Genomic DNA, 53,226 nt, shown 5'->3' with positions numbered 1-53,226 from the left:
GGCTTATCCTAAAACGTTTGCCAGGACCCATACATCCGGCAGACAGCAGCTAAAAGGTTCAGCAAACCTAACTTTCGTATCCAGTTTTCAGGGCGCAAATTAGTTGTTGAGCGTTGCCTAGAGCAACGGATACAGCTTCATTGCGAAGACATTTGGCGATGTCATTACCTGATCTTGCATGCGTCCCCGAACGCTGCAAGCGACAATTATTCGGGGGACAAGCGTGGCGGTGTAGCTCAGCTGGCTAGAGCGTACGGTTCATACCCGTGAGGTCGGGGGTTCGATCCCCTTCGCCGCTACCATTACCTTTCTTTATCACAACATTCGGAGGCTTAGCTCAGCTGGGAGAGCATCTGCCTTACAAGCAGAGGGTCGGCGGTTCGATCCCGTCAGCCTCCACCATTATTTAATTATTCGGTTTTTGACCGGATCCACTTGGAGCTGTGGTGTAGTGGCCCAACATGCCTGCCTGTCACGCAGGAGACCGCGGGTTCGAATCCCGTCAGCTCCGCCATTTTCTTTAAAGTAAGGCTCGGTAGCTCAGTCGGTAGAGCAGAGGACTGAAAATCCTCGTGTCGGCGGTTCGATTCCGTCCCGAGCCACCACTTTATTTTTCGTAACAACGAAAAATAGGTAATAGTATGGAGGATTAGTGAAGTGGCTAAACACGGCAGACTGTAAATCTGCTCTCTCTGAGTTCGGTGGTTCGAATCCATCATCCTCCACCAGTTTTTTTAAGCATCATGAGTCATTAGCTCAGTTGGTAGAGCACCTGACTTTTAATCAGGGTGTCGTAGGTTCGAATCCTACATGACTCACCATTTTCCCTACAAAAACATCGTAACCGAAGATCCCAGGATCTTCGGTTTTTTGATTTTATTATTTTAAAAAGGCAATCGTTATTTGCTGCGAAGAGAAAGCTCTTGAACCAGTTCATTTACGGTTTCCGATAGCCGCAGGGTTAACTCTTCATTTAATTCAAACACGGGAGCTTCATTAGGCTCCTGCGTACGATTAATTTGCGAGTCAACAGCGTAAACGCCGCTAACATAAAGTTTTGCGCCCATTGAAGCGAGTACGGGCTTAAGCGAATAGTCGATGGAGAGAAGATGGGCAATAGTACCTCCGATGAACAGAGGAGCAATAATTTTTCCATCAAGGCCCTTTTGCGGCAGTAGATCCAGGAATGTTTTCAGAACGCCTGTGAAGGATGCTTTATAAACGGGGCTAGCAATAATGACGGCATCAGCATTTTCTACTAATTTATTCGCCTCTATAATAGCAGGGCTGCCAAAACGAGCATGAATGAGATCTTCGGCCGGTAAAGAAACGACCGTAATTAGATCGACCGAAAGGTTTTTCTCCGTTAATTGCTGCTCTACGTACTGCGTGATCCCGTTCAAGCGTGATGAAGCATTCGGACTACCGGAAATAATAACGATATTCGCCATATGTATGTACACTCCTCTTTTATACTCATAATGTGCAGATCAATATTTAATTAATCCGATGAGTTAACTTTGAATAAATCGTACCACGAGTTGGCCTTTTTGGTCAAACAAGTATGATTTGTTTCTTGTATTTTATCGATATAAGGGAACAATGTATACATACAGAAATAAATTAGAAGAGAAAAAGGGGTATTGCAATGGTATTTGGACTTGCGGCATTAATTAGTTTTGCGATAGTATTTGCAAGCGTACCACCGCTTCGGATGCTTGCACTGCGCTTAGGCTTTGTTGACCGTCCGAATCAAAGGAAGATACATAATAAGCCGATACCTCTGATGGGAGGAGCGGCTATTTTTGTTGGCTGCGTTATCGCGATGTTTATTTTTATAGGCTTTACACCGCTTACTTGGACCATTGTTACGGGAGGTACACTGCTCGTTCTCGTCGGACTTCTGGATGATGGCGCTAAGGCTAAGGGAAGGGATTTTCCGGTATGGCCGCGCGTTATTCTTTATATGGGCGCCGCTTCAATTCCCACATTATTTCATATTAGAATAGCAGGAATCGCGAATCCTTTTACGGATCTTTTTATTTCTTTCCCCGATTGGTTCTCATGGCTTACAACGATGCTATGGGTTTTCGGATTGATCAATATGATTAATTTTATAGATGGAGTTGATGGGCTTGCCTCAGGCGTCTGCACGTTATCAGCGCTCACGCTGTTAATCGTGGCGCTCATAAAAGGGCAGCCAAGCACGGCTATTCTCGCAGTCATTGTAGCAGGCACGTGCTTTGGATTTTTAGTGCATAATTTTTATCCGGCGCGAATTTTTATGGGTGATGCCGGAGCCACCTTTCTTGGTTATACGCTTGCGGTTATTGCAGTTGACGGAACGTTTAAGAGAGCAACGTTCATTACGCTGCTTGTACCGTTATTAGCGCTTGGATTGCCTATTTTCGACACGGCATACGTTATGCTGCGCAGACTTATTAGCGGTAAGGGTCTGCACCATGCAGACAAGCTTCACACGCATCATATTTTGATGAAATGGGGTTTGAGTCAGGTTCAGACTGTATCGTTTCTTTATTTGATTGCTGCGCTTTTCGCGCTGCTGTCGATCATTCTTTTACTGGCTATAGGCTGAATTAGGTTAACGCTTGTGGTACAATGACGAAAAAAGGCATAATTCTACAAATAAGTAGGAATAAGCTTTTTACTCATTAATCCGCTAACGCTTGTGGAGATTGGAGAAAGAGAAATGAGCACGACAGACTGGTTGAAGCCTCTGCAGCACATTTTGAACTGTCCGGTACATGCTGTTTCAAAATCGATAGCGGAGTGGAGCGATTTAGTAAGTAATGCTGCTGCGGTGCGGCAAGGCGATCATAATTTATCTTCTCCTATAGAAGGTGAGCGCATCGAAAAAGACGGGAGAACGTGGATCGTCATCGCTTCTACTGAATATGCAGTAGATCTATTAGAAATCGAGAGTTCTTCCTTGCAGACAACCGAAAAAGAGCTGATTAGCTGGACATTACAGCTTAATTGCGGCACTTTAGCGGAGAAAAAGAGAGCGGCACTCACAGAAACGGAAAAGAATGCGCTTAAGCTGGGCGATTGGATTCAGAAGCAGCTGGAGTCTGATGAGCCTGCCTATTCTTTACCGGATCATTTAACAGTTGGCAGCCGTTTATTTAACGAAATGATTCCATTCTTACTCGTGACCGAGCAAACAGGTACCAAGCAAGCAACGTATACGGAGCTAGAGAAGCTGCTGCGTTCATTTATGTCCGATGATGTATTGCTCATTCCGCTCAAGAGTCAGGAATGGCTCATTTGGGGGTCTGTATCGTTACTAAAGGATGAGGATTCGGATGCATTTGACGAGCAGGAGGAAGAAACGCTGGAGGATAGCTTAGCGTCGATTGGGCTCGGATTGCACGAGATGCTTGCCAGTGAATGGATCGGCGAATGTCATCTGGCTGTCGCACATCCAACATCACCGGCGAAGGGAATGGTCGAGACGACTATTCTGCTGCGGGAAACGATTAATCTCGGACGGAAATTTCATGTCGGAACGAGTATTCATTTGCCGTGGATGCTTCAGCTGGAACGTTTATTAAACTCGATTCCTGAAGTTCAGCGCTCCAAATACTTGGAACAGTCGCTAAAAAGAGCCGATTTATTTGTCGAATCAGAAATGTTGAGCACTTTAGACACTTTTTTTACGCTCGATTGCAATGTTAGCGAGACGGCAAAGAAATTATACATTCATCGTAATACGCTTTTATACCGTTTAGACAAGCTTAAACAGGAGACGGGGCTTGATGTTCGACAGTTTCGAGATGCTGTTTTAGTCAAAATTATATTGCTATTGTATAAAGTTACGAAAAGAAATTAGTTTTTTTGTAAAGTATGTGCATAGTCACATTCTCCCCTGTGGGATAAGATATAGGCATATCGAAATTTCTTTCTAGGGGGAAAATTATCATGGCAGGCGTACGTTTAGAAGGCATTTACAAAAAATATCCGGGTACTGACAAAGCATCGGTTACTGACGTTAACTTAGATATTAAAGACAAAGAGTTTCTCGTATTGGTCGGACCATCTGGTTGCGGTAAATCGACAACTCTTCGTATGATTGCAGGCCTTGAAGAAATTTCGGAAGGCAAACTGTTCATCGGCGACCGCCTTGTGAACGACGTTGCTCCTAAAGACCGCGACATCGCGATGGTATTCCAATCCTACGCGTTGTACCCGCACATGAACGTTTACCAAAACATGGCTTTCGGCCTTAAACTTCGCAAATTCAAAAAAGCAGATATCGACAAACGTGTACGTGAAGCTGCTAAAATTCTTGATATCGAGCACTTGCTTGACCGTAAACCAAAAGCACTTTCCGGTGGTCAACGTCAACGTGTCGCTCTAGGACGCGCAATCGTTCGTGAGCCGCAAGTATTCTTGATGGATGAGCCGCTTTCCAACTTGGACGCGAAACTTCGTGGACAAATGCGCGCTGAAATCAGCAAGCTTACAAAACGTCTTGAAACTACTACTATTTATGTAACGCATGACCAAATCGAAGCTATGACAATGGGTGACCGTATCGTTGTTATGAAAGACGGTTTCATTCAACAAACGGCTTCTCCTGAAGAGCTTTACAACCACCCTGTTAACATCTTCGTAGCTGGCTTTATCGGCGCTCCATCGATGAACTTCATCAGCGGTTCGCTTACAGAGCAAGGCGGCGCGCTTCGCTTCAAAGCAAGCGGTGTTGACGTAGTCGTTCCTGAAGGCAAAGCAGCAGCTCTTCGCTCGAAAGGCTACATTGGCAAAGAAGTGATTCTAGGCATTCGTCCAGAAGATCTTCACGAAGAGCCAGTATTCTTGGAAGCATCCCCGCAAACAATCGTGAACGCGAATGTTGAGGTTGCTGAGAACCTAGGCCACGAGATGTACCTGTACCTGAACGGTATCGGCACTGACACAGTTATCGCTCGTGTTGACGGCCGCTCCGGCGTTCGTGACGGCGTATCGGTTAAGCTTGCTCTTGATATGAACAAAGTACACTTGTTCGACAAAGCGACTGAACTTAACATTTTTGAAAATTAATAAATTGTTTGGAAGAGGAACGGTCGGATTATCCGATCGTTCTTTTTTTGCGTTTAACGACAACCGTTTGTACGCCTCGGTTGTTTAATTGAAAAAGCGTACTGATTAAATGAATGCAAGGCGCCGGGCGGCGGAGAAACGTTGCTTTCGGCGCCTTTTTCCTTTACGATGAAGACATTGGAAATAAACATTCATTTTTACACACACAAGCAGTTGTCATATGAGGAGGCCCTACGATGCCGAAAAAAGTGAAAGTATCTGAACTCGTCAAACAATTTCAGCTCGAAATTATTGCTGGTGAGGACGGAATGAAGCGTGCCATTACGGTAGATGATTTGTATCGCCCAGGTCTGGAGATGGCCGGTTATTTTCATTATCATCCGAGCGAGCGGGTACAGCTGCTCGGCCGGACGGAAATATCGTTTCTAAATATGCTGGATGGCGAGGAACGGATGGACCGCATGGTTCGCCTATGCAACGATGATACGCCTTGCATTATTTTGACTAGAGGGCTGGAAGCGCCTCAGGAGCTTATTGATCAATCAAACGAGCATCAAATACCTCTGCTGCGAAGCCATGTGGCAACGACCATCCTATCGAGCAGAATTACCGACTTCCTGGAGAGAAAGCTGGCTCCAACCGCAACGATTCATGGTGTCCTCGTTGACGTATACGGTGTCGGCATGCTCATTACCGGGGGGAGCGGCATTGGTAAGAGTGAGACGGCGCTGGAGCTTGTCAAGCGCGGGCATCGGCTTGTTGCCGATGATGCGGTTGAAATTATGCAAACCTCGGATGCACAGCTGCATGGCAGCGCACCTGAGCTTATTCGTCACCTGCTCGAAATTAGGGGTCTGGGGATCATTAATGTCATGACATTGTTCGGAGCGGGGGCAGTGCGCACCCAGAAGCGTATCGGCCTTGTTATTAAGCTGGAAAATTGGCAGCAGGACAAGCAGTATGACCGCCTTGGGCTGGATGAGGAAACAACGCGCATTATCGATACGGACATTCCGCTCGTAACGGTGCCTGTACGTCCGGGCCGTAACTTGGCAGTCATTATTGAGGTGGCTGCGATGAATTTCCGTTTGAAACGGATGGGCTATAATGCGGCGCTGCAATTTACGAACAAGCTGACGGAGACGATTGCCGAAGATATGGATGAATACGATTGAGTCTAAAGGGGATATAAAATAATGAAGACATTGATATTAAATCCAATTGCCTTCACGTTAGGTCCGATTGAAGTGCATTGGTACGGCATTATTTTGGGAACGGCGGCGTTAGTCGGGCTGCTGCTCGTTGTGCAGGAAGGGAAGCGGTTCGGCATTAAGCCGGATTTCTTTATGGACTTACTGCTGCTGGGCGTTCCTTCCGCCATTATTGGAGCGCGAATTTATTATGTGGCGTTCAGATGGGAAGATTACAAAGGAAACTTTGTTGATGTGTTCAAAATATGGAACGGCGGCATCGCGATTTATGGCGCAATAATCGGGGCTTTCATTTGCGGATTTTTCTATTTCCGCTACAAGGGCTATAACTTCTGGCGTTTAGTGGATATTTGTGTGCCTGGTCTGCTTGCGGGCCAGATGATCGGCCGTTGGGGCAATTTCATGAACCAAGAGGCTTACGGCGGGGAAGTAAGCGAGTCCTTCCTGCGCAATACGCTTCATTTGCCGTCTTTTATCGTGGATCAAATGCTTGTAGAGGGTGTATATCGCCATCCGGCATTTTTGTATGAATCGGTATGGAGTCTGATCGGTATCTGCTTATTGTTCGTACTGCGCCGCCAACGATTTTTACGTGCGGGCGAACTGATGGCCAGCTACTTTATCTGGTATTCGATCGGCCGCTTCTTTATTGAAGCGCTTCGTACAGACAGTCTAGCCTTTATTGGGCCGTCTTGGCTGGCATCATTCATTAACGGTCTATGGACGCCGATGGAAGTCTTATTCAAACCAGGCTATTTGGATCCCGCTTACGGAAACATAAGAATTTCGCAAGTATTGGCCCTGCTTCTCATCATCGGAGCTATCGCGCTTATTATCGTGCGCCGCAAGACAGGTCTGGCATCGGCGTATTATCATGATCCGATTGTAACAAGCAAGCCGGAGAGAAATGTAGGGACTGATGGAGCAACAGTAAAATTGGAGGATGCTTCTTCTATTAAAGAAGATGAAGCCGGCAAACAAAAAGAGTAATGTAAGGAGAGATTAACGATGACGGGCAAAATCAAAACGATGCTGTTCGATCTTGACGGCACGATTATCGACACCAATGAGCTTATCATTCGCTCGTTCATAGAAGCTTTGCAGGGCGTAGCGCCGGAGGGCTTCGGAAGAGAGCATATCATCCCAAGCATGGGACAGCCTCTGACGGATCAATTGAAATTATTTTCGGGCTTGGAAGACGTTACGCAACTTGTAGCGGCGTATCGAGAAGTGAACTTGCGATTGCATGATGAATATGTCAAAGCGTTTGATTACGTAAATGAAGTCATCGAGAAACTGCATGGACAAGGCATTCAAATTGGAGTCGTCACGACAAAAATGCGACTGACAACGGAACGCGGCTTAAAATACACGGGCCTTTATGACTACATAGATGCTATCGTTACGATTGATGACGTTGTCAATCCTAAGCCGCATGCGGAGCCGGTAAGCAAAGCGATCGGGCTGCTCGAAGCCGATCCGTCTTCAACGATCATGGTTGGCGACAGCATAGTCGATATCGAATCCGCGATTGCGGCGGGTACGATCGCGGTTGGCGTCGCTTGGTCGCTGAAGGGCGAGCAGATTCTAAAGGAAGCGGGAGCTCACCATGTCATTAACGACATGCGCGATCTATATGCATTTGTAGGATTGGAGCGGGAGACGCTTGCGTAAAGTTGAACGATATCCGGTGGAAGGACCAAACGCGTTGTGGCAGGTATATTCGACGGTAAGCCGAGTCAAATCGGTCCGTAATTTTATTTTTATCCAGCTCGCGCGTTATTGTCCGGTCCTTCCGCTCAAAAATTGGATTTACCGCCGCTTGCTCGGCATGAAGGTCGGAGAGCATACCGCTTTTGCGCTAATGGTCATGGTCGATGTCTTCTTCCCCGAACGCATTACGGTCGGAAATAATACGATTATCGGATATAATACAACGATTCTGACCCATGAATATTTGATCAAGGAGTACCGGCTGGGCGAAGTCATAATTGGCTCCCATGTCATGATTGGCGCGAATACGACGATATTGCCGGGTGTTACGATTGGCGATCATGCGGTAGTAGCCGCAGGCTCTGTTATCCATAAGGATGTGCCGGCTTTTGCATTCGTAGGCGGCAATCCTATGCGGGAGATTAAGCGGAGCGAGCCGGTTAAACCAAGCTTGCCCGATGAGAGCGTGCGGAACATTTTAAACGAATAGAATAAGCTGCAAAAAGCTTCGTCCAGACGATTCGTTTCGTATCGGGACGGGGCTTTCTTTTTGGGCTGAAAGGATGGCTTTTTGCTTGACGGGGAGAAGCTATTCATGCTAAGATTACGACTAAACTCTTTAATTTGTTAGCATGGTAACATGGTAGTACTTTAAACCACTAAAGTAAGTGAAGGTGATCATACATGTCTAAACCAAAAGTATTCGAGAAGCCGATAGGCGTTAAAGATTATTTACCGGGCGCGGTTGCGAAGCTGCGTCATATTGAGCGTCAGGTGCTAGCCTGTATGCAAGGCTGGGGCTATGAGCAAATTATAACTCCAACGATGGAATACTACGATACAGTGGGCGTTGCCAGCTCTACGTCGGACCAGAAGCTGTTCAAGCTGCTCAACAACCGCGGTACGACGCTGGTGCTGCGCTCCGACATGACCGCGCCAATCGCCCGCGTTGTTTCATCGCTATTGAAGCAAGCGGATTTCCCGCAGCGCTTGTCCTACCACTCCAATGTGTTCCGCGCTATTGAGGAAGAGGCTGGCCGCGAGGCGGAGTTTTTCCAAACGGGCGTGGAGCTTGTCGGCGACTCATCGGCGGAAGCGGATGCGGAGGTCGTCGCGCTTGCGATAGCATCGCTGAAGGCGGCAGGCGTTGAACGTTTCAAAATAGCGATCGGACATGTCGGGTTCCTTAACGGCTTAATGGAAGAAGCATTGCCGGGCCGTACGGAAGCTCAGGAGCAGCTTAAGAGCTGCTTGCTTGGCCGTGATTTTGTAGGCTACCGCCAGCAGCTGCGCGAGCTTTCCATCGATGAATCGGTGCAGCGCGAGCTTGAAGGGATTTTGCGCTTGCGCGGCGGCCAGGAAATTTGCGATCAAGCGCTTCAGCTAAGCGTGGATGATCACGCACGGGCATCGATCCGGCATTTATGCGAAATTTGGGATGTGCTGAAGGCGTATGGCGTATGCGAGCATGTGCTCATCGATCTGACGATGATCGGGGATTTCTCCTATTACACAGGCATGACATTCGAAGGCTACGCAGCTGATTTAGGGTTCCCAGTTGTAAGCGGCGGACGCTATGACAATCTGCTGGCACAGTTCGGCAGACCGGCGCCTGCAACGGGCTTTGCGTTGAAAACGACACGCATCCTTGAGCTGCTTGGCGATAACGATGAGAATGAAATGGAGCGTACGCTGGTCATCTATGACACGGCTGGACGGGGTGAAGCGCTGATAAAAGCGCAGGAGCTGCGTGCGCAAGGCATTAGCGTTGTAACGGAGCGTTCAGACGAGAAGTCCGGTGCGCTGGATGAAGTGATGACATCGAAAGAGCAGTGCTCTTTTACACATAAAGGCGTGACTTATACGAATTTGCTGTCGTTTAACGGAAATGGAATGAAAGGAGGAAGCGGCATATGAGCGGAGAGACAAGGGATATTTTGAAAGTGGCGATGCCGAAGGGCCGCATTTATAAGGTGGCATCGAAGCTGTTTCGCGAAGCGGGGCTACCGATTCCAAGCGATTTTGATGATACGCGCAAGCTGATCATCGAGCTGCCTGAGGCGGGCATGGAGTTCATCATGGCGAAGCCGGTCGATGTTCCGACTTATGTGGAATACGGCGTAGCCGATATCGGCATCGTCGGCAAAGACGTGCTGATGGAGGAAAACAAGGACGTTTACGAGCTTCTCGATCTAGGTATTGCCAAATGCCGCATGTCGGTCATTGGCATGCCCGACTGGAAGCCGACAATTAATCCGCGTGTTGCGACCAAATACCCGAACGTGGCTTCAGCGTATTTCCGCGAGCTTGGGCAGCAGGTTGAGGTGATTAAGCTGAACGGATCGATCGAGCTTGCGCCGATGATCGGTTTAGCGGACCGTATCGTCGATATGGTGGAAACGGGCCAAACGCTGCGCGAGAACGGATTGGTGGAGATGGAATCGATCTTCGGCATTACGAGCCGCTTAATTGCGAATCGGGTTAGCTACCGGATGAAAAATGACGTGATTCAGAGCCTATGCGATCGGCTGCAAGAGGCGCTGGCTGTACGGGTGTAAAATTATAGATATCCTAGCAAGTGGAAGGAGTGGGCAATATGCGCATCATGCGAGCGGAGCAGTTTGGTTTGAAGCGCGAGGTGGAGTATGGCACACCGGAGCAAAATGAAACGGCCCTGCGGATCGTTGCAGACGTGAAGGCCGAGGGGGACGCGGCGCTGCTTAGGTATACGGAGCAGCATGACCGCGTTAAGCTGGATGCGGCGTCGCTGCGCGTGACACAGGAGGAAATTGAGGCGGCGTATGATCTTATCGACGCCGATTTTCTCACGGCCATTCGCGAGGCGGCCGTGAATGTCCGCTTATTCCACGAGAAGCAAATGCGGACCTCGTGGATGGATCTGCAGCAGGACGGCACGCTGCTCGGGCAAATTATGCGGCCGCTGAAGCGGGTCGGCGTATACGTGCCCGGAGGCAAGGCGGCTTATCCGTCGTCCGTGCTGATGAATGTAATTCCGGCACAGGTAGCCGGCGTGCCGGAGATCGTGATGGTGACGCCGCCTGCAACCGGCGGCAAAGCGGGCATCGACCCGTATATACTCGTTGCCGCCGCAGAAGCGGGCGTCAAGGAGATGTACCGGGTCGGCGGCGCTCAAGCCATTGCCGCGCTTGCGTACGGCACGGCCAGCATTGCTCCGGTCGATAAAATTTGCGGACCGGGCAACATTTACGTGGCGCTGGCTAAGCGCGCCGTATTCGGTGCCGTCGATATCGACAGCATCGCCGGGCCAAGCGAAATCGTCGTGCTTGCTGACGATTCTGCCGATCCCGCTTATGTAGCCGCGGATCTGCTGTCGCAGGCAGAGCACGATGAGATGTCATCGGCGATTCTCATTACGCCGTCGCAGCAGCTTGCGGAAGCGGTCGCTGCGGAGGTCGAGCGTCAGCTTTCCACGCTGCCGCGCCAAGAAATTGCCCGCAGCTCCATCGACAGCTACGGCGCTGTTCTGCTCGTTGATTCACTTGAAGCGGGTATCGACGTTATCAATCAGCTGGCGCCTGAGCACCTTGAGGTGCTGACGGTCGATCCGATGCGTCTGCTCGGTTACATTCAGAATGCCGGCGCAATTTTCCTCGGGCCATACAGCTCGGAGCCGGTGGGGGACTATTTTGCAGGTCCGAATCACATCATCCCGACAAATGGGACAGCTCGCTTCTCATCGCCGGTGAACGTCGACGATTTCTTGAAGAAATCGAGCCTAATCTACTACAGCAAAGAAGCGCTGCTTGCGAACGGCGACAAAATCATGACGCTGGCGCGCCATGAAGGACTTGAAGGACATGCTCGCGCGATCGAGATTCGCCTTGAGAAGGAACGCGGGTAACACGGTCGCAGCGCAATGAACAATGCAGCTTGGCATGCCTTTATGGTATTGAATTAGCAATAAGGGACATTTTGTCCTTTATTTGAGTCATATGGCAAATGAACGTCAATATAACGGTAAAAAGGGGCGCTATGCTCCGGTTAATGGGCTGCTAGGAACAAGCTATACCTAAATAAGGCCATGAACGGCCGTTATTTCAATAACTGTAACCACTAATCAACGTATAGAGCCCCTTTTTACCGCTAACTAATGAATCAGCTGAGGAAACAACAATAGAAGCCATTAATAAATTGTAGGAAGAGGGAATGGAAATGTCGGAAAATCGGGTACGCGAAGCATCGGTAGAACGTAAAACCAACGAGACGGATATTAAGCTTAAATTTGCAGTAGATGGAACAGGCGAGACGAAGATTGATACGGATGTGCCTTTCCTTAACCATATGCTTGATTTGTTTACGAAGCATGGCCAATTCAATCTGGAGGTAGAAGCGCGCGGCGATATCGATATCGATGACCACCATACAGTGGAGGACATCGGAATTTGCATCGGTCAGACGCTTCGCGAGTCACTCGGCGACAAACGCGGCATCAAGCGTTACGCCAGCGTATTCGTCCCTATGGACGAGGCGCTTGCACAGGTTATTATCGACGTCAGCAACCGTCCGCACTTTGAATACCGCGCAGAATATCCGTCGGCTCAGGTAGGCAGCTTCTCAACGGAGCTTGTTCATGAGTTTCTGTGGAAGCTGGCGCTTGAATCGCGCATTACGCTGCATGTAATCGTACACTACGGCATAAATACGCATCACATGATTGAAGCGGTGTTTAAGGCGCTCGGACGTGCGCTGGATGAAGCAACAAGCATTGATCCCCGCGTGCAAGGAGTGCCTTCGACGAAGGGAGTGCTGTAGCATGATCGCGATTATTGATTACGGCATGGGCAATTTGCACAGCGTAAGCAAAGCGGTCGAGCGTCTTGGCTACGAAGCGGTTATTACGGCCGACCCGCAAACGATCGCGGGAGCAGACGGAGCCATCCTTCCGGGCGTTGGCGCTTTTGGGGATGCGATGCAAAACCTGCGCGAAACGAAGCTGGACGAGGTGGCAAAAGCATATGCGGCCTCCGGCAAGCCGATGCTCGGTATATGCCTTGGCATGCAGCTGCTCTTCAGCCAAAGCGAGGAATATGGCACGAATGAGGGATTAAATCTGCTGCCGGGCAAGGTCGTTCGATTTGCCGGCGATTATAAAATCCCGCATATGGGCTGGAACAAGCTGTCGTTTCTGCAGGAGCAGTCGCCGCTGTTTAACGGTTTGACGGAGGGGCATGTCTATTTCGTGCATTCATTCCATGCGAAGCCGGAGCTGGCCTCCGACCTTTTGGCAACGACGGACTATTACCAGCAAGTAACGGCGATTGTCGGCCGCGGCAATGTGTACGGTATGCAGTTCCACCCGGAGAAGAGCGGTGAGCTCGGCATGCAGCTGCTCGGCAATTTCCTTGCGCTGACAAGCAGCGAACGCTCTTAGTTTTTAAAGTAATATCGAGCATTACCGAGTAACATCGGATATATAGATTAAGCTCGGCTAAACGGGCATAAAGGAGAGGGCAACATGCTGGCGAAACGTATCATTCCGTGTCTCGACGTGAAAGATGGCCGCGTTGTGAAAGGCGTTAACTTCGTGAACCTGCGGGATGCGGGCGATCCAGTCGAGCTGGCGGCCACCTATGACCAGGAGGGCGCTGATGAGCTTGTATTTTTGGATATATCGGCTTCCGTCGAAGGACGCGTCACGATGATAGAGGTCGTCAAGCGGACGGCAGGAGAAATTACGATTCCGTTTACGGTAGGCGGCGGAATTTCCCATGTTGACGACATGAAGCGGCTGCTCCGCGCAGGCGCGGACAAAATCGGCATTAACACGGCGGCTGTTTTAAACCCGGCGCTCGTGCAGGAGGGCTCACGCAAGTTCGGCTCGCAGTGCATCGTGGTGGCGATTGACGCCAAGTTCAATGCCGAGTGGGGCGAGTGGGAGGTTTACACGCACGGCGGACGCAAGACAACCGGCATTAAGGCGCTGGAATGGGCGCGCAAAGCGGAGCGTCTTGGCGCAGGCGAAATTTTGCTGACGAGTATGGATGCGGACGGCACCAAGGACGGCTTTGACATTAAGCTCACGCAGGCGGTATCGGACTCACTGGGCATTCCGGTTATCGCGTCAGGCGGAGCGGGAAGAATTGAGCACTTTAACGATGTATTCCAGCAGGCTCATGCGGATGCGGCGCTGGCGGCTACGATTTTTCACTATAAAGAAATGACGATCCGCGAAGTGAAGGACGACTTGCGGTTGAAGGGAGTAGAGGTACGATGACGGAATTGAGCCAGAGCGAGCTTACCTTAAAAATGAAATGGGATGACGCTGGGCTAGTACCAGCCATCGTGCAGGATGCGCAGAGCAAAGAAGTGTTGATGATGGCTTACATGAGCAAAGAGTCGCTTCAGCTTTCCGTGGAATCCGGCGTTACCTGGTTTTGGAGCCGTTCGCGGAATGAGCTTTGGAACAAAGGGGCAACAAGCGGCCATACGCAGCGCATCGTCTCGATGGCTTATGACTGCGACGGCGACACGCTGCTCGTTAAGGTAGAGCAAAAGGGGCCGGCTTGCCACACAGGACGTTACAGCTGTTTCTTTAATCCGGTTGAGATGAACGGAAATACAGCCGCATCCTCAGAAGCCGCGGCGGCTTCTGCAGACCGGTTCGCTGCGCTTGGGCAGCTGGAGAGCATTATCGCCGAGCGTTATGCAGAGCGCCCGGAGGGCTCTTATACATCCTACTTGTTCGATAAAGGCGTAGATAAAATTTTGAAAAAGGTTGGCGAGGAAGCGTCCGAGGTCATCATAGCTTCGAAAAATCAAGATAACGACGAGCTTCGCAGCGAAGTCGGCGATCTTATTTTTCATCTGATGGTATTGCTCCGCGAGCGCGGGCTGCCTCTGGATGATGTAATCAGTGAAATCAACAGCCGTCACGGCAAACCAACCACGAACAAAATGAGATAATGGAAGCTTGTTTATAAATTTCCTTAGAAAGGCCGGTATGCACATGTTTATCGATTACCATACCCACCATGCCCGCTGCGGTCATGCCGTCGGCGAACTAGAGGAATATGTACGGAAGGGAATTGAGATAGGACTCGTGCAGCTCGGCCTCTCCGACCATATGCCGCTGCTCCATGTTGATCCGGCCGCTTATTATCCGGAAATGGCGATGCCGATGGATGAGCTTCCGCGTTATGTGGAGGAATGCCTTGAGCTTAAGCAGAAGTATAAAGGGCAAATCGACATCCGCGTCGGACTTGAAGGCGATTATATCGAAGGCTGCGAGGAGCAGATCGCAGCGATCGTGAATGCTTATCCTTGGGATTACGTTATCGGCTCCGTACATTTTCTCGGCGAATGGGACATTACGGATTTCCGGCAAACGGGGGGCTGGGACGGCCGCGACCGCATGGCTGTATATGAGCAATACTATGATGCGATCGGCAAAGCGGCTGCAACCGGTTTCTATGATTATATCGGGCATATTGACGTGATCAAGCGTTTCGGCTTCCAGCCGGAGGGCGATGTTACGCATTTGGAAAATGCTGCGCTGGATGCGGTTAAGCGGCACGGGCTTGCAATCGAGCTTAATGCATCCGGACTCCGCACGCCTGCCGCAGAGATGTTCCCGAGCCGCAGAATGCTGGCATATGCGCGGCAATTAGGTATTCCGCTGACGGTGGGATCGGATGCTCATCAGCCCGAAAGGCTGGGCCAATATTTGGATCAAGCGTACGCATTGTTGAAAGATGTCGGATATTCGCAGCTGGCGACATTTAATTGTCGAAAATTAGTGATGATTGATTTTTGAAATATGGTAAAATCCATGTATAATATAGATGATCAGATAAGCCTTGTCGAATGATCTGGCAAGGACGACTACAAGTTCCGTAAAATTAATTGGTTTTAACGCTCAGGAGGGTATCATGTTAAGCGACAAGGTGCGTATTTTTTCGGGTTCGTCTAATCCGGTATTGGCTCAGAAAATTAGTGCAGAGCTTGGTCTGACGCTAGGCGAGATCAAGATGTCCCGTTTCAAAAGCGGTGAGATTTACGTGCATTACGAGGAAACGATTCGGAATTGCGATGTCTTCCTCGTGCAATCATTCTCGCATCCGATCAACGAGCATTTTGTCGAATTGCTTGTCATGATTGATGCAGCGAAGCGTGCTTCCGCAAGAACGGTCAACATCATTATGCCGTATTACGGTTATGCGCGTCAGGAGCGTAAAGCAGCACCAAGGGAGCCAATTTCAGCGAAAATGCTGGCGGATGTGCTCACTACAGTTGGAGCGAACCGCGTAATCACTATCGACCTGCATGCTCCAGCCATTCAAGGCTTTTTCAACATTCCGGTCGATCATATGACTGCGCTTGATTTGATCAGCGATTATTTGAAGTCCAAAAACATCAAGAACCCGGTTGTCGTATCGCCGGATGCAGGCCGCGCTTCTACTGCAGAGAAGCTGGCGAACTACTTGGATACATCATTTGCGATCATGATCAAGAAACGCCCTGCGCACAATGAATCGGTTATCACACACGTAATCGGTGATGTCGAAGGCCAGACTCCGATTATCATCGAGGATCTGATCGACACGGGATCTACGATTATCAACGTTGTGGAAAGCTTGAAGGAGCGCGGCGCTGAAGATGTTTACGTATGCGCTACGCACCCGTTATTCTCCGGCTCGGCCATTGAGCGTTTAGATCATCCAAATATTAAAGAAGTTATCGTTACGGACTCCATCAAGTTGCCGGAATCGACGCCGGAACGCTTCAAAGTGCTCTCGGTTGCGCCGCTGCTTGCGGAAGCTACCCGCATTATTTTGGAAGGCGGATCCATCAGCACCTTGTTCAAAAGCAGTGGCGTATAAGCGTCTGAACGATGCTTAACATGCGAATTGAATAGTATTGCCGCGGGAAATCGCGGGCGGTGTATTTGCCGTCCGCGATTTTGCCACATATTCTTTCGTGTTCTGATGGGTAGGGCTATGGTATAATCGTAGAAAATCGGAAGTAACGGGAGGTGCCTTGCCAGTGAAAGGGAAGAAACGTGTTGCCGTAGATCAACAGACGAAAGTCATACCGATTCAATGGGACGCCACGTTTTTTTTCGAACGTGCGGTTCGGTCGCTTGATCGATTCCATTATGACAAGGCACTTAAATATTTTCGTCGCGCCGTAGAATACGAGCCGGACAATCCGGTAAACCATTGCAATATGGCCGGCATTCTTTCTGAATTGGGGAACTATGAGGAATCGAACCGGATCTTAGGCTGGATTGTGGATGAGATCGATCCGACGATGACGGAATGCCATTTCTATATGGCGAACAATTTTGCCAATATGGAGCAGTACGAAGCGGCCGAGAGCTCGCTGATCCGATATTTGGAAGAGGATTCGGAAGGGCAGTTTCTCGACGAAGCGGAAGATATGATGGATTTGCTGCATTTTGAGCTGGAGCGCCCTACGCGTCTGACGAACATTAAATCGCGTGAAGGCATGGTCGAGCATGACTTGGCCCGGACGCTTCTTGAGGAAGGCAAATTCACCGAGGCCGTGCGCATATTGGAAAAAATCATCGAGGGCCAACCGGATTTTCTGGCTGCGCGCAACAATTTGGCGTTAGCTTATTATTATATGGGCATGTTCGATAAGGCGATGGATACCATTCAAGAGGTGCTCGAGATCGAATCCGGCAATTTGCATGCGCTTTGCAATCTTGCCATTTTCTACCAGCATAAGAATGACGAACAAAGCTTGAAGCCGCTCGTTGAACTGCTTACGAAGACGGCACCGTTCCATCAGGAGCATGTGTTTAAACTGGCAACTACAATGGGCATCTTAGGAGAGCATGGAGCTGCTTATAAACACTTTATTAGGCTGCTTAAGGACTCTGAGCTGCATCAGGATCCTAGTCTGTATCATTATGCGGCTGTCGCTGCATGCAATATCGGGCGTTTTCAGGAAGCTGAGCGGCTGTGGAAGCAGACGATTAAGCTTGATCCGACATCGGGGATTCCCCATTATTATATGGAACAGCTTGAGCTCGTCCGTAGCGGGCAGCAGACGGGATCTATAAGCTACCACTACCATTTGCCGTTTGAGGAGCAGTTTAAGCTATGGGAGAAGTCTTCGGACGGCATTCCCGATCATCTCAAGCGCGATCCGCTTGTGCGGTCGTCGTTTTTCTGGGCTCTGCGCCATGGCGACCAGCATACGAAGCTGCAGGTCATTCAAGCGCTCGGCATGATTGCCGACAGTGAAGTGAAGGATGTGCTGCAGACTTTCCTGCTGGAACAGGACGAGGATGATTACTTAAAGCGCATAGCCATCTTCGTATTGCGAACGATGGGCGTTCAAGAGTCTTTACGTGTCGTGCTGGAAGGGAAAGAAACGGTGATCGAACCGAATCGAGTACCCTCGAGACTGCCAGTGTGGGAAGATAAATGGCAGGCTGTTGTTGAAATGGCGCTGAGCCGCATGAGCAAGCAATACGATTTGGTTCAGCAGCATGATTTGATGACCTTATGGGTAGAGTTTTTGTCGCGGGTGTACCCGGACGTTCCGAAGCTGACAAAGCCGGAGGGCTGGGCAGCCGCGTTAGAATATTTGACAGCTAAGATGCATCGGCGGGCGATTTCGTATCATGAGGTATCGATACGTTACGGCACATCGATCGCTACCGTAAGCAAGAACGTCAAGTTAATTGACGAGGTATGCGGCATTAAAGAAAAGATGAGATCGATAAGCTCCGTCTTCACTACACAGGAATTGCAGGATGAATAAACTTTTACGAGGTGAATGTGATGTACAAATCCATTATTATCGGTACCGGCCCGGCAGGGCTTACAGCGGCTATCTATTTGGCCCGCGCCAACATGAACCCGCTCATTATTGAAGGTCCTGAACCGGGTGGACAGCTCACGACAACGACAGAGGTTGAGAACTTTCCCGGTTTTCCGGAAGGCATCATGGGCCCTGAGCTCATGGAAAATATGCGTAAACAAGCGGAGCGCTTCGGCGCTAAGTTTATCACCGGTTGGGTGAATAGCGTGGATATGTCAGAGCGTCCGTTTAAGCTTCAAGTGGAAGGTCACGGAGAGCTGGTAGGAGAGAGCATTATTATCTCTACCGGAGCTTCGGCTAAATACCTCGGCATTCCAGGGGAGAAAGAAAATGTTGGACGCGGCGTAAGCACATGCGCAACTTGCGACGGTTTCTTCTTCCGGGGCAAGAAAATCATCGTAGTAGGCGGCGGCGACTCCGCGATGGAAGAAGCCGGATTCCTGACGCGTTTTGCAACGAACGTTGAGCTCGTTAACCGCCGTGACGAGCTTCGTGCTTCAAAAATTATGCAGGACCGCGCTCGCGAGAATGAGAAAATTAGCTGGAGCCTGAACCGCACTCCGGTTGAGGTCGTTGCAAGCGGAATGGGCGTTACCGGACTTAAGGTTCGCGACAACGCAACGGGCGAAGAGAATGTCATTGCAACAGACGGTATCTTCATAGCGATCGGCCATACGCCGAACACGAAATTTCTTGCGGGTCAAATCGATACTGACGAACATGGTTACATTCAAGTGAAACCGGGCACCTCCGAAACGAATGTACCGGGCGTATTCGCATGCGGCGATGTTCAAGACAGCAAATACCGTCAAGCGATTACAGCAGCAGGCAGCGGTTGTATGGCTGCACTGGATTGCGAAAGATTTTTAGAAGGCGCCGTTACACATGATTGGAGCAAATCGGTTTAATCATAGTGAGCAGCAGCATAAGATACAGAAGGGGGGGCTATACCTGCAGAGCGATATGCTTGACGGTATAGCCTTTTCATTAGCCGTAGCGCTCGATTTCCCTGTATTCCGCTATCTTGACCGGAGGATGAAGGTCGCTTATAGTGTTACAGAGAAGATTAACATATTGATGAGGTGGACTAGTGATGTCTGAAAAGATTTACGTTGGGGTCGATGTCGGCGGTACTGCTATTAAGGTAGGCATTTGTAATACGGATGGACAATTGCTCCAAACGTATGAAGGGCCGACTGAGGCGAGCAAAGGAACGGACACTATCCTTCAAAATATTGCGAAATATGCACAGCAAATCGTAGTTGAATCGGACTATGATTGGGAGCAGGTTGACGGGGTAGGCGTTGGTATTGCCGGATTCCTGGACATTCCGAACGGCATTGTGAAATTTGCGCCAAACCTGAAAATTGAAAATGTCAATTTGAAGGGTTATTTGGAGCAGGAGCTTAACAAGACGGTTAAGGTCAATAATGATGCGAATGTTGCCGCACTAGGTGAAGCTTGGGGCGGAGCGGGTAGAGGCATCGCGCACTGCGTATGCTACACGCTCGGAACAGGCGTAGGCGGCGGCATTATTATAGATGGTAAAATCGTTGAAGGTTACATGGGAATGGCGGGCGAGCTGGGCCATATGGCAATCGTGCCTGATCTTGAAGCTATTGGGTGCGGATGCGGTAAGATGGGCTGCTTGGAAACGGTATCTTCGGCAACGGGCATTATCCGTATGGCGAAAGACGCTGTGGAGCGCGGCGATCGTACGTCGCTCTCGCAGGTAGAAAATATTATGGCAAAGGACGTTCTTGATGCTGCGAAAGCGGGAGATGAAGTAGCAACCCGCATCGTCAATCGCGCTGCTTATTATTTGGGTAAATCGCTGGCGATGATCGCGATCGTGTTGAATCCGCAATATTTCATTATTGGCGGCGGCGTGTCGAAAGCGGGAGATTTCCTATTCGACCAAATTCGTGAAGTATTCGAGAAGTATACTCAGGATCAAGCGAAAGAAAATGTGAAAATCGTTGCAGCAACGCTCGGCAACAACGCTGGCGTGGTAGGCGCGGCTGGTCTTATTCTAAGAGGGTAGTCTGTTAGGTTAATCCTTACGAAGTGACTTTGCATCCGCAAAGTCTAAGCGTATCCTTACGAAGTGACTTTGCATCCGCAAAGTCTTTAGGAGGTTTATTCATGGAAAAGGCAGCAACAGTAGCGAAGCTTGTCATTATAACCGGGATGTCTGGCGCGGGCAAGACCATTGCTGTCCAAAGCCTGGAGGATCTCGGTTTCTTCTGCGTAGATAATTTGCCACCCGTTCTTATCCCTAAATTTGCGGAGCTGATTGAGCAGTCGAACGGTAAAATCGGAAATGTGGCGCTCGTTATCGATTTGCGCGGGCGTGAATTTTTTACGGCGCTGTCCGAATCGTTAGCTTACATCAAAGAGCATTACACGATCAGCTGCGAAATATTGTTTTTGGATGCAACCGACTCTGTGCTTGTTCAGCGCTATAAGGAAAGCCGCCGCCGTCACCCGTTGGCGCCGGAGGGAATGCCGCTTGAGGGCATTCGTAATGAGCGTCGTCTGCTTGAGGATTTAAAGGGCTGGGCATCACAGGTCATTGATACGAGCATTTTGAAGCCGGCTCATTTGAAGGAACGTATTATTACACACTTCACGAATTTGGAACAGAACAGCCTGTCGATAAACGTAACCTCCTTCGGCTTTAAATACGGCATTCCGATTGATGCCGACCTTATCTATGACGTTCGCTTTCTGCCTAATCCGCATTATGTTGAGCATTTACGCCCGAATACCGGTCAAAACCCGGATGTATTCGATTACGTAATGAAATGGCCTGAAACACAGCAGTTTTTAACGAAGCTGCTAGACATGCTGCAATTCCTTATTCCGCTCTACCGCAAGGAAGGAAAAAGCCAGGTGGTTATCGGTATTGGCTGTACCGGAGGAAAGCATCGTTCCGTTGCGATTTCTGAATATTTGGGACGCATGCTCGGCAGCAGTGATACGGAACGAGTGCGTGTCAGCCATCGCGATGCCGAACGTGACAAGCATTGACGGGGTGAGAGAATGCAGAATAGACACAAGATAATGAGACGCCCGAAGATCGTCGTCATTGGCGGCGGTACAGGTCTCTCCGTCATGCTTCGAGGGCTTAAGGAGAAGCCGCTTGATATTACGGCTATCGTTACGGTAGCCGATGATGGCGGCAGCTCGGGTATTTTACGCAACGAGCTTCAGATTCCTCCGCCCGGCGATATTCGCAACGTGCTTATGGCTTTAGCCGATGCAGAGCCATTGCTAACCGAGGTGCTTCAGTACCGTTTCAAATCAGTTCCGGGACTTGCAGGGCATAGTCTTGGTAACCTTATGCTCGCGGCGATGACCGATATATCCGGCGACTTTGTCACCGGCATTCGCGAGCTAAGCCGCGTTCTCGCCGTTCGGGGGCGGGTGCTTCCGGCAGCGGGCCGGGCGATTGTGCTTAAAGCGGAAATGACCGACGGATCGATTGTCACCGGAGAATCAATGATCCCAAAGGCGGGCAAGGTAATTAAGCGGGTGTTTTTGGAGCCGATCGATGTGGAGCCGCTTCAGGAGGCTGTTGAAGCGATTGAGCAGGCAGACGCCATTTTAATCGGACCTGGCAGCTTATATACAAGTATTATTCCGAATCTATTAGTTCCGAAGCTTGCGAATGCGATCGTGGATTCGAAAGCGGTAAAGCTGTTTGTATGTAATGTTATGACGCAGCCAGGAGAGACTGATAATTATTCGGTAGGCGATCATTTGGACGCGATTCATGCTCATATCGGCCATCATTTATTTGACTACGTGATTGTGAATGATGGCGAGATTCCGCCGCAAATCGAAAGCAAATACGCAGAGATGGGCGCGAAAGCGGTTCATTTGGATTTGGATGCGGTGACCCAAAAGGGTTATGAGGTCATTGCGGACCGGCTTGTTTTATTCCGTACTTTTTTGCGGCATGATGCCGAACGTTTAAGCCATCATATATATAAATTAGTTGAGAATTGGATGTTACGAAAGAGGTGATACATCATGTCATTTGCGGCGCATACGAAGAAGGAGCTAACATTAATTGAAGCGGACGGCTGTTGTGAGAGAGCGGAGCTATCCGCGCTCATACGGATGAATGGTTCAGTTAGCGTATCCAGCCGCAAAGTCGTTTTGGACATCTCAACGGAAAATGCAGCGATTGCCAGAAGAATTTATTCCCTGCTCAAAAAGTATTTTGAGGTGCACGTTGAGCTGCTCGTCCGCAAAAAGATGAGGCTCAAAAAAAATAATGTCTATATTGTCCGTATCCCGGCCGGGGTACAGGAGATATTGAGCGAGCTTAAAATTGTATCCGAAGGCTTTATGTTCAACCTTGGCATCGACAAGGACATCGTTCGCAAGCCCTGCTGCAAACGCTCGTATTTGCGCGGCGCTTTCCTTGCAGGCGGATCCGTCAACAATCCGGAAGGCTCTTCTTACCATCTGGAAATTTATTCGATGTACCAAGAGCATTGCGAGGCGCTCGTTGACCTTGCGAACAAATTCGATCTAAACGCCAGATGCATTGAACGGAAAAAGGGTTTTATCTTCTACATCAAAGAGGGCGAGAAAATTATCGAGCTTCTCAATATTATCGGTGCGCATCAAGCTTTGTTCAAGTTTGAGGATGTTCGAATTATGCGCGACATGCGTAACTCAGTAAACCGGATCGTCAATTGCGAAACGGCTAATCTGAACAAAACGATCGGAGCGGCTGTTCGTCAGATTGAGAACATTAAGTTGCTGCAGCGTGAAGTAGGGCTGGATAGCCTGCCTGATAAATTGAAGGAGGTTGCCGAAATTAGGCTGCAGCATCCCGATATGAATCTGACAGAGGTTGGCGAAATGCTGGGTGGCAAGGTCAGTAAATCAGGCGTAAATCACCGTTTGCGCAAAATTGACGAGCTTGCGGAAAAAATCCGCGGCGTGTGAGCTTTCATCCTAGTGCATCAGCTGGTATAATGATATAATAATTCAAGATGAATTTGGAAAACGAGCTTTTGCAGCCAGAAGACGGCAAATAGAGCCGTTACGCTAGTGCCGCATGCTAATGATTGAGTAAAATATAGGGGGTATGGTTTCCATGACAAGGCTTCCGGTAGTAGTTCGTCTTAAGACGGGACTTCATGCAAGACCTGCAGCATTATTCGTACAAGAAGCGAACAAATTTTCCTCCGAGGTATTTGTAGAGAAAGATGACAAAAAAGTGAACGCTAAATCCATTATGGGTATAATGAGCTTAGCAATCAGTTCTGGCACTGAAGTATCCATAAGTGCAGAGGGTTCGGATGCAGAACAGGCTGTAAACGCTTTAGTCGCTTTGGTAAGCAAAGAAGAGCTGGAAAACCAATAATGCAGAAGGGGAGAAGTCACGCAGGTTCGCATAGAGCTTGCGGCGGCAGCTCTTTTTTTTGTGTGTGAGGCGCATTAGAGCTTGTATAATTGAGCAAAAAAAGAGCAGGCCTGGAGTTGTCTCCGGCCTGCTCTTTTTTTGCTTTAAGTTTCTATAAGCGATTATGCCAGCTTCTCAATAACCTTATCGACAAGACCGTATGCTCTCGCTTCTTCCGCGCTCATGAAGTAATCGCGGTCGGTATCTTTCTCGATGCGCTCAAGCGGCTGTCCGCTGCGCTCTGCCAAGATGCCGTTCAGCTTGTCGCGCATACCCAGGATGCGTTTCGCGCGAATAGCGATATCGCTTGCTTGACCTTCTGCGCCGCCGAGCGGCTGGTGAATCATTACTTCGCTGTTTGGAAGCGCGTATCGTTTACCTATAGCGCCTGCAGTTAGCAGGAAGGCACCCATGGAAGCGGCCATGCCGACACAAATAGTGGACACGTCCGGTTTAATGTATTGCATCGTATCGTAGATAGCCATGCCTGCCGTAATCGAACCGCCTGGGCTGTTAATATAAAGTGAAATGTCTTTCTCAGGATCGTCTGCAGCCAGGAAAAGCAATTGAGCAATGATGGAGTTGGCCACCACGTCATTTACACCTGATCCTAGAAAAATAATGCGATCTTTCAATAGGCGAGAGTAAATGTCATACGCACGCTCACCCCGATTGTTTTGCTCAATAACCATAGGAACGAAATTCATATCCAACGTAAGCCCCCTCCTCAAAACAATGAATGGTTAAATCGTATTCTCATAATAACGGATGAAAAGTCAAAAGTCAAAGATAGTCAAACGAGTCCTTTAATCGAAATAAAAAAACCGTTCCAGCGTATAGGAACGGTTAGTATGTATCATGATAGGAGTTGCGAGCTTAAAAGGCTAGGAAGTGTTGTGGCGCGCCCGCAAGGAATCGAACCTAGATCTCAGCCTTCGGAGGGCTGCGTCATATCCATTGGACCACGGGCGCACAATCATAAACGGCTAAAGCCATCCTTGATGGTTAGGCTAACGTTTTACGATGTAATATAAGCCTAATTTAGATTGAAACCTATACCATCTTATATTTGAAAATAGTCGCAAAATTTATTATATGCTATTATAGTTGTGAAAGCAAGATCAATTCAAAAATTAATTTTGTGAAAAATGTGACGGAAACCGTTTTCAAATGAAAAACGGCTATTGCTTCAATTAAATATTTCCGATAAAATAAAGGTGGGACTTGAAATGGAGATGTGGGACATAATGAGTCCAGCATATTTAAACCGAATACGCTGTAGGCCGATGGAGTGAAGGATGAGAGATGCGTCAGATCGTTGAACTGCAGCAGCAGCTTGTGCCGGATCTGCTCGATGTCATGAAGAAACGGTATTCGATTCTGCACCAGGTAATGCTGTCGGATTTAATCGGGCGTCGAACGTTGGCGTCGGCATTATCGATGACGGAGCGGGTGCTTCGGGCGGAGACCGATTTTCTGAAAACGCAAGGACTGCTCGAGATCCATTCAGGGGGCATGCGAATTAGCGATTCAGGCAAGTTTTTATTAGAACAGCTTGAGCCTTTCTACAAGACCATGTTCGGACTATCCGAGCTGGAGGAAAGAATACGCAGCCATTACGGACTGTCGCAGGTCATTATTGTAGCCGGCGATTCTGAAGTCTCCGCTCAGACGAAGCGGGAGCTGGGCCGTGCGGGATGTCAGGTGCTCACTAAGGTAATGCAGCCTAATGACGTTGTGGCGGTTACTGGCGGAACGACAATTGCGCAGCTTTCGAATCAAATATCCAGTTCCACGCAGCTGAAGACGAATTTTTTTGTACCAGCTAGGGGCGGACTTGGCGAGAGCTTGGATTATCAAGCCAATACCATTGCTTCCATGATGGCGAAGCGCACAGGAGCGCAGTACAGGCTTCTGCACGTACCGGATCATCTAGGCGAGGAAGCGTTCGCGTCCATTATGCAGGAGCCCAATATTCGGGAAGTTGTGGATGTCATTCGCAGTGCCCGCATCGTTGTACACGGAATCGGGGATGCTATCGTAATGGCAAGACGCAGACGGCTGGACCGTGAGATCATCGACGCTATGGAAGCTGAAGGTGCGCTTGCAGAGTCGTTCGGATTTTATTTTGACCGCAAAGGCGCTGTCGTGCACAAAATGCAGACGGTAGGGTTACGACTCGAGGATATTGTTAAAACTGAAGTTGTTATAGGCATAGCCGGCGGCAAGAGCAAAGGCGAGGCTATAGCGGCGATTATGCGCTTTGGACACAATGACGTGCTCATTACCGATGAAGCGGCAGCACTGGAAATTGTCGCCTTGATCGAGCTAGAGAAGGATTAAGCAGCAACAAGCAATGAGGAATCATGATGATTTGCAAGTGGGCTAGCTATGTCCGCAGCAAAACATCTTGAAATATATATATTAATCTTTTAAAAACGCTTAGGAGGAAATAAAAAATGGTTAAAGTTGGTATTAATGGTTTTGGTCGCATCGGCCGTAACGTATTCCGTGCAGCATTGAACAATCCTGATGTTCAAATCGTGGCAGTAAACGATCTTACAGACACGGCAACACTGGCACATCTTCTGAAATACGACACAACACACGGTCAACTAGACGGTACTGTTGAAGCAAAAGAAGGCGCGCTTATCGTAAACGGACGCGAAATCAAAGTATTCGCAGAGCGCAACCCTGCAGACCTTCCATGGGGATCCGTTGGCGTAGAAATCGTAGTTGAATCAACTGGTATTTTCACAGCTAAAGAAAAAGCTGAGCTTCACTTGCAAGGCGGCGCTAAAAAAGTTATCATCTCCGCTCCAGCAACGAACGAAGATATTACAGTAGTTATCGGCGTTAACGAAGACAAATACGACCCTGCGGCACATACCATTATTTCCAACGCTTCTTGCACAACAAACTGCCTTGCTCCTTTCGCAAAAGTATTGAACGACAACTTCGGAATCGTTAAAGGTATGATGACAACTACTCACTCCTACACGAACGATCAATCCGTTCTTGACGTTCCTCATAAAGACCTTCGCCGTGCTCGTGCTGCTGCAGAAAACATCATTCCTTCGTCCACTGGCGCTGCGAAAGCTGTTTCCCTTGTATTGCCTGAGCTTAAAGGCAAATTGAACGGTATGGCAATGCGCGTTCCTACGCCTAACGTATCCGTAACTGACCTTGTAGCTGAGCTTAAAGTTGACGTAACGGTTGAAGAAGTTAACGCTGCTTTCAAAGCGGCTGCTGAAGGCCCGCTTAAAGGCATCTTGAACTACAACGAATTGCCGCTTGTATCGAGCGACTACAATAGTGACCCTGCTTCCTCCACAATCGACGGTCTTTCGACTATGGTTGTTGAAGGCAACATGGTTAAAGTTATTTCCTGGTATGACAACGAGTGGGGCTACTCGAACCGCGTAGTTGATCTTGCTGCTTACATTGCAAGCAAAGGTCTGTAAGCAAAGAAGGCGGACGGACTTTGGCCTCTCGCGCATGCGGAGCTAAAGTCCTTGATTTGCGGCTTCTAGGAGTCGTGAATCATGGGGGCGTTTCTTCTTTGAAGGAGCGCCCTTCTTTTTTTTGTAGTCTTATATTTATACCTTTCCATAACAATTTTCCGGGAGGTTTCATTGATGAATAAGAAAAGTGTACGTGATGTAGCAGAACTAGCTGGTAAACGGGTATTTGTTCGCGTTGATTTCAACGTGCCGCTCGAGGACGGTAAAATTACGGATGACAAACGAATTCGTGAAACGCTTCCTACGATCAACTTCTTGATTGAAAAAGGCGCTAAAGTTATTCTTGCAAGCCACTTGGGCCGCCCGAATGGTCAAGTAGTCGAAGAGCTTCGTCACACGGCTTCCGCAGTGCGTCTGTCCGAGCTGCTCGGCAAGCAGGTAACGAAAGCGAACGAAGCAATCGGCGAAACGGTTGAAGCGCAAGTTGCGGCACTTAACAACGGAGATGTGCTGCTGCTTGAAAACGTGCGTTTCTACGAAGGCGAAGAGAAGAATGATCCGGAACTGGCGAAAGCTTTCGCTAAGCTAGCTGATCTGTTCGTTAACGACGCATTCGGCGCCGCACACCGCGCTCACGCATCGACTGAAGGCATTGCGCATATCCTGCCGGCTGTATCGGGTCTGCTTATGGAGAGAGAGCTTGAGGTGCTGGGCAAGGCGCTTAACAACCCAGAGCGTCCTTTCACAGCAATCGTTGGCGGTTCCAAAGTAAAAGACAAAATCGCGGTTATCGACAAAATGTTGGAAATTGCAGACAATGTGATTATCGGCGGCGGCTTGTCTTATACTTTCTTCAAAGCACAAGGCCATGAAATCGGCAAATCACTTGTTGATAACAGCAAGCTTGATTTGGCGCTTGAGTTCATAGAAAAAGCGAAGAAGCTCGGCAAAAACTTCTTAATCCCGGTTGATGTTGTTGTAACGGACGATTTCAGCGCGAATGCCAACACGCAAATCGTTGACGTTGACGGCATCCCTGCTGATTGGGAAGGCATCGACATCGGACCTAAAACGCGTGAGCTTTATGCTAACGTGATCAAAAACTCCAAGCTGGTCGTATGGAACGGACCAATGGGCGTATTCGAAATTGAGCCTTTTGCGCATGGTACGATAGCGGTTGCTCAAGCATGTGCTGAAACAACTGGCTACACGGTAATCGGCGGCGGCGATTCGGCTGCAGCAGCTGAGAAATTCGGACTGGCTGACAAAATGGATTTCATCTCTACAGGCGGCGGCGCTTCCCTAGAGTTTATGGAAGGTAAAGTTCTTCCTGGCGTTGTAGCGCTTAACGATAAATAATAGCTTTACCATAAATGAATCAAACGAGGAGGTTTACGCATGAGTACTAGAAAACCGATTATTGCAGGTAACTGGAAAATGTTCAAAACGGTATCCGAGGCTGTAACATTTTTCACCGAAGTTAAAGGCAAGGCTGAGGTTGACGGTGTAGAGAGCGTGATCTGCGCGCCTTTCACGGCGCTTCCGGCGCTTGTAGAAGCAGCAAAGGGCACTTCAATCGCAATCGGAGCGCAAAACGTTCACTTTGAAGACAACGGCGCATTTACAGGTGAAATCAGCGGCGTTATGCTGAAGGATCTTGGCGTGAAATATGTTATTATCGGTCATTCCGAGCGCCGCGCTTATTTTGCGGAGTCGGACGAGATCGTAAACAAGAAAGTTCACGCTTCGTTTAAAAACGGCTTGCTGCCGATCGTCTGCGTAGGCGAGAAGCTGGAAGAGCGTGAAGCAGGACAAACGAAGGATGTATGTAAAGTGCAAACAGAAGCGGCTTTCCAAGGCGTTTCCGCGGCACAAGCGGCTGAAGTCGTCATTGCATACGAGCCAATCTGGGCAATTGGAACTGGCAAATCGTCAACTTCCGAGGATGCACAAGACGTGATCGGTTACATCCGCAGCGTTGTTGCAGGTCTTTATGATCAAGCGACTGCAGATGCTGTTCGTATCCAATACGGCGGCAGCGTGAAGCCTAATAATGTAGCTGAGTACTTGGGTCAAGCCGACATCGACGGCGCACTTGTAGGCGGCGCCAGCCTTGAGCCTGCATCCTATATTGCACTGGTCGAGGGGGCCAAGTAAGATGGCTGCACCAAAACCTGTAGCGCTGATTATTCTTGACGGCTTCGGCTTGCGCGATGATGTGACGGGCAATGCCGTTGCACAGGCAAACAAGCCGAACTACGACCGTTACTGGTCGACATACCCCCATACGACGCTTACGGCATCCGGTGAAGCGGTTGGTTTGCCTGAAGGTCAGATGGGCAACTCCGAGGTTGGCCACTTGAACATCGGCGCAGGCCGAATCGTGTATCAGGACTTAACCCGGATCAGCAAATCGATCCGTGACGGCGAGTTTTACGAGAATGAAACCATTCTTGGCGCTGTTCGTCATGTGAAAACAAATAACAAAAAGCTTCATCTGTACGGCTTGCTGTCAGACGGCGGTGTACACAGCCATATTGAGCACTTGTTCGCTTTGCTTGATCTGGCGAAGAAGGAAGAGCTTGAGGAAGTGTATATCCATGCATTTCTAGATGGACGCGACGTGTCCCCGGACAGCGCGAAGGGCTACCTGGAGCGTTTGCAAGCGAAAATCGAAGAAGTTGGCGTCGGCCGCATAGCGACGGTACAAGGCCGCTACTATGCAATGGACCGCGACAAACGCTGGGAGCGTGTGGAGAAGTCCTACCGCGCTATGGTATACGGCGAAGGTCCTAAATATATCGATCCGGTAAAAGCAGTAGTTGAATCCTACGAGAAATCGGTTTATGATGAATTCGTTATGCCAACGGTTATTGTAGACGGAGAAAACAAGCCTGTCGGTCTTGTGGAATCCGAGGACGCCGTTATATTCTTTAATTTCCGTCCTGACCGTGCGATTCAATTGTCGCAAGTGTTTACGAACGAGGATTTCCGCGGCTTTGACCGTGGAGAGAACCATCCGGTTAACCTGTATTTCGTCTGCCTGACGCTATTCAGTGAAACCGTTGGCGGATTCGTTGCGTATTCACCAAAGAACCTTGATAATACGCTTGGTGAAGTGCTCGTACAAAACAACAAGACGCAACTGCGTACAGCAGAAACAGAAAAATATCCGCACGTAACGTTTTTCTTCAGCGGCGGACGTGATGCAGACCTTCCGGGTGAAACTCGCGTGCTTATCAATTCCCCTAAGGTCGCAACGTACGATCTGCAGCCGGAAATGAGCGCGTATGAGCTTGCCGAGTCGACTGTGCGCGAAATTGAATCAGACAAGCATGACGTAATCATTTTAAACTTCGCTAACCCTGATATGGTGGGCCACTCCGGCATGCTGGAGCCAACGATCAAAGCGGTTGAAGCTACGGATGAATGTCTTGGTAAAGTAGTGGAAGCTGTGCTTGCCAAAGGCGGCGTCTGCATTATTACGGCTGACCACGGTAATGCTGATATGGTATTCGACGAGAACGGCCGTCCGTTTACGGCTCATACGACGAACCCGGTTCCTCTTATCGTAACGAGAGCAGGCGAGACGCTTCGCGAAGGCGGCATTCTTGCCGATATCGCGCCGACGGTTCTTGATTTGCTTGAGCTGGCTAAACCAGAAGAAATGACTGGCGTTACACTTATTAACAAATAAAACTATTTAAAGGAGTGTTTTTTCTCATGTCAATTATCGTTGATGTATACGCACGCGAAGTGCTGGATTCCCGCGGAAATCCAACTGTAGAAGTAGAAGTTTCTCTTGAGTCCGGCGGCAAAGGCCGTGCAATCGTTCCATCCGGTGCTTCCACTGGCGCTTACGAGGCTGTTGAGCTTCGTGACGGCGACAAATCCCGTTACCTTGGTAAAGGCGTTCTGAAAGCTGTTGAAAATGTTAACACGGAAATCGCTCCTGAAATCATTGGCTTGGATGCTCTTGACCAAGTAGCAATCGACCGTAAAATGATCGAGCTTGACGGTACTCCGAACAAAGCTAAGCTTGGCGCTAACGCGATCTTGGCCGTTTCGATGGCAGTAGCCCGCGCAGCAGCTGACGCGCTTGATGTGCCTCTTTATACTTACCTTGGCGGATTCAACGCTAAGACGCTTCCAGTTCCAATGATGAACATCATCAATGGCGGCGAGCACGCTGACAACAACATCGACGTTCAAGAATTCATGGTTCTTCCTGTAGGTGCAGAAAACTTCAAAGAAGCGCTTCGTATCGGCGCTGAAATTTTCCACAACCTGAAAGCTGTATTGCATGACAAAGATCTTAATACAGCTGTAGGCGACGAAGGCGGCTTTGCTCCTAACCTTGGTTCCAACGAAGAAGCCATTACAACAATCATCTCTGCTATCGAGCGCGCAGGCTACAAGCCAGGCGTTGACGTATTCCTCGGTATGGACGTTGCTTCGACTGAATTTTTCAAAGACGGCAAATACGTGCTTGCAGGCGAAGGCAGATCGTTTACACCTGCTGAGTTCGTTGACTTGCTAGCTTCGTGGGTTGACAAATACCCAATCCTTACAATCGAAGACGGCTGCTCTGAAGATGACTGGGATGGCTGGAAATTGCTTACTGAAAAGCTTGGAAACAAAGTACAGCTCGTTGGTGACGATCTGTTCGTAACAAACACTGAGCGTCTGTCCGATGGTATCGATAAAGGCGTAGGAAACTCCATCCTCGTTAAAGTTAACCAAATCGGTACGCTAACTGAAACATTCGATGCGATCGAAATGGCTAAACGCGCTGGTTACACAGCGGTTATCTCCCACCGTTCCGGCGAGAGCGAAGACAGCACAATTGCTGATATCGCTGTAGCTACAAACGCTGGACAAATCAAAACAGGCGCGCCTTCCCGTACGGATCGAGTAGCTAAATACAACCAATTGCTTCGCATTGAGGACCAGCTTGGTTCGACTGCTCAATACGCAGGCAAAAAAGCATTTTACAACTTGAAAAACGTTTAATAAGACGCGTTAGCGGCTTTTCGAGAAGGGTGTGCCCTATGGGCATTCCCTTCTTTTTTTAAAATATAAGAATTTATAAGTTTCACATTTATAAATAAGCTTATATTTCACCGCGAAACGAGTTGTTGCCGCCAAAGGACGGCGACAGCCGTTTACGCTTGCTCGTAAAACAATTATCAATATTTGAAGGCGCATGGATTTTCGTAATTGACCGATCTGCGGGTTGTCCTATTGTAATTAGCGCCCAGCTATGGTAAACTCAATTTACGTGTTTTTACGGAGCTCCTATGCTGGAGGTGGAATAAATGGAAATCTTATTGAAGATCGTGCTCGCTATATTTTCTGTCGGCCTGATTGCTGTCGTTTTGCTGCAAAAGGGTAAGAGTGCAGGCTTGTCCGGGGCTATTACGGGCGGCGCTGAGCACCTGTTCGGCAAACAGAAGGCGCGCGGTTTGGATTTGTTCTTGCAGCGTTTGACAGTTGTTCTTGCAGTTGGCTTCTTCATATTGGCGCTTGTTGTTTCTTACTTCGTAAAACAATAACCGATACACATGCAGAAAGCGAGGATATTCCTCGCTTTTTTTGTATTTTCATCATATTCGCGGATGCGCGACAGCTATTTCGTGTATACTACATGTTATATGATAATCTATCAACCTGTTGCAGGCGACACTATAGTATTTGGACAGGTTTGCGAGGAGAAAAACAATTATGGCCATTAACGAGCAGGATCTGCTTGATTTTATGAGAGAGACGGCTTATAAGCCGATGAATTACCAGGAGCTTGAGAAGCATTTTGGTATTGAAGACGCAGCGGAGTTCAAGGATTTCCTTAAAATGCTGAATAAGCTCGAGGATGAGGGGAAAATCATTCGAACACCAAATGATCATTACGGTGTACCGGAACGAATGAACCTTTTGCGGGGCAAGCTGCAATCGCATGCGAAGGGCTTTGGCTTCCTGATTCCGGATGAGAAGGATCATGGCGATGTGTATTTACATGCGAATGACTTGAAGAGCGCGATGAACGGCGATATCATCCTCGTTCGCGTCACTTCGAGAAGCGAGCATGGCGGACGGATGGAGGGCGAGGTTGTCCGGATCGTTGAGCGTGCCGTCACGCAAATCGTCGGAACGTTCGAGGATCATGAGGCGTACGCTTTCGTCGTTCCGGATGATAAACGGATTAACCGGGATATTTTCATACCGAAGGGCGGCTATCAAGGAGCTGTTACCGGCCAAAAGGTCGTCGTAAAAATTGTGTCGTATCCTGAGGGCCGTTCTGCTGCCGAGGGGGAAATTGTCGAAATTTTAGGACATAAGAATGATCCCGGCGTCGACATTTTGTCGATTATTCGCAAGCATCAGCTGCCGGAGGGCTTTCCTGATGAAGTAATGCGCGAGGCTGAAGCAGCGCCCGATTCCATCACAGACGAAGAAATTATAAAACAGGGCAGACGGGACCTGCGCGGTGAAACTATCGTAACGATTGATGGCGAGGATGCAAAGGATCTTGACGATGCGGTGCATGTAAAGCGGCTGGAGAATGGCAACTACTTGCTTGGTGTACATATTGCGGATGTCGGCTACTATGTGAAGGAAAATTCAGAGCTTGACCAGGAAGCATACAGGCGCGGGTGCAGCGTTTATTTGGTTGACCGCGTCATTCCGATGCTGCCGCATCGTTTGTCGAACGGCATTTGCTCCCTAAATCCGCAGGTTGACCGGCTAACACTCTCTTGCGAAATGGAATTTGATGCGAATTCCTTGAAGCGCGTGCGCCATGATGTGTTTACGAGCGTGATCCGTACAACAGAACGTATGACTTATACAAATGTTAAGAATATTTTGACGGCTACGGAAGAAGAGCCGCAAACGGAGCTCAAGGAGCGGTATGCCGGCCTTCTTGATATGTTCGGGATGATGGAAGAGTTGGCTATGCATCTTCGTTCGAAGCGGATGAAGCGCGGCGCAATCGATTTTGACTTCCAGGAATCGAAGGTCATCGTTGATGAGAACGGCAAAGCGGTCGATATCATTAAACGGGAACGTTCGGTAGCCGAACAAATTATTGAAGAATTCATGCTGGTGGCGAATGAGACGGTAGCCGAGCATTTCCATTGGCTGCGCGTTCCGTTTCTTTACCGGATCCATGAGGACCCAAATCAAGAGAAGCTGCTCAATTTCGTGCAGTTTGCTGCGAATTTTGGTTATGTGGTGAAGGGTAAAGGCAATTCGGTTCATCCGAAGGCATTGCAGACGCTGCTGGAGGAAATTCGCGGTACGAAGGAAGCGACCGTTATTTCGACCGTTATGCTACGTTCGATGAAGCAGGCCAAATACGACGCGGAGAGCTTAGGGCATTTTGGTCTGGCAGCTGAGTTTTATTCACACTTTACATCGCCGATCCGCCGTTATCCCGATTTAGTCATACACCGGGTCATGCGCGAGGTGCTGGATGGCGGCGGCCAATTGACGGAAGCGCGCCATGAAGCGCTCTCTGCACGGATGCCGGATATTGCGCAGCAATCATCGGAACGCGAGCGGGTGGCGGTTGATGCGGAGCGCGATACGGATCAGCTGAAAAAATGCGAGTTCATGCTCGATAAGGTTGGGGAAGAGTTCGAAGGCATTATTAGCAGCGTTACGAGCTTTGGCATGTTTATCGAATTGGATAATTCAGTCGAGGGCTTGATTCGTTTGAGCGATATGTCGGATGATTACTACAATTTCCACGAGCAGCATATGATTTTGGTCGGAGAGCGTACTTCTAAGGTGTACCGGATCGGCGATGAAGTTAAGATTCGCGTAACACGCGTCAGCATGACGGAGCATACGATCGACTTTGAGCTTGTCGATATGAAGCCGCGCGGCGGCTATAAGGGAGTACCGAGCGATGGCGCTAACGGCGGTAAAAAGCGCGGCAAGCCCGGCGACGCCCGAGGTGGATTCGGAGACCGCGGCAGAGGCGGCAAAGGCGGAAATAGGCAAGGTGCAGATAGCAGTGGCGGCCGAGGCGGAAGAAGCGAGCGAGGTGCCGGCGCGGGCGGAAAAAGCCGAGGCGGCAAAGCCGGCGCTGGCCGGGGTGGATTTGGCGGCGGAGGCGCGGACCGTGGCGGAGACGGCATTGGTATTGTCGAGCAAGCGAATCCGTGGCGGCTCGATGCACCTGATAGCGATCGCGGTCGAAGCAAGCGGCGCGGCAGGGGTGGCGTGAACGACGGCGGGAATGCGCCGGCGGAGCGTGGGCCGGGGCAAGAGGCGGATTTGCCGCCGGGCCAAGGCAGTGAGCAGCCGCGCGGCAGCGGTGCGCGCACGGATATGTGGGGCCTGCCCATCCGCAGCAGCGGCGGGCCAGGCGGCAATGGCCGCGGAGCATCCGGGAACCGGCGGAGCGATAGCAGCGGTGGCGCGAAGCGGAAGAATACGTCGCAGAGCGGTGTGTTTAATGGCGGCCGGAGCTCAGATTCTCCTAGCCCCGATGACAGCGGCGGCGGCCTTGGAAAGAGCAAGCGGAAGAAGAAGGGCGGAGGCGGCGGAAACGCTACAGCTGCTTTTGTCCGCAAAAAACGTAAATAAAAATAGGGGCGGCGATTTCCGAACTATGGAATAATTGGGAGTCGCCGTGTTCTGGGCAAAATGGGAAAATATATTTAAGCTCGTCGCTTGCTTTTTAATTCTGGGTATAGTACACTCAAATCAATCGATAATATGAACCTGAATTCACATATTGAAAAGGGTGTCATTATAGTCATGAAACCCTTTCCAATGTGTGAATTTTTTGTTTAAAGACAAACCAGGCGCATATTAATATTATTTTTTTGGAGGTTTTTACACATGCAACAAGGTACAGTTAAATGGTTTAACGCAGAAAAAGGTTTCGGTTTTATCGAAGTTGAAGGCGGCAACGATGTATTCGTACACTTCTCCGCAATCACTGGCGAAGGTTTCAAAACTCTTGAAGAAGGACAACGCGTAGAATTTAACGTTGTTCAAGGCAACCGTGGACCACAAGCAGAAAACGTTGTAAAGCTGTAATAGCTTAAGAACGTTGACAAAACCGCCTTTAACCTTACGGGTTGAGGGCGGTTTTTTTGTATCCGAATGAGGATGGGCTATTTAATTAGGATTTGTATTTTTATTGGAATAAATCAAGAGAAAGACGGGCTTGCCGTACAAGTGCACCATCGATAGGAGCATCTATTCCGCCGGTTCTTACGCCGGTTCCAAGATGAACGGCGCGTGCTCCCGTTGCATGAACGAAAGCAGGCAAGGAGGATATCGTTAATCCGCTGCCAGGCATAATTGTGACAGCATGTCCTTTACTTAGCTCGATCAATCGGCTGATTTGGTCTACAGCCTGAGGCGCGCTTGGCTTTCCTCCGGAGGTCAGCACCCATTTGATCTGCGGATACCGGGTAAGAGTGGATAAAGCGGCTTCTTGATCGGCAGCTTTATCAAATGCCCGGTGAAAGGTGACCGGACGGTCTCCGGCAGCCTCTAATAGTCTCTCTAATGAATCGGTATCAATCATACCATTAGGCCACAAAGTGCCCAGAACGAATGCATGAATTCCTAATAAACGCATTCTTTTTATTTGAGCGGTCATGACGTTAAGATCCGCTTTATCGTATACGAAGGATTTGCTGTGCGGCCTGACCATCGCATGTACGGGAATTATTTTGGAAACAGATGCGTCATCTGATTGTTCGAGCCGTTTAAGCGCATCAATCACCGGAATCGTAACGGCTTCATGAGGGGTTAGACCACCTTGGTCGAAGGCCGAGATAAGCTCTACGCGGTCAGCTCCGTGCAAAGCGGCTGTAACCGCTTCATCGGCAGTGGTAGCAATGATTTCAAGCAGCATGAGAATTCTCCTTTTTGGCATCGGATGTCTAGAGAATCATTCAACCGCAGCCTTGATTTCCGTTCCTAAAGTTGTTACAATGAACACCAGAATGCGTGCAACAACTATTTTAGCTTAAATAAGCCGAGGTGACTAGCATGGGTAAGAAAAGTGACGGCAAGCAGCTCGCCCAGAACAAGAAGGCTTCCCATGACTATTTCATTGAGGAAACGTTCGAAGCAGGCATGGTGCTGCTGGGTACGGAAATTAAATCGCTTCGCAATGGCCGCGCGAACATTAGTGATGCGTTTGCAACCATTCGTAACGGTGAAATGTTCATACACAACATGCACATCAGTCCGTTTGAGCAAGGGAATATTCATAATCCCTCTGATCCAACGCGAGCCCGCAAGCTCTTAATGCATAAGGCTCAGATTCATAAGCTGTTTGGTTTGTCCAAGCAAGAAGGCTATGCGATCGTGCCTTTGAAGATTTATGTGCGCAACGGATATGCGAAGCTGTTGATTGGACTTGGTAAAGGTAAGAAGCAATACGATAAACGGGATACGGCCGCTAAGCGTGATGCTCAGCGCGATATCCAGCGTGCCTTGCGCGAGAAGCAGAAGGTCGCGCGATAAGCTGATGATTTCCATGGAAGATGATAACCAATGCTGCCAATAACAAATATGCACGGAAGCTGTCCTTTCGTGATATACTAAGACAGTAGCAACGGTAACACAAACAAAGCAAGAGCAATCGTGCTAGACAATCGGAACAGCCTGACAGATTGATTATCGATCTGATGGAAACTGCTCCTTAATCCTAAAGCTTCAATCGAGCTAAACGTTAGTGCCGGTTTAACATGCTTAACAGTGTGGATCTGCAGCTAATCGTTTATGCAAAATTGGGGGCGTTTATGGATTCGACGGGGATTGTACGAGCGCGGGTTGCGGGTAGCAGGGAGTCGTCTGCTTCATCAACGCTAAAGCCTATTAAACGGCAAACAACAAACAAACTACGCTTTCGCAGCCTAAGAAACTGTGTGCGTGCTTCTACCCAGCATCGTCCATGTGACTGGATTAGGGGCTAACAAGTAGTGGAATACGCTGTCTCATCTCCGCCTGCGGTGAGCTGAAGAAGATAATCAGGCTGACCTTAGCGAAAGCCGGTTACGGGGCGTTTGCTTGGGTGACATCAAAACTGTGACTACACCCGTAGAAGCCTGTGTGGCGTGATCTTCGGACAGGGGTTCAAATCCCCTCGCCTCCACCAATACTATCAGAGAGAGCACCTCATGAGGTGCTCTTTTTGCGTTCTATAAAGTGAAAATGTTCATCATCAAATCATTATTTTGGATAAATAAGGAATAATTAACTGTGATGTAGAAATAAAATTCTAAAGAATTTCTAAATCTTTAGAATGTTAGGGTGAGTTTCTCATATGCTGGGTTATTTGATAAGAGCAACATTTTCGGATGAAAGTAACGATTATCTGATTGAGTGTATAGAATATAATGATTTTGAGCTCGATTTGAATGAATTAGCACTGATGGAATTTGAAAAACGCTTTGTTCGTAAAGTGAGAAGTAATAGTGCGTTATTAACTGAATTATTTATACCTGATACCGATTACATATATAAGTATCCTGCTAGATCTCGTACAGAAGTAGAAGGTGGGGCCAAAATTGCTCTAAAAAGAGGTGCACGATTAGACGATACAAAAGTTTTTAATTTGGTTTGCAGGTTTAAGAATAAAAGGTATGATAATTCAAAAGCACTAGCCTTCATGTATCGCCCAATAAGTAATAACGATGAATGGATAGTACTTCAATCTGATAATACAGAGCTTACAATTGAGATGGAAAAATATGAATTCGGGTCGTATGCTGATGATTATTACGGTATGGGGCGTATAACTAGATCTCATAAAGAACAAATTGAGAAGCAAATCCCTCGCCTCCACCATGTAAACCCCGACCGCATGAGGTCGGGGTTTTTGCTTTTCCATTACATAAGCTTCAATCAAAAGAGGTGTATCATATAATGCGCATCTCTTTGCTAGTTGTTACACCTGAAACAGAGTTTAGCAAAACTAGCCATTGATTAAACTTTTGTTTCAGGCGCCACCTTGATCAGTTTCTAAGAATCCAGTTCGTTCCCTATGGTTCGACGACGCTGAATTGAGATCTTACTCAAAAAAATTATGCAGTAAGCTGTACTCATTGGAAGAGGTTTGGGAATAGATTTAAAGCAGGAAGAAATTCATGAAGTGTTTCCCCTCCAATGCTTTGGGAAACGTTGTCCCTGTTTTAGAAGATATTTACCAATCCGTATTGTTTATTAATTGATTACTTAGGGAGTGCTAATATGAAATCAAAATTAGTTTTTCCGAAAGCGCCAACTTTTAATTCAATTGAAGATGAAAGGCAGCACCGAAAAGAACGCTTGGCAGCGGCTTTTCGTTTATTTGCAAAATACGGTTTTGATGACGGTTTAGCTGGCCATATCACCGTTCGCGACCCTGAAAAACCGGATCATTATTGGGTTAACCAATTCGGCATGCATTTTAGTCAAATTAAAGTCTCCAATCTGGTTTTAGTTAATCACTACGGCGATATTGTTGAAGGGAGTTCTGAGGGTACCGGTATCGTAAACGGCGCTGCCTTTGCCATACACTCTCAAATTCATGCGGCCCGTCCCGATGCTGTTGCAGCCGCTCACTCTCATTCCGCTTACGGTAAAGCCTGGTCTTCGCTTGGACGTCTGCTCGATCCGATTACCCAGGACGCTTGCGCTTTTTATAAAGATCATTCTATTTACGAAGATTATAATGGAGTCGTTCTTGATTATGAAGAAGGGAAACGAATAGCTCTTGCGTTAGGTAACCATAAAGCGGTTATTTTACAGAATCACGGTCTTTTGACGGTCGGAAAATCTGTAGATGAAACAGCTTGGTGGTTTATTACGATGGAAAGATGCTGCCAAGCGCAATTATTAGCGGAAATGGCAGGAAAGCCGATTCAAATTCAAGAGGAGCATGCGGAATTGACAAGCGGCCAAATTGGTTCGGAGCGAGTAGGCTGGTTCAGCTTTCAACCTCTTTGGGATATGATCATAAAAGAGCAGCCCGACTTATTAAATTAAGCTTCTCTCAATATCCGAATCATTACTCGGAGGCGAATTGTGGATTTGCAATGCCACGGTTCGCATCCACCAAACCATAAGAAAGAGCACCGCGAGAGGTGCTCTTTTTGTATTGCAAGCAATGTGACTACACCCATAGAAGCCTTTATGGCGTTATCTTCGGACAGGGTTCAAATACCCTCGCCTCCAAACATAGCAAAGGGACCAGCAATCAGCTTGATCCCTTTGCTATGTTTGGAGATGCCGAAGAGGGCAAACCCGGGTTTAGACATTGCTAGGCGGATGAGAGAATTGACAGAAATTATTCTATTGCCTGACTCTTGTTCGATTAGATAGTATAGAGTTAAATAATTGAAGGTAAGAAAGCAGGTTGATTGGAATGAAGCTGAGTCAGATTGAGAATATCATAGATCCGATTATTCTTGAGCGAGGAGAAGTGTATCGGGAAAACGGTCATATCTTTTCCATTACTGAAACAGAGCCACGGATTTATCATGCTGAAGTTGAGGGAAGCGAGCTTTACGATGTGGAAATACAGCTTGGTTCACGTGGTGAAGTAATCTATACATTGTGCGAATGTCCTTACGATAAAGGTCCAATTTGTAAGCATGCAGCAGCTGTTCTTTTGGAAATCAGAAACGAATTTTTCAGTCAAGAGAAGGTTCAGTCTGCCCCTAAAAAGAATATCGCTGACCAATTGTCTAAGCTCAATAAGGACGAGTTAATTACGCTGCTTGTCAAATTTTCCAATGAAATTGAAGAAGTAGAGCAAGCACTTTCTTTGAAATTCATTAATGTCGACAATAAAGAGGGTTTAAACCAATATAAAAAAGTGATTCGTTCCTCTATTAAGCAAAACTCCGATCGTCATGGCTTTATTGCTTATCGTAATGTTCCCTACGCTATAGCTGGTGCAGAAAAAGTAATGGAGAAAGCGGAGGAAGCATTAGAAAGCGGACATCATCTTCGTGCCGTTGAAATTAGTTTTTGCATTATGCATGAGATGGGAGATTTATTGCAGTCGTGTGATGATTCTGACGGATATGTCGGAGGTCTAATTCAGGTATGCTTAAACGTTGTACATAGTGCAGCTAGCCAATTTGAATTTATCTCCAACAAGGATAGACCAAACCTATTTAAGCTGCTTTTAAAAGAGGTGCTTCATCCAAGTTTAGAGGGGTGGGATGAGTGGCAATTGTCCCTCATGGAAAGTGCAATTTACTTAATAACGAATGATGCGGAAAAGCACTTATGGAGTAATTTGATCGAAAGATTGGAGAGCCATGAAAGTAACAAATCATCATATAGCTCCTATTTTTCAGAGGAAGCGGCCATGCTTCGGTACCAAGTCATTCAAAAGCTTGAAGGCGAGAGTCAAGCATTGAAGTTTATGCAAGATCATCTCGACATTGAGGCTTTTCGCAAAATGGCAATAGAAGACGCGATAAAGAACCTTCAATTCGGTAAAGCACTGGAGCTAGCCGAGCAAGGAGAACAGAAGGATACCATTAAGGGTTATCCTGGTCTTGTTCATCAATGGAAAAAGTATCGCTACGAAATTTATGAGCTTACTTATCAAGTGGAGCATCAATTAAAACTTGCAGAGGAATTCGCAGTATCGGGTGATTATAGTTATTACTTGCGTTTAAAAGATTTGTACAGCAAGGATGAATGGGAAGCAGCATACGAGGGGTTTTTAGACAAGCTAGAAACGAATTGCGATCGGAATTGGAATACAGCTTCCTTATACACCAGAGTGCTTATTGAAGAAAAGGAGACGCTGAGACTGCTGAAATATGTTCATAAGCACAAACGAACCTTAATGGACTACTACCCTCACCTCGTCGGCGAGCATGCAGATGAAGTTTTTCTTTTGTTTTCACAAATCATAGCTGAGGAAACTGCCCGGTCTTCGAATCGAAATGAGTATCGGAGAGTATGTGGTATTATTCGTCATCTCATTAAGGCAGGCGGAGAAGCTCAAGCGAAAAAGATCATTGAGGAGCTATGTCTCAATTATCGGAAGAGGCCTGCTCTCATGGATGAGCTGCAAAAGATTAAACTAAACTAAATCTTCGGAAAGATAAAGTTAGTTAATAACGAAAATTGAGCCTATTTTAATTTTATTTATCCTCACCTGTCCGTACTTCGAGCATAGTATGTACGAAGGTGGTGATGATAAGTGACATTTACACTTTCAGACTGGATTCTTTATACCATGTGGTCCGTACTTGGGCTCCTGATTATTAATTTTCTTATCTCCTTTTTCAAGGCATTCTGGGCAGGCTCTTTCGATCCGGATTTTGCGCTAGGTTATTTGAAGGATGTTTTATACTACGTCCTGCCATTAAACATTATTTTAACGTTAAGACCGATTGATCCCACGAGTTGGATTCTTGTGAGTTTGTATTTCATTCTTGCCCTCGCCGTAATTCTCCATTATTTATGGGATATTAAAAAGAAATTTAAGTAAATCAAATATATTTGCGGTCGTAAGCCCGTTTATGGACTGAAATCATAGGTAGGCAACGAAAAAGGACACCATTGCGGTGTCTTTTTTTCATTTTTGCGATTATTAATCGAGCCTCTCTAAGGATGTATTGAATGTAAGCGTATAGATACATAGGGTTTGGCATTTACGGCCGCAAGACACTCAGAAATGATTCAGATTGGTTTCAGGGTTAGTTCAGGTTGTCTTGATACATTAAAAGCAGATCGAAATGGGTACAAATTAAAGACATGTAAGGCGATAAGGAGAGGAAGCGGCATGATGAAAAATAAATTAAGCAGCCTGAAGCTGGCGTCAGCACTTTTAAGTATCTTTTTGCTCGCATCCTGCAGCAGCAATACTGCACCAGCGGCAAACAGTTCTGAGACAACAGAAAGTGCCGAATTAGCTGTAGATAGCAGCGCTGCAGCCAATACGGATGGAAGTGAGCTGGTTACCTACGACGAGGAGGATTATTACAGTGACTGGGAAAATGAGGATCCGAATTATATCGAGCTAAATGGAGCTTCCGCCAGTTTTAAAGGTTCAGGTGCAGCGATGGTTGATAACCAAATTAGAATTGCGCTGCCAGGCGTATATGTCGTTAGCGGGAAGCTTGATGATGGCCAAATCATGATTGACGTTGAAAACAAAGGTACGGTCAAGCTCGTTTTAAACGGAGCGGAGATTAATAATTCAAATGATGCAGCGATTTATGTGAAACAGGCCGATAAAACCATATTAACTTTGCAGGATGGAACGCAAAACATGGTATCGGACGGCAAGAGCTATGCAAATACCGGCGAGGATGATCCTAGTGCTGCCATCTTCAGTAAGGATGCTCTAACGATAAACGGAACGGGCAGCTTAACGGTGAACGGCCATTATAACGACGGAATTGTTGGCAAGGATGCTTTAATCATTACCGGAGGAAATATTACGATTCATTCGGCGGATGATGGCTTAGTGGGGCGGGATATGCTGGCAGTGAAAGAAGGAACCGTCACAATTGAAGCGGCCGGAGACGGCATCAAATCCACAAACGACACCGAGACCTCGAAAGGATTTATTGTCCTTGAGGGGGGATCCTTTGATATCAAGGCAGGCTCAGACGGCGTTCAGGCAGAAACCTCGCTCTTCGTTACAGGCGGGCAATATACCATTACCACCGGAGGCGGCAGCGTTAACGGCAGCGTTAACGGCAGCGTCAAAGCTGAAGACAACAGACAGAACGCGAGGGGAGGATGGGAGGACAATGCATCTGAGGCGAGCGATGAAACGGAAACGCAAAGCGCGAAAGGACTTAAAGCTTCTTCTGACATTACGATAAGCGGAGGCAATTTTAAAATCGATTCTTCTGATGATGCTCTTCACAGCAATAACAGCATGACTCTGGCAGCCGGAAAATTTTCGATTACTGCCGGTGACGATGGTATACATGCAGACTCATCTATCACGGTCATAGACGGAGCTATTACGATCGACAAAAGCTATGAGGGAATTGAGAGTAAGCTTGTAACGATTTCAGGCGGCGAAATTCATGTGGTCTCCAGCGATGACGGCATTAACATTGGCGGAGGCAATGACGGATCATCCGTAAATGGGCGGTCTGGGCAAAATACGCTCAGCTCCTCCGGAGACAGTACACTCCATATAAATGGCGGATATGTGGCAGTTGACGCTGCGGGTGATGGCTTGGATTCAAACGGATCCATCTATATGAAGGGTGGAACGGTGATTGTGAATGGACCGACGGTGAATAACAACGGTGCTTTGGATTATAACGGCGTATTTGAAATTAGCGGCGGATTGCTGATCGCTGCAGGAAGCGCAGGAATGGCAGAAGCTCCTTCCGAGCAATCGACACAACATTCGATTCTTATGCAATACTCAAGCACACAGCAGGCTGGTTCATTGATTAGTCTGCAAGATAGTAATGGGGAGACTATCGCGACATTTGCCCCTAAAAAGGAATATCAAACGGTAGTGATATCCTCATCTGAGCTGAATAAGGATACGGAGTATACTCTGTATTCAGGAGGCTCGTCAACCGGAAGCGAAGCGGACGGGCTGTATACGGATGGCGAATATCAAGAGGGAGCTAATAGCGTGAGCATGACCATTTCTAACGCTGTAACCTATTTAAATGAATCAGGGGTAACAAGCGGTAGAGCGTCTAATCCGGGAGGAGGCCGCATGAATCGCATGGATGGCGGCGGACAGGGTTAAAGAGATGACGAACGAAGCATCGGGAGCATGACGCGGCATCCAATTATGCGCATGCCGCGGCTCGCATCATCATTTGAATCCGCAGCCGGATCATCGCAGCGCCCTTACCTGAAATAAAAGAGGGAGAGTTCATGTTGAACTCTCCCTCTTTATTTTATGTTTTCCGATAAAAGGAAGGGCTTACCCCGTCCATCTTCTTAAACGCTTTACTAAAAGTATGGATATCAGGGTATCCAAATTTCTCTGCGATCACGTTTAATGGCTCTAAAGTGAACTGGACCATCTCCTTGGCCTTCTCGATTCGAAGCAGCTGATGGTATTGGATGGGACTCATGCCGAATGTTTTTTTGAACAAATGGATTAAATAGAATTTACTGATTCCCGACACACGAACGAGTTCATCCAGCGATACTTTCTGATCGACATGATGCTTTAAATAATTGCGGAGCTTGACCAATTCATCCATGTTCGTAAGCAGGCGGGGGTTCTGAATCCAGTAATTCTCCCTTAGCAAATGAATGAACAGCTGGATGAACATGCCTTTGACATTCATTTCGCCTTTCTTTCAGATGACATGGAAAGTTTACTTTGCTGTCCATAGCAACTCGTATATAAGGGGAAAGCTGCTCTATCAACATCCTAATCGCCTCCGCGGAAAAATAAAAGCAGTATATGACAACAATTAAAAAATCTTTGCCAACGACATCTATTCATTCTTACTATACAATAAACACATGGAAAGCAAAAGAGAGCGCTTCCAAATACTAAATAAGATTGAGCAATGCAATCGCAATAAAAACCATCAACGGGAGGAAAAACAATGAACGTATGGCAGCCGAACAGTCCGCTGGGCGAACTGCCGATGATTAAGAACGCACGCAGTCTTCGTGAATCCAGTTATGACAAGACAGGCGGCAACCGGGATTTCAAAGTCGTCCCATCCCGTGAAACCTTTGTCGTTGCCGATATTAAAGGTTCCGGAAGCATTAAGCACATCTGGCTTACAATCCGCTGCTACGCGCCGAAGTAATTGCGTAAAGTCATTATCGAAATGTACTGGGACGGCGAAGATAATCCGAGCGTTAGAGCGCCTCTCGGCGATTTTTTCGGAATCGGGCACGCGACCTGCAAACATTTCGTATCCCTGCCGCTGAGCATGGTGTTCGGAGAGAAGCGCGGACCTAAAGGACCTTTTGCCGCCGCAATGAACAGCTACTTCCCGATGCCTTTCGGAAGCGGGGCAGTTATCAAAATCATTAATGAAAGCGAATCCGCAATTGAAAATCTATTCTACTATATCGACTATGAGCTGACTGACGAGCCGTTGACAGATGATGTAGGCCGTTTCCACGCGCAGTACAATCAGGAGAATCCTTGTGAAAAAGTCGTTCATGACTCCGATCTCGTCAATCCGGCGCCGTGGGATCTTCCGGGTATCAATTTAACCGGTGATGACAACTATGTCATTTTAGACGCAGAAGGAAAAGGGCATTACGTTGGCTGCGTTCCTGTAGAGCAAAGATTGCCGCGCAGATGGCCGGAGCATGGTCTGTGGGATCGATAAAATAAAAACCTGGGGGGAACGGTTATGTCTTATCGGAAAAAAATCGGGTTAGCTGCAATGGCTGTCATGTTGGTATTATCATCTATTTTAGCGGGATGCAGCAGTAATAATCAGAGCGCCAACAATACGGGTGAAGGTACAGAAAACACCGGCAATACGGGTACTAGAGGAAATGAAGAAAAAGGCGGATCTATTACCGTACTCGTGGAAGGCGGAAGTCCCGCTTTCAAAGTAGCCGAAGCAACAGCCGAACAATTTAAAACGCAAACCGGTTATGAAGTCAAGATAGAAGCCGTTCCTTATATAGGCGTTTATGACAAGCTGAACGCGGAACTGAAGGCAAAAGCCGGTTCCTACGACGCAGCGGTTATCGACATCCTATGGTTCCCAGCGCTGGCATCCGGTTTGGCTCCGATGGATGAGCTGTTTACGGATGAGGTAAAAAGCGATTTGTACCCTAACTTGATCGATGGAGCTAACGTTGACGGCAAGCTGCTCGGTATGCCGGTTTGGACCAACTCGAAGACGATGCTGTACCGTAAAGACCTTTTTGAGGATGCGAAGGAAAAAGAAGCATTTCAGAAAGAATACGGCTATGAGTTGAAACCGCCCGCAACTTGGCAGGAGTACCGTGACGTTGCTAAATTTTTCACACGCGATACGAACAACGACGGTACAATGGATATGTACGGCACAGGCGTACTCGGCAAAAACAACGGTGACTCCGTTGCAAGCTGGCTGGATCACGCTTTGCAAGCCGGAGCAGACCGCCTCGTTGTCGGTGAAGACGGCAAAGCGAATGTAAATACGAAGCCTTATGTAGACGCATTGGAATTTCTGACCAAAGTGCTCAGAGAAGACAAATCTGCCCCTGAAGGCGCTTTGAATATGGCTTCCGACGAAATTGCCGAGTTGTTCTGGAACGGTAAAATGGCGATGATGCTCGAGTGGGGGCATTTCTTCGTCCCATCTAATGATCCAGCCAGATCCAAAGTAGCCGGCAAAGTAGGAACGGCTCCTATGATCGGCGGAGAAAAAGGCGTCGGCGTCGTACCGGGTCCTTGGTATCAAGTCATCCCTGCCTCTTCCAAGAAGCAGGATATCGCAAAGCAGTACATCCAATTCCTGTATGAGCGTAATGATCAGTATTTGGCCGCAATCGGTGTCGCTGCCCGCAAATCCATTCTTGAGACCAGCGGTCAGAAACCGGAATACACTCATCTGATTTCCCTTGGCACAACGTTGTCAGCTCCGCAAACGAAAAACCGTCCTGTTCTTGAGTACTGGAACGAGATCGAGAGCGAAGCCCTTATTCCAGCCGTACAAGCAGCATTGTCAGGCAAAAAGTCGCCTCAAGAGGCATTGGACGAAGCGGCCGGTATCATTAACGAAATTCAAGGCCAATAAATGAATAGGAGAAGCGGAGGATAGGCTTGCCTAACCTCCGCTTCTTCCATCGATATGAAGAGGATGTGACACCATGACCAAGAGTGATCGTCGAACAGCGCTGCTTTTCTTTTCTCCAGCTGCCGGGTTCATGATATTGTTTTTCGTTTATCCGATGTTTCTGCTCGTAAGAGACAGCTTGTTTGATTCCAAAACAGGGACGGAGTTTGTCGGTGCGGACAACTATATAAACGCTTTAACCTCAGAGCGGTTTTATAAGTCGTTGTACAACACGGTCATTTTTGTTATTGGAGCGGTATCCATCGAGCTTATCATCGGTTTGATTTTAGCGCTGCTGTTAAGTACGGGATTCAAAGGCAGCAATATCGCGCGCACATTGTTTCTAAGCCCGCTTATGATTGCGCCGCTCGTTGCCGGTTTGATCTGGAAGTTCATGCTTAACGATCAATTCGGTATTCTGAACTCCTTTCTCTTCAAGCTGGGTCTCATCGATAGCCCGCAGAGCATTCTGTGGCTGTCGGACGAAAGATATGCGCTGCTTTCGTGTATGATCGCGGATATCTGGCTCACAACACCGTTCATGATGCTGGTTCTGCTTGCAGGCATACAAGGAATATCCGTAAGCCTGTACGAAGCAGCGAATATCGACGGAGCAAGCAGAATGCAGCGCTTCTGGTACATTACATTGCCGAGCCTCAAGCCTGTAATCGTCGTAGCCGTCCTTATTCGTATGATAGACGCCGCCCGTTCCTTTGATATTATTTGGGTGCTGACGCAAGGCGGTCCGAACTTCGCCTCTTCGCTTCTCAGCACGATGATTTACAACACGATGGCTCGCTATAATCAGGCAGGATATGCCAGTGCGCTTTCTATTTTATTTATGATCATCTTAATATCGATTTGTGGGGTTTTCATGCTGCGGTTATGGAATCCGAACAAGAAAGCAGTATGACACAAGGGGGTTATCGATAATGACTGTGTTGATGAAGCAAAAACGAACGGTAAGCTCCATGCTGATCCTTCTGTTAACGGGATTGTTTGTACTTGCCTTCTTATTCCCTTACATATACCTTGTTATGACATCTCTAAAGCCCGGTACGGAAGTGGTATCCACTACGCCGACCTTGTTCCCGACGGTGTTTACTGTAGAAAGCTTTCGGACGATGTTCGATGTGCTTCCGATGGTCAAGTACTTCGGTAACAGTTTTTTTACCGCGATCGCCAGCACATTGGTAAGCGTATTTCTCGGATCGCTTGCCGCATATGGCCTTTCCCGGTTTTCTTCCAAGCTAGGCAATATGTTTCTGCTGCTGACGCTCACCGTGCGTATGGTGCCTTTGATCAGCGTAGCTGTTCCGATGTATGGAATCATCAATAAATTAGGCTTATACGATACGAAATTGGCATTGGTTCTCATTTATACGAGCATTAATATTCCATTCGTTATTTGGATGATGATCGGATTTTTCGACGGATTGCCTAAGGAGCTGGATGAATCTGCCCGCGTGGACGGATGCAGCAGGCTGGGCGCTTTTTTGAAAATCATCCTCCCGATCTCGCTTCCCGGCTTGGCAACGACCGCAATCTTCAGCTATATGCTGTCATGGAACGATTTTCTGATGGGATTGATGATGACCAGCACAAACGCGAAAACGATGCCTGCAGGCTTTCTGAATTTTTAGGGGCGTATAACCTTGATTTAGGGCCGATGACGGCTGCCGCAGTTTGCTTCAGTCTTCCGGTATTAATCTTCTCGATCATGATCCAAAAGTATATAGTAAGCGGAATGACAATGGGTGCGGTTAAGGAATAAGCGGTAAATGGTGACCTGAACGGTTGACACTTTATTTTAAGGTGTCTATCATTCGGGTCACCATTCCATTTCTGATCATACCTTCGGCCTAGAGATTTTCAATATTCATCAACGATTATTGACTTCCCGCCACCAACAAGGTATTATAATTTCTACAACAATGTATACGCTTTCATTACCAAATCTTGAAGAAGGGAGTTGAATGTCTTAAATTATCTGAAAATTCTATCTATTTCGAGTAAATGGCAGAAATTTCTCACAGAGGGGAGAGATCCGAATGCAGAAACAAGAGTGTGTAGCTATGCTGCTTGCAGGCGGTGAAGGCAAAAGACTAAGCCATCTGACGACAAAGCTGGCAAAGCCCGCTGTGCCCTTCGGCGGTAAATACCGGATAATCGATTTTACCTTGAGCAATTGCAGCAATTCAGGTATTCACACGGTTGGGGTACTGACCCAGTACCAACCGATGGTACTGAATTCCTACATAGGAATCGGCAGTTCATGGGATTTGGACCGTAAAAACGGCGGGGTCACTGTTCTGCCTCCTTTTATGGAACAAAGAGGGGGCAGTTGGTATAAAGGAACGGCACATGCTATATACCAGAATATTCATTATCTCGAGCAATACGATCCCGAATATGTGTTGGTTATTTCCGGCGACCATATTTACAAAATGAATTACGCCCTCATGCTGGAGCAGCATAAGGAAACAAAGGCCGACGCCACCATCGCGGTTATAGAAGTGCCGATACAAGAAGCCAATCGATTCGGCATTATGGATGTGGACAATGACGATCGGATAATTGAATTTGAAGAAAAACCAAAGCAGCCGAAAAATAATCTTGCTTCTATGGGAGTTTACATTTTTAACTGGAGCGTATTAAAAAGGAACCTGATTGCCGATGCTCAAGATCCCGCATCCAGCAATGACTTCGGTAAAGACATTATTCCATCGATGCTGGAGAGCGGTAATCCGATTTTTGCCTACCGTTTTAACGAGTACTGGAAAGATGTCGGAACCGTCGAAAGCCTGTGGGAAGCGCATATGGACCTGCTTTTGGAAGACCCGCCTTTTACGCTTCATGACCCCAAATGGCGTGTTTACGCGAAAAACCCACACAAGCCGCCGCATCATATCGCCTCTACCGGTAAAGTTACAGGTTCGCTAGTGAATGAAGGATGTATGGTATTCGGGAAAGTTGACCATTCCGTATTGTTTTACGGTGTTCATGTCGGTGAAGGCAGCGTGATTAAAGACTCGGTCATCATGCCATACGCCCAAATCGGGGAGAACGTTACGATCCATAAAGCGATAATCGGCTCGGGTACGGTCATCCAAGACGGAGCGTCTGTCGGAAGCCCGGATGAATCGGCGGAAATCACTTTAATCGGTGAGAACATGGTCATTTCTTCTCAATTGATATAGGAGTGATTGCGATGAATAATGTGTTAGGTGTCATCAATCTTAGCATCAACCAGCCGCTCTTGCATGAGCTGACGTATTCACGGGCAACTGCAACGGTTCCCTTCGGCGGCAGGTACCGCTTAATTGACTTTGTGTTATCCAATATGGTGAATTCAGGGATTAACAATGTGGCGGTACTCGCCCACAACAGTTACCGTTCCATCATAGATCATTTGGGCTCGGGAAAAGAATGGGACTTGGATAGAAAACACCGGGGACTGTTCATTTTGCCTCCCAACAATAGCCATGCCCCGGGTTTTAACGGCGATTTGCAAAATTTTTACGGCTCTCTCGAATATTTTGACCGCAGCAGTGAAGAATTCGTAGTCGTTTCAAGCAGCCACATGATCTGTAATATCAACTACACCGAAGCGATAGAGAACCACCAAAGGACGAACGCTGATATCACCGTTATCTATAAGGAAATGGACGATGACAGCGAGGATTTCTCTAACCTGATTACGCTTGATTTTGCTGAGGATGGACGGGTCGTACGGATGAAAGAGAATCAGCAGACGAAAAAAAGCAACAAGGTGTACATGCGAATGATCATTATCAAGAAGGAACTGCTCATTGATTTGGTCAAAAAAAGCGTGCATCAAAATTACTATGATCTGGTGCGGCATGTCATTATTCGTAATCTGAACGTTTTGAAGGTGTACGGCTACGAATACAAAGGATATTTGGCCATCATCAATTCCGTCCAAAACTATTATAAATACAGCAAAGAGCTATTAAACCCCGATGTATGGAAATCTCTCTTCTACCAGCCTGGATTAATTTACACCAAAATCAAGGACGAGCCGCCAACCAGATATGCAAGCAGTGCTAACGTAACGAATTCGCAGGTGGCTAACGGCTGTATCATTGAGGGGACCGTGGAAAACAGCATTTTGTTCCGGGGAGTCCGAATCGGGAAAGGGGCGGTCGTTAGGAACAGCATTCTGATGCAGAAATGCGTGATCGAAGAGGACTCCAGTCTGGATCACGTCATCCTCGACAAAGAGGTATATGTCACGCGCGGAAATAAGCTGGCAGGGGAGGAAATGTCGCCGACGGTTTTCACGAAGAAGAGCATTATTTAAAGATAGATAGATTTCTCGGAGATATGAAACTTCAAACGAAAAGGAGCTTTGCCACTGATGGCAGGCTCCTTTTTCATGTACACTTTCTTCAAATATATCTAATTTTCCTCTAACGAGTGAAAAAATTAGAAGACTCGTCGAATACTGTCGATTATGATATAGTTAGATGAATTAGGATTATTATGGAAAAGATATTGAGAATAACGGAGTGATGGGCATGAGAAGTAAGTCGATAAAGATTTTGGGCTCTTTCATTACATTTGCAGTAATAGTAGTTTTTTTAATAGTACTTAATGGTTGTGAGCAAACTCAATCCACCGACGTAACTAGCGAGAGTTCAACGGAGGCAAAATTAGAGCTGTGGCCTCCAACCCGTGTTGATGCCTCTCAAATTTCTTTAACCTTTACTTACACCTCTAGCAAGGCAACAAATATTTTAGTGGATTTATTTATTAAA

50 protein-coding genes, 7 tRNA genes and 1 other RNA gene (1 of these 58 cut by a window edge) are annotated in these 53,226 nt (G+C 47.8%); 53 read left to right on the top strand and 5 right to left on the bottom strand.

Going from position 1 to position 53,226, the window contains the following annotated elements; translation table 11 throughout:
* Positions 1-225 precede the first annotated feature (225 nt).
* The 6 genes from ASG81_RS07575 to ASG81_RS07550 all read left to right on the top strand — a co-directional run bounded on the left by ASG81_RS07575 (position 226) and on the right by ASG81_RS07550 (position 821).
* A tRNA-Met gene (locus tag ASG81_RS07575) sits at positions 226-302 on the top strand.
* Between the two features lie 24 nt (positions 303-326).
* A tRNA-Val gene (locus ASG81_RS07570) sits at positions 327-402 on the top strand.
* Between the two features lie 35 nt (positions 403-437).
* Positions 438-514, top strand: a tRNA-Asp gene (locus ASG81_RS07565).
* A gap of 15 nt (positions 515-529) precedes the next feature.
* A tRNA-Phe gene (locus ASG81_RS07560) sits at positions 530-605 on the top strand.
* Positions 606-643: 38 nt separating this feature from the next.
* Positions 644-728 (top strand) — tRNA-Tyr (locus tag ASG81_RS07555).
* A 17-nt stretch (positions 729-745) separates the two neighbouring features.
* A tRNA-Lys gene (locus ASG81_RS07550) sits at positions 746-821 on the top strand.
* A 78-nt stretch (positions 822-899) separates the two neighbouring features.
* On the opposite strand, the gene ssuE is transcribed toward ASG81_RS07550, so the two are convergent.
* On the bottom strand, positions 900-1,451 hold the full coding sequence (gene ssuE, locus ASG81_RS07545; RefSeq protein ID WP_056631331.1) for an NADPH-dependent FMN reductase: 552 nt from the start codon (positions 1,449-1,451) through the stop codon (positions 900-902).
* A gap of 197 nt (positions 1,452-1,648) precedes the next feature.
* On the opposite strand from ssuE, the gene ASG81_RS07540 reads away from it, so the two are divergent.
* The 24 genes from ASG81_RS07540 to ASG81_RS07425 all read left to right on the top strand — a co-directional run bounded on the left by ASG81_RS07540 (position 1,649) and on the right by ASG81_RS07425 (position 24,213).
* Complete coding sequence (locus ASG81_RS07540) at positions 1,649-2,596, top strand: glycosyltransferase family 4 protein (protein WP_056631328.1); 948 nt, start codon at positions 1,649-1,651, stop codon at positions 2,594-2,596.
* Between the two features lie 114 nt (positions 2,597-2,710).
* Positions 2,711-3,853, top strand: a complete 1,143-nt coding sequence (locus ASG81_RS07535; RefSeq protein ID WP_056631323.1) for a PucR family transcriptional regulator — start codon at positions 2,711-2,713, stop codon at positions 3,851-3,853.
* Between the two features lie 89 nt (positions 3,854-3,942).
* Positions 3,943-5,064 (top strand): ABC transporter ATP-binding protein, encoded by a 1,122-nt coding sequence (locus ASG81_RS07530; RefSeq protein ID WP_056631320.1) that lies wholly within the window; start codon positions 3,943-3,945, stop codon positions 5,062-5,064.
* A gap of 236 nt (positions 5,065-5,300) precedes the next feature.
* A complete protein-coding gene (gene hprK, locus ASG81_RS07525) occupies positions 5,301-6,239 on the top strand; it encodes an HPr(Ser) kinase/phosphatase (RefSeq protein WP_056631318.1) in 939 nt (312 codons plus the stop codon).
* 21 nt (positions 6,240-6,260) lie between these two features.
* Positions 6,261-7,265: a prolipoprotein diacylglyceryl transferase gene (gene lgt, locus ASG81_RS07520; RefSeq protein WP_056631315.1), complete on the top strand. Its 1,005-nt coding sequence runs from the start codon at positions 6,261-6,263 to the stop codon at positions 7,263-7,265.
* A gap of 18 nt (positions 7,266-7,283) precedes the next feature.
* The gene (gene ppaX, locus ASG81_RS07515; protein ID WP_056631313.1) at positions 7,284-7,949 is read left to right on the top strand and encodes a pyrophosphatase PpaX; all 666 of its coding nucleotides are present in this window, start codon (positions 7,284-7,286) and stop codon (positions 7,947-7,949) included.
* Positions 7,942-8,478 carry an acyltransferase gene (locus tag ASG81_RS07510; RefSeq protein ID WP_056631310.1) on the top strand — a complete coding sequence of 179 codons (537 nt, stop codon included), beginning with the start codon at positions 7,942-7,944 and terminating at the stop codon, positions 8,476-8,478. The genes ppaX and ASG81_RS07510 overlap by 8 nt, the downstream gene beginning before the upstream one ends.
* Before the next feature lie 194 nt (positions 8,479-8,672).
* Positions 8,673-9,905 carry an ATP phosphoribosyltransferase regulatory subunit gene (locus ASG81_RS07505; RefSeq protein ID WP_056631307.1) on the top strand — a complete coding sequence of 411 codons (1,233 nt, stop codon included), beginning with the start codon at positions 8,673-8,675 and terminating at the stop codon, positions 9,903-9,905.
* Positions 9,902-10,546 (top strand): ATP phosphoribosyltransferase, encoded by a 645-nt coding sequence (gene hisG / locus ASG81_RS07500; RefSeq protein WP_056631303.1) that lies wholly within the window; start codon positions 9,902-9,904, stop codon positions 10,544-10,546. The genes ASG81_RS07505 and hisG overlap by 4 nt, the downstream gene beginning before the upstream one ends.
* 38 nt (positions 10,547-10,584) lie before the next feature.
* Positions 10,585-11,871 carry a histidinol dehydrogenase gene (gene hisD / locus ASG81_RS07495; RefSeq protein ID WP_056631301.1) on the top strand — a complete coding sequence of 429 codons (1,287 nt, stop codon included), beginning with the start codon at positions 10,585-10,587 and terminating at the stop codon, positions 11,869-11,871.
* 311 nt (positions 11,872-12,182) lie between these two features.
* Entirely contained in the window at positions 12,183-12,782 is a 600-nt protein-coding gene (gene hisB, locus ASG81_RS07490) for an imidazoleglycerol-phosphate dehydratase HisB (protein WP_155971308.1), read from the top strand.
* A 1-nt stretch (position 12,783) separates the two neighbouring features.
* Positions 12,784-13,401, top strand: coding sequence for an imidazole glycerol phosphate synthase subunit HisH (hisH, locus tag ASG81_RS07485; RefSeq protein ID WP_056631297.1), 618 nt, complete (start codon positions 12,784-12,786; stop codon positions 13,399-13,401).
* 84 nt (positions 13,402-13,485) lie between these two features.
* Entirely contained in the window at positions 13,486-14,244 is a 759-nt protein-coding gene (hisF, locus tag ASG81_RS07480) for an imidazole glycerol phosphate synthase subunit HisF (RefSeq protein WP_056631294.1), read from the top strand.
* A complete protein-coding gene (gene hisIE, locus ASG81_RS07475) occupies positions 14,241-14,933 on the top strand; it encodes a bifunctional phosphoribosyl-AMP cyclohydrolase/phosphoribosyl-ATP diphosphatase HisIE (RefSeq protein WP_056631291.1) in 693 nt (230 codons plus the stop codon). Before hisF ends, hisIE begins: the two co-directional genes overlap by 4 nt.
* A 43-nt stretch (positions 14,934-14,976) precedes the next feature.
* Positions 14,977-15,783 carry a histidinol-phosphatase HisJ gene (hisJ, locus tag ASG81_RS07470; RefSeq protein ID WP_056631347.1) on the top strand — a complete coding sequence of 269 codons (807 nt, stop codon included), beginning with the start codon at positions 14,977-14,979 and terminating at the stop codon, positions 15,781-15,783.
* Between the two features lie 115 nt (positions 15,784-15,898).
* Positions 15,899-16,849, top strand: coding sequence for a ribose-phosphate diphosphokinase (locus ASG81_RS07465; RefSeq protein ID WP_056631289.1), 951 nt, complete (start codon positions 15,899-15,901; stop codon positions 16,847-16,849).
* 163 nt (positions 16,850-17,012) lie between these two features.
* The gene (locus ASG81_RS07460; protein WP_056631287.1) at positions 17,013-18,764 is read left to right on the top strand and encodes a tetratricopeptide repeat protein; all 1,752 of its coding nucleotides are present in this window, start codon (positions 17,013-17,015) and stop codon (positions 18,762-18,764) included.
* A gap of 20 nt (positions 18,765-18,784) precedes the next feature.
* A complete protein-coding gene (trxB, locus tag ASG81_RS07455) occupies positions 18,785-19,732 on the top strand; it encodes a thioredoxin-disulfide reductase (RefSeq protein WP_056631284.1) in 948 nt (315 codons plus the stop codon).
* Positions 19,710-19,925, top strand: a complete 216-nt coding sequence (locus ASG81_RS07450) for a hypothetical protein (RefSeq protein WP_056631281.1) — start codon at positions 19,710-19,712, stop codon at positions 19,923-19,925. Before trxB ends, ASG81_RS07450 begins: the two co-directional genes overlap by 23 nt.
* Positions 19,918-20,868, top strand: a complete 951-nt coding sequence (locus ASG81_RS07445) for an ROK family glucokinase (RefSeq protein ID WP_056631280.1) — start codon at positions 19,918-19,920, stop codon at positions 20,866-20,868. The genes ASG81_RS07450 and ASG81_RS07445 overlap by 8 nt, the downstream gene beginning before the upstream one ends.
* 101 nt (positions 20,869-20,969) lie before the next feature.
* Positions 20,970-21,857, top strand: coding sequence for an RNase adapter RapZ (gene rapZ / locus ASG81_RS07440; RefSeq protein WP_056631276.1), 888 nt, complete (start codon positions 20,970-20,972; stop codon positions 21,855-21,857).
* Between the two features lie 12 nt (positions 21,858-21,869).
* Positions 21,870-22,856, top strand: coding sequence for a gluconeogenesis factor YvcK family protein (locus tag ASG81_RS07435; protein WP_056631273.1), 987 nt, complete (start codon positions 21,870-21,872; stop codon positions 22,854-22,856).
* Positions 22,857-22,862: 6 nt separating this feature from the next.
* The gene (whiA, locus tag ASG81_RS07430; protein ID WP_056631270.1) at positions 22,863-23,792 is read left to right on the top strand and encodes a DNA-binding protein WhiA; all 930 of its coding nucleotides are present in this window, start codon (positions 22,863-22,865) and stop codon (positions 23,790-23,792) included.
* Positions 23,793-23,943: 151 nt separating this feature from the next.
* The gene (locus ASG81_RS07425; protein ID WP_028609180.1) at positions 23,944-24,213 is read left to right on the top strand and encodes an HPr family phosphocarrier protein; all 270 of its coding nucleotides are present in this window, start codon (positions 23,944-23,946) and stop codon (positions 24,211-24,213) included.
* Between the two features lie 161 nt (positions 24,214-24,374).
* Here the strand turns inward: ASG81_RS07425 and clpP are convergent, their stop codons facing one another.
* On the bottom strand, positions 24,375-24,959 hold the full coding sequence (clpP, locus tag ASG81_RS07420; RefSeq protein ID WP_200961447.1) for an ATP-dependent Clp endopeptidase proteolytic subunit ClpP: 585 nt from the start codon (positions 24,957-24,959) through the stop codon (positions 24,375-24,377).
* 190 nt (positions 24,960-25,149) lie between these two features.
* Positions 25,150-25,224 (bottom strand) — tRNA-Arg (locus tag ASG81_RS07415).
* A gap of 333 nt (positions 25,225-25,557) precedes the next feature.
* On the opposite strand from ASG81_RS07415, the gene ASG81_RS07410 reads away from it, so the two are divergent.
* The 9 genes from ASG81_RS07410 (at position 25,558) to ASG81_RS07370 (ending at position 36,767) form a co-directional block, all read left to right on the top strand.
* Entirely contained in the window at positions 25,558-26,595 is a 1,038-nt protein-coding gene (locus tag ASG81_RS07410; RefSeq protein WP_056631264.1) for a sugar-binding transcriptional regulator, read from the top strand.
* A 116-nt stretch (positions 26,596-26,711) separates the two neighbouring features.
* The gene (gene gap, locus ASG81_RS07405; protein WP_056631262.1) at positions 26,712-27,716 is read left to right on the top strand and encodes a type I glyceraldehyde-3-phosphate dehydrogenase; all 1,005 of its coding nucleotides are present in this window, start codon (positions 26,712-26,714) and stop codon (positions 27,714-27,716) included.
* A gap of 174 nt (positions 27,717-27,890) precedes the next feature.
* Positions 27,891-29,075, top strand: a complete 1,185-nt coding sequence (locus tag ASG81_RS07400) for a phosphoglycerate kinase (protein ID WP_056631259.1) — start codon at positions 27,891-27,893, stop codon at positions 29,073-29,075.
* A 39-nt stretch (positions 29,076-29,114) separates the two neighbouring features.
* A complete protein-coding gene (gene tpiA, locus ASG81_RS07395) occupies positions 29,115-29,873 on the top strand; it encodes a triose-phosphate isomerase (RefSeq protein ID WP_056631256.1) in 759 nt (252 codons plus the stop codon).
* A gap of 1 nt (position 29,874) precedes the next feature.
* Positions 29,875-31,413 (top strand): 2,3-bisphosphoglycerate-independent phosphoglycerate mutase, encoded by a 1,539-nt coding sequence (gene gpmI / locus ASG81_RS07390; protein WP_056631253.1) that lies wholly within the window; start codon positions 29,875-29,877, stop codon positions 31,411-31,413.
* 26 nt (positions 31,414-31,439) lie between these two features.
* Positions 31,440-32,729 (top strand): phosphopyruvate hydratase, encoded by a 1,290-nt coding sequence (gene eno / locus ASG81_RS07385; protein ID WP_056631251.1) that lies wholly within the window; start codon positions 31,440-31,442, stop codon positions 32,727-32,729.
* A 305-nt stretch (positions 32,730-33,034) separates the two neighbouring features.
* Positions 33,035-33,271: a preprotein translocase subunit SecG gene (gene secG, locus ASG81_RS07380; protein ID WP_056631248.1), complete on the top strand. Its 237-nt coding sequence runs from the start codon at positions 33,035-33,037 to the stop codon at positions 33,269-33,271.
* Positions 33,272-33,440: 169 nt separating this feature from the next.
* Positions 33,441-36,308 (top strand): ribonuclease R, encoded by a 2,868-nt coding sequence (rnr, locus tag ASG81_RS07375; RefSeq protein ID WP_056631245.1) that lies wholly within the window; start codon positions 33,441-33,443, stop codon positions 36,306-36,308.
* A gap of 258 nt (positions 36,309-36,566) precedes the next feature.
* On the top strand, positions 36,567-36,767 hold the full coding sequence (locus ASG81_RS07370; RefSeq protein ID WP_028609190.1) for a cold-shock protein: 201 nt from the start codon (positions 36,567-36,569) through the stop codon (positions 36,765-36,767).
* 100 nt (positions 36,768-36,867) lie between these two features.
* Here ASG81_RS07370 and ASG81_RS07365 read toward each other — a convergent pair whose 3' ends face one another.
* Positions 36,868-37,596 (bottom strand): copper homeostasis protein CutC, encoded by a 729-nt coding sequence (locus ASG81_RS07365; protein ID WP_056631241.1) that lies wholly within the window; start codon positions 37,594-37,596, stop codon positions 36,868-36,870.
* Between the two features lie 137 nt (positions 37,597-37,733).
* Between ASG81_RS07365 and smpB the strand changes: the two genes are divergently transcribed.
* From smpB to ASG81_RS07335, 6 genes are all read left to right on the top strand, one after another.
* Complete coding sequence (gene smpB, locus ASG81_RS07360; protein ID WP_056631239.1) at positions 37,734-38,213, top strand: SsrA-binding protein SmpB; 480 nt, start codon at positions 37,734-37,736, stop codon at positions 38,211-38,213.
* Between the two features lie 268 nt (positions 38,214-38,481).
* Positions 38,482-38,847, top strand: a transfer-messenger RNA (tmRNA) gene (ssrA, locus tag ASG81_RS29640).
* A gap of 168 nt (positions 38,848-39,015) precedes the next feature.
* Positions 39,016-39,618 carry a hypothetical protein gene (locus tag ASG81_RS07355; RefSeq protein ID WP_056631236.1) on the top strand — a complete coding sequence of 201 codons (603 nt, stop codon included), beginning with the start codon at positions 39,016-39,018 and terminating at the stop codon, positions 39,616-39,618.
* A 323-nt stretch (positions 39,619-39,941) separates the two neighbouring features.
* On the top strand, positions 39,942-40,718 hold the full coding sequence (locus ASG81_RS07350; protein WP_056631233.1) for a class II aldolase/adducin family protein: 777 nt from the start codon (positions 39,942-39,944) through the stop codon (positions 40,716-40,718).
* A 379-nt stretch (positions 40,719-41,097) separates the two neighbouring features.
* A complete protein-coding gene (locus tag ASG81_RS07345) occupies positions 41,098-42,789 on the top strand; it encodes an SWIM zinc finger family protein (RefSeq protein ID WP_056631230.1) in 1,692 nt (563 codons plus the stop codon).
* Between the two features lie 696 nt (positions 42,790-43,485).
* Positions 43,486-45,435, top strand: coding sequence for a carbohydrate-binding domain-containing protein (locus ASG81_RS07335; protein ID WP_200961446.1), 1,950 nt, complete (start codon positions 43,486-43,488; stop codon positions 45,433-45,435).
* Positions 45,436-45,589: 154 nt separating this feature from the next.
* Here the strand turns inward: ASG81_RS07335 and ASG81_RS07330 are convergent, their stop codons facing one another.
* Positions 45,590-45,988, bottom strand: a complete 399-nt coding sequence (locus ASG81_RS07330; RefSeq protein WP_056631225.1) for a helix-turn-helix domain-containing protein — start codon at positions 45,986-45,988, stop codon at positions 45,590-45,592.
* Between the two features lie 267 nt (positions 45,989-46,255).
* Here ASG81_RS07330 and ASG81_RS31880 point away from each other — a divergent pair, with 267 nt between their 5' ends.
* From ASG81_RS31880 to ASG81_RS07295, 8 genes are all read left to right on the top strand, one after another.
* Positions 46,256-46,465: a hypothetical protein gene (locus ASG81_RS31880; protein ID WP_200961445.1), complete on the top strand. Its 210-nt coding sequence runs from the start codon at positions 46,256-46,258 to the stop codon at positions 46,463-46,465.
* Positions 46,466-46,999 carry a glycoside hydrolase family 172 protein gene (locus tag ASG81_RS07325; RefSeq protein ID WP_200961444.1) on the top strand — a complete coding sequence of 178 codons (534 nt, stop codon included), beginning with the start codon at positions 46,466-46,468 and terminating at the stop codon, positions 46,997-46,999.
* A gap of 24 nt (positions 47,000-47,023) precedes the next feature.
* Entirely contained in the window at positions 47,024-48,406 is a 1,383-nt protein-coding gene (locus ASG81_RS07320) for an ABC transporter substrate-binding protein (protein ID WP_056631221.1), read from the top strand.
* A 73-nt stretch (positions 48,407-48,479) separates the two neighbouring features.
* Positions 48,480-49,358, top strand: a complete 879-nt coding sequence (locus tag ASG81_RS07315) for a carbohydrate ABC transporter permease (protein ID WP_056631219.1) — start codon at positions 48,480-48,482, stop codon at positions 49,356-49,358.
* Between the two features lie 19 nt (positions 49,359-49,377).
* Positions 49,378-50,088, top strand: a complete 711-nt coding sequence (locus ASG81_RS07310) for a carbohydrate ABC transporter permease (RefSeq protein ID WP_235548773.1) — start codon at positions 49,378-49,380, stop codon at positions 50,086-50,088.
* A 408-nt stretch (positions 50,089-50,496) separates the two neighbouring features.
* The gene (locus tag ASG81_RS07305; RefSeq protein ID WP_056631216.1) at positions 50,497-51,645 is read left to right on the top strand and encodes a glucose-1-phosphate adenylyltransferase; all 1,149 of its coding nucleotides are present in this window, start codon (positions 50,497-50,499) and stop codon (positions 51,643-51,645) included.
* A gap of 11 nt (positions 51,646-51,656) precedes the next feature.
* Positions 51,657-52,769, top strand: a complete 1,113-nt coding sequence (gene glgD / locus ASG81_RS07300) for a glucose-1-phosphate adenylyltransferase subunit GlgD (RefSeq protein WP_056631213.1) — start codon at positions 51,657-51,659, stop codon at positions 52,767-52,769.
* 217 nt (positions 52,770-52,986) lie between these two features.
* Positions 52,987-53,226 carry the 5' portion of a hypothetical protein gene (locus ASG81_RS07295; protein WP_056631210.1) on the top strand. Its footprint extends 1,761 nt past the window's final position, so only the first 240 of its 2,001 coding nucleotides appear in the window; its start codon is at positions 52,987-52,989; its stop codon lies beyond the right edge, outside the window.

The sequence above is a fragment of the Paenibacillus sp. Soil522 genome, assembly GCF_001428245.1.
Taxonomy (GTDB): domain Bacteria; phylum Bacillota; class Bacilli; order Paenibacillales; family Paenibacillaceae; genus Pristimantibacillus.
This window is presented reverse-complemented; position numbering and strand designations above follow the sequence as displayed.

Excerpts from the sequence above, each read along its gene's own strand:
- ssuE (WP_056631331.1), bottom strand. The coding sequence starts at position 1,451 with ATGGCGAATATCGTTATTATTTCCGGTAGTCCGAATGCTTCATCACGC.
- ASG81_RS07540 (WP_056631328.1), top strand. The coding sequence starts at position 1,649 with ATGGTATTTGGACTTGCGGCATTAATTAGTTTTGCGATAGTATTTGCA.
- ASG81_RS07535 (WP_056631323.1), top strand. The coding sequence starts at position 2,711 with ATGAGCACGACAGACTGGTTGAAGCCTCTGCAGCACATTTTGAACTGT.
- ASG81_RS07530 (WP_056631320.1), top strand. The coding sequence starts at position 3,943 with ATGGCAGGCGTACGTTTAGAAGGCATTTACAAAAAATATCCGGGTACT.
- hprK (WP_056631318.1), top strand. The coding sequence starts at position 5,301 with ATGCCGAAAAAAGTGAAAGTATCTGAACTCGTCAAACAATTTCAGCTC.
- lgt (WP_056631315.1), top strand. The coding sequence starts at position 6,261 with ATGAAGACATTGATATTAAATCCAATTGCCTTCACGTTAGGTCCGATT.
- ppaX (WP_056631313.1), top strand. The coding sequence starts at position 7,284 with ATGACGGGCAAAATCAAAACGATGCTGTTCGATCTTGACGGCACGATT.
- ASG81_RS07505 (WP_056631307.1), top strand. The coding sequence starts at position 8,673 with ATGTCTAAACCAAAAGTATTCGAGAAGCCGATAGGCGTTAAAGATTAT.
- hisG (WP_056631303.1), top strand. The coding sequence starts at position 9,902 with ATGAGCGGAGAGACAAGGGATATTTTGAAAGTGGCGATGCCGAAGGGC.
- hisD (WP_056631301.1), top strand. The coding sequence starts at position 10,585 with ATGCGCATCATGCGAGCGGAGCAGTTTGGTTTGAAGCGCGAGGTGGAG.
- hisB (WP_155971308.1), top strand. The coding sequence starts at position 12,183 with ATGTCGGAAAATCGGGTACGCGAAGCATCGGTAGAACGTAAAACCAAC.
- hisH (WP_056631297.1), top strand. The coding sequence starts at position 12,784 with ATGATCGCGATTATTGATTACGGCATGGGCAATTTGCACAGCGTAAGC.
- hisF (WP_056631294.1), top strand. The coding sequence starts at position 13,486 with ATGCTGGCGAAACGTATCATTCCGTGTCTCGACGTGAAAGATGGCCGC.
- hisIE (WP_056631291.1), top strand. The coding sequence starts at position 14,241 with ATGACGGAATTGAGCCAGAGCGAGCTTACCTTAAAAATGAAATGGGAT.
- hisJ (WP_056631347.1), top strand. The coding sequence starts at position 14,977 with ATGTTTATCGATTACCATACCCACCATGCCCGCTGCGGTCATGCCGTC.
- ASG81_RS07465 (WP_056631289.1), top strand. The coding sequence starts at position 15,899 with ATGTTAAGCGACAAGGTGCGTATTTTTTCGGGTTCGTCTAATCCGGTA.
- trxB (WP_056631284.1), top strand. The coding sequence starts at position 18,785 with ATGTACAAATCCATTATTATCGGTACCGGCCCGGCAGGGCTTACAGCG.
- ASG81_RS07450 (WP_056631281.1), top strand. The coding sequence starts at position 19,710 with ATGATTGGAGCAAATCGGTTTAATCATAGTGAGCAGCAGCATAAGATA.
- ASG81_RS07445 (WP_056631280.1), top strand. The coding sequence starts at position 19,918 with ATGTCTGAAAAGATTTACGTTGGGGTCGATGTCGGCGGTACTGCTATT.
- rapZ (WP_056631276.1), top strand. The coding sequence starts at position 20,970 with ATGGAAAAGGCAGCAACAGTAGCGAAGCTTGTCATTATAACCGGGATG.
- ASG81_RS07435 (WP_056631273.1), top strand. The coding sequence starts at position 21,870 with ATGCAGAATAGACACAAGATAATGAGACGCCCGAAGATCGTCGTCATT.
- whiA (WP_056631270.1), top strand. The coding sequence starts at position 22,863 with ATGTCATTTGCGGCGCATACGAAGAAGGAGCTAACATTAATTGAAGCG.
- ASG81_RS07425 (WP_028609180.1), top strand. The coding sequence starts at position 23,944 with ATGACAAGGCTTCCGGTAGTAGTTCGTCTTAAGACGGGACTTCATGCA.
- clpP (WP_200961447.1), bottom strand. The coding sequence starts at position 24,959 with ATGAATTTCGTTCCTATGGTTATTGAGCAAAACAATCGGGGTGAGCGT.
- ASG81_RS07410 (WP_056631264.1), top strand. The coding sequence starts at position 25,558 with ATGCGTCAGATCGTTGAACTGCAGCAGCAGCTTGTGCCGGATCTGCTC.
- gap (WP_056631262.1), top strand. The coding sequence starts at position 26,712 with ATGGTTAAAGTTGGTATTAATGGTTTTGGTCGCATCGGCCGTAACGTA.
- ASG81_RS07400 (WP_056631259.1), top strand. The coding sequence starts at position 27,891 with ATGAATAAGAAAAGTGTACGTGATGTAGCAGAACTAGCTGGTAAACGG.
- tpiA (WP_056631256.1), top strand. The coding sequence starts at position 29,115 with ATGAGTACTAGAAAACCGATTATTGCAGGTAACTGGAAAATGTTCAAA.
- gpmI (WP_056631253.1), top strand. The coding sequence starts at position 29,875 with ATGGCTGCACCAAAACCTGTAGCGCTGATTATTCTTGACGGCTTCGGC.
- eno (WP_056631251.1), top strand. The coding sequence starts at position 31,440 with ATGTCAATTATCGTTGATGTATACGCACGCGAAGTGCTGGATTCCCGC.
- secG (WP_056631248.1), top strand. The coding sequence starts at position 33,035 with ATGGAAATCTTATTGAAGATCGTGCTCGCTATATTTTCTGTCGGCCTG.
- rnr (WP_056631245.1), top strand. The coding sequence starts at position 33,441 with ATGGCCATTAACGAGCAGGATCTGCTTGATTTTATGAGAGAGACGGCT.
- ASG81_RS07370 (WP_028609190.1), top strand. The coding sequence starts at position 36,567 with ATGCAACAAGGTACAGTTAAATGGTTTAACGCAGAAAAAGGTTTCGGT.
- ASG81_RS07365 (WP_056631241.1), bottom strand. The coding sequence starts at position 37,596 with ATGCTGCTTGAAATCATTGCTACCACTGCCGATGAAGCGGTTACAGCC.
- smpB (WP_056631239.1), top strand. The coding sequence starts at position 37,734 with ATGGGTAAGAAAAGTGACGGCAAGCAGCTCGCCCAGAACAAGAAGGCT.
- ASG81_RS07355 (WP_056631236.1), top strand. The coding sequence starts at position 39,016 with ATGCTGGGTTATTTGATAAGAGCAACATTTTCGGATGAAAGTAACGAT.
- ASG81_RS07350 (WP_056631233.1), top strand. The coding sequence starts at position 39,942 with ATGAAATCAAAATTAGTTTTTCCGAAAGCGCCAACTTTTAATTCAATT.
- ASG81_RS07345 (WP_056631230.1), top strand. The coding sequence starts at position 41,098 with ATGAAGCTGAGTCAGATTGAGAATATCATAGATCCGATTATTCTTGAG.
- ASG81_RS07335 (WP_200961446.1), top strand. The coding sequence starts at position 43,486 with ATGATGAAAAATAAATTAAGCAGCCTGAAGCTGGCGTCAGCACTTTTA.
- ASG81_RS07330 (WP_056631225.1), bottom strand. The coding sequence starts at position 45,988 with ATGAATGTCAAAGGCATGTTCATCCAGCTGTTCATTCATTTGCTAAGG.
- ASG81_RS31880 (WP_200961445.1), top strand. The coding sequence starts at position 46,256 with ATGAACGTATGGCAGCCGAACAGTCCGCTGGGCGAACTGCCGATGATT.
- ASG81_RS07320 (WP_056631221.1), top strand. The coding sequence starts at position 47,024 with ATGTCTTATCGGAAAAAAATCGGGTTAGCTGCAATGGCTGTCATGTTG.
- ASG81_RS07315 (WP_056631219.1), top strand. The coding sequence starts at position 48,480 with ATGACCAAGAGTGATCGTCGAACAGCGCTGCTTTTCTTTTCTCCAGCT.
- ASG81_RS07310 (WP_235548773.1), top strand. The coding sequence starts at position 49,378 with ATGACTGTGTTGATGAAGCAAAAACGAACGGTAAGCTCCATGCTGATC.
- ASG81_RS07305 (WP_056631216.1), top strand. The coding sequence starts at position 50,497 with ATGCAGAAACAAGAGTGTGTAGCTATGCTGCTTGCAGGCGGTGAAGGC.
- glgD (WP_056631213.1), top strand. The coding sequence starts at position 51,657 with ATGAATAATGTGTTAGGTGTCATCAATCTTAGCATCAACCAGCCGCTC.